44 protein-coding genes and 1 tRNA gene (2 of these 45 only partly in view) are annotated in these 57,671 nt (G+C 55.2%); 26 read left to right on the top strand and 19 right to left on the bottom strand.

Annotated elements, in window-relative coordinates:
- Window positions 1–121, top strand: partial view of an Npun_R1517 family heterocyst differentiation transcriptional regulator gene (locus H6F75_RS11160; protein ID WP_190752139.1) — the end only. 152 nt of this gene lie to the left of the window's left edge; 121 of the gene's 273 nt are visible here — the last part of the coding sequence; the start codon falls outside the window, past its left edge; its stop codon occupies window positions 119–121.
- 146 nt (window positions 122–267) lie between these two features.
- Window positions 268–1,008 carry a TPM domain-containing protein gene (locus tag H6F75_RS11155; RefSeq protein WP_190752136.1) on the top strand — a complete coding sequence of 247 codons (741 nt, stop codon included), beginning with the start codon at window positions 268–270 and terminating at the stop codon, window positions 1,006–1,008.
- 107 nt (window positions 1,009–1,115) lie between these two features.
- Here H6F75_RS11155 and H6F75_RS11150 read toward each other — a convergent pair whose 3' ends face one another.
- The gene (locus H6F75_RS11150; RefSeq protein WP_242019877.1) at window positions 1,116–3,065 is read right to left on the bottom strand and encodes a polysaccharide deacetylase family protein; all 1,950 of its coding nucleotides are present in this window, start codon (window positions 3,063–3,065) and stop codon (window positions 1,116–1,118) included.
- Between the two features lie 155 nt (window positions 3,066–3,220).
- On the opposite strand from H6F75_RS11150, the gene pheA reads away from it, so the two are divergent.
- Window positions 3,221–4,129, top strand: coding sequence for a prephenate dehydratase (gene pheA / locus H6F75_RS11145; RefSeq protein WP_190752134.1), 909 nt, complete (start codon window positions 3,221–3,223; stop codon window positions 4,127–4,129).
- On the opposite strand, the gene H6F75_RS11140 is transcribed toward pheA, so the two are convergent.
- The 9 genes from H6F75_RS11140 to H6F75_RS11100 all read right to left on the bottom strand — a co-directional run bounded on the left by H6F75_RS11140 (window position 4,110) and on the right by H6F75_RS11100 (window position 12,971).
- Window positions 4,110–4,751, bottom strand: a complete 642-nt coding sequence (locus H6F75_RS11140; RefSeq protein ID WP_190752132.1) for an LON peptidase substrate-binding domain-containing protein — start codon at window positions 4,749–4,751, stop codon at window positions 4,110–4,112. The genes pheA and H6F75_RS11140 overlap by 20 nt on opposite strands.
- 191 nt (window positions 4,752–4,942) lie before the next feature.
- Window positions 4,943–5,260, bottom strand: a complete 318-nt coding sequence (rpsJ, locus tag H6F75_RS11135) for a 30S ribosomal protein S10 (protein ID WP_017300626.1) — start codon at window positions 5,258–5,260, stop codon at window positions 4,943–4,945.
- Window positions 5,261–5,369: 109 nt separating this feature from the next.
- Window positions 5,370–6,599: an elongation factor Tu gene (tuf, locus tag H6F75_RS11130; RefSeq protein WP_190752130.1), complete on the bottom strand. Its 1,230-nt coding sequence runs from the start codon at window positions 6,597–6,599 to the stop codon at window positions 5,370–5,372.
- A 23-nt stretch (window positions 6,600–6,622) separates the two neighbouring features.
- Window positions 6,623–8,698, bottom strand: coding sequence for an elongation factor G (fusA, locus tag H6F75_RS11125; protein WP_190752128.1), 2,076 nt, complete (start codon window positions 8,696–8,698; stop codon window positions 6,623–6,625).
- A 126-nt stretch (window positions 8,699–8,824) separates the two neighbouring features.
- On the bottom strand, window positions 8,825–9,295 hold the full coding sequence (gene rpsG, locus H6F75_RS11120) for a 30S ribosomal protein S7 (protein WP_073606927.1): 471 nt from the start codon (window positions 9,293–9,295) through the stop codon (window positions 8,825–8,827).
- Between the two features lie 188 nt (window positions 9,296–9,483).
- Window positions 9,484–9,858 carry a 30S ribosomal protein S12 gene (rpsL, locus tag H6F75_RS11115; RefSeq protein WP_190752126.1) on the bottom strand — a complete coding sequence of 125 codons (375 nt, stop codon included), beginning with the start codon at window positions 9,856–9,858 and terminating at the stop codon, window positions 9,484–9,486.
- A 130-nt stretch (window positions 9,859–9,988) separates the two neighbouring features.
- Window positions 9,989–10,375: an iron-sulfur cluster assembly accessory protein gene (locus H6F75_RS11110; RefSeq protein ID WP_190752124.1), complete on the bottom strand. Its 387-nt coding sequence runs from the start codon at window positions 10,373–10,375 to the stop codon at window positions 9,989–9,991.
- A 93-nt stretch (window positions 10,376–10,468) separates the two neighbouring features.
- Window positions 10,469–10,888, bottom strand: a complete 420-nt coding sequence (locus tag H6F75_RS11105) for a cupin domain-containing protein (protein WP_190752122.1) — start codon at window positions 10,886–10,888, stop codon at window positions 10,469–10,471.
- A 286-nt stretch (window positions 10,889–11,174) separates the two neighbouring features.
- Entirely contained in the window at window positions 11,175–12,971 is a 1,797-nt protein-coding gene (locus H6F75_RS11100) for a phosphodiester glycosidase family protein (protein WP_190752120.1), read from the bottom strand.
- Between the two features lie 483 nt (window positions 12,972–13,454).
- Between H6F75_RS11100 and gltB the strand changes: the two genes are divergently transcribed.
- Together gltB and H6F75_RS11090 are read left to right on the top strand one after the other, a co-directional pair.
- Window positions 13,455–18,149: a glutamate synthase large subunit gene (gltB, locus tag H6F75_RS11095; protein ID WP_190752118.1), complete on the top strand. Its 4,695-nt coding sequence runs from the start codon at window positions 13,455–13,457 to the stop codon at window positions 18,147–18,149.
- Window positions 18,150–18,459: 310 nt separating this feature from the next.
- Window positions 18,460–18,639 (top strand): hypothetical protein, encoded by a 180-nt coding sequence (locus H6F75_RS11090; protein WP_190752116.1) that lies wholly within the window; start codon window positions 18,460–18,462, stop codon window positions 18,637–18,639.
- 7 nt (window positions 18,640–18,646) lie between these two features.
- On the opposite strand, the gene H6F75_RS11085 is transcribed toward H6F75_RS11090, so the two are convergent.
- The gene (locus H6F75_RS11085; RefSeq protein WP_277874249.1) at window positions 18,647–19,744 is read right to left on the bottom strand and encodes an FAD-dependent oxidoreductase; all 1,098 of its coding nucleotides are present in this window, start codon (window positions 19,742–19,744) and stop codon (window positions 18,647–18,649) included.
- Window positions 19,745–19,801: 57 nt separating this feature from the next.
- On the opposite strand from H6F75_RS11085, the gene H6F75_RS11080 reads away from it, so the two are divergent.
- The 4 genes from H6F75_RS11080 to H6F75_RS11065 all read left to right on the top strand — a co-directional run bounded on the left by H6F75_RS11080 (window position 19,802) and on the right by H6F75_RS11065 (window position 23,264).
- The gene (locus tag H6F75_RS11080) at window positions 19,802–20,653 is read left to right on the top strand and encodes a hypothetical protein (protein ID WP_190752112.1); all 852 of its coding nucleotides are present in this window, start codon (window positions 19,802–19,804) and stop codon (window positions 20,651–20,653) included.
- A gap of 48 nt (window positions 20,654–20,701) precedes the next feature.
- The gene (locus H6F75_RS11075) at window positions 20,702–21,310 is read left to right on the top strand and encodes a DnaJ domain-containing protein (protein WP_190752110.1); all 609 of its coding nucleotides are present in this window, start codon (window positions 20,702–20,704) and stop codon (window positions 21,308–21,310) included.
- Between the two features lie 43 nt (window positions 21,311–21,353).
- Window positions 21,354–21,623, top strand: a complete 270-nt coding sequence (locus tag H6F75_RS11070) for a DUF3143 domain-containing protein (protein ID WP_190519274.1) — start codon at window positions 21,354–21,356, stop codon at window positions 21,621–21,623.
- A gap of 927 nt (window positions 21,624–22,550) precedes the next feature.
- Window positions 22,551–23,264 (top strand): hypothetical protein, encoded by a 714-nt coding sequence (locus H6F75_RS11065; RefSeq protein ID WP_190752109.1) that lies wholly within the window; start codon window positions 22,551–22,553, stop codon window positions 23,262–23,264.
- Window positions 23,265–23,676: 412 nt separating this feature from the next.
- Here H6F75_RS11065 and H6F75_RS11060 read toward each other — a convergent pair.
- From H6F75_RS11060 to H6F75_RS11035, 6 genes are all read right to left on the bottom strand, one after another.
- Window positions 23,677–23,758: transfer RNA gene (locus H6F75_RS11060), tRNA-Leu, on the bottom strand.
- Window positions 23,759–24,908: 1,150 nt separating this feature from the next.
- Window positions 24,909–25,535, bottom strand: coding sequence for a ribonuclease HII (locus H6F75_RS11055; protein ID WP_190752107.1), 627 nt, complete (start codon window positions 25,533–25,535; stop codon window positions 24,909–24,911).
- Window positions 25,536–25,538: 3 nt separating this feature from the next.
- Window positions 25,539–27,671 carry an Rne/Rng family ribonuclease gene (locus H6F75_RS11050; protein ID WP_190752105.1) on the bottom strand — a complete coding sequence of 711 codons (2,133 nt, stop codon included), beginning with the start codon at window positions 27,669–27,671 and terminating at the stop codon, window positions 25,539–25,541.
- A gap of 562 nt (window positions 27,672–28,233) precedes the next feature.
- Window positions 28,234–30,117, bottom strand: a complete 1,884-nt coding sequence (locus H6F75_RS11045; protein ID WP_190752103.1) for an RNase J family beta-CASP ribonuclease — start codon at window positions 30,115–30,117, stop codon at window positions 28,234–28,236.
- A gap of 417 nt (window positions 30,118–30,534) precedes the next feature.
- Window positions 30,535–31,440, bottom strand: coding sequence for a 4-hydroxy-tetrahydrodipicolinate synthase (gene dapA / locus H6F75_RS11040; protein ID WP_190752101.1), 906 nt, complete (start codon window positions 31,438–31,440; stop codon window positions 30,535–30,537).
- A gap of 305 nt (window positions 31,441–31,745) precedes the next feature.
- Window positions 31,746–32,774: an aspartate-semialdehyde dehydrogenase gene (locus H6F75_RS11035; RefSeq protein ID WP_190752099.1), complete on the bottom strand. Its 1,029-nt coding sequence runs from the start codon at window positions 32,772–32,774 to the stop codon at window positions 31,746–31,748.
- Between the two features lie 316 nt (window positions 32,775–33,090).
- Between H6F75_RS11035 and tig the strand changes: the two genes are divergently transcribed.
- The 6 genes from tig to H6F75_RS11005 all read left to right on the top strand — a co-directional run bounded on the left by tig (window position 33,091) and on the right by H6F75_RS11005 (window position 40,047).
- Window positions 33,091–34,599, top strand: a complete 1,509-nt coding sequence (gene tig / locus H6F75_RS11030; RefSeq protein WP_190752091.1) for a trigger factor — start codon at window positions 33,091–33,093, stop codon at window positions 34,597–34,599.
- A 186-nt stretch (window positions 34,600–34,785) separates the two neighbouring features.
- The gene (clpP, locus tag H6F75_RS11025; RefSeq protein ID WP_190752089.1) at window positions 34,786–35,475 is read left to right on the top strand and encodes an ATP-dependent Clp endopeptidase proteolytic subunit ClpP; all 690 of its coding nucleotides are present in this window, start codon (window positions 34,786–34,788) and stop codon (window positions 35,473–35,475) included.
- A 12-nt stretch (window positions 35,476–35,487) separates the two neighbouring features.
- A complete protein-coding gene (gene clpX, locus H6F75_RS11020) occupies window positions 35,488–36,828 on the top strand; it encodes an ATP-dependent protease ATP-binding subunit ClpX (RefSeq protein ID WP_190752087.1) in 1,341 nt (446 codons plus the stop codon).
- Window positions 36,829–36,830: 2 nt separating this feature from the next.
- Window positions 36,831–37,685, top strand: a complete 855-nt coding sequence (locus H6F75_RS11015) for an alpha/beta hydrolase (protein WP_190752085.1) — start codon at window positions 36,831–36,833, stop codon at window positions 37,683–37,685.
- Window positions 37,686–37,750: 65 nt separating this feature from the next.
- Window positions 37,751–39,037: an adenosylmethionine--8-amino-7-oxononanoate transaminase gene (gene bioA, locus H6F75_RS11010; RefSeq protein ID WP_190752083.1), complete on the top strand. Its 1,287-nt coding sequence runs from the start codon at window positions 37,751–37,753 to the stop codon at window positions 39,035–39,037.
- A 110-nt stretch (window positions 39,038–39,147) separates the two neighbouring features.
- Window positions 39,148–40,047, top strand: a complete 900-nt coding sequence (locus H6F75_RS11005) for a transglutaminase family protein (protein ID WP_190752081.1) — start codon at window positions 39,148–39,150, stop codon at window positions 40,045–40,047.
- A 97-nt stretch (window positions 40,048–40,144) separates the two neighbouring features.
- Here the strand turns inward: H6F75_RS11005 and H6F75_RS11000 are convergent, their stop codons facing one another.
- Window positions 40,145–41,437 (bottom strand): pentapeptide repeat-containing protein, encoded by a 1,293-nt coding sequence (locus H6F75_RS11000; protein ID WP_190752079.1) that lies wholly within the window; start codon window positions 41,435–41,437, stop codon window positions 40,145–40,147.
- Window positions 41,438–41,683: 246 nt separating this feature from the next.
- Between H6F75_RS11000 and H6F75_RS10995 the strand changes: the two genes are divergently transcribed.
- On the top strand, window positions 41,684–43,159 hold the full coding sequence (locus H6F75_RS10995; RefSeq protein ID WP_190752282.1) for a site-2 protease family protein: 1,476 nt from the start codon (window positions 41,684–41,686) through the stop codon (window positions 43,157–43,159).
- A gap of 98 nt (window positions 43,160–43,257) precedes the next feature.
- Here the strand turns inward: H6F75_RS10995 and H6F75_RS10990 are convergent, their stop codons facing one another.
- Window positions 43,258–44,190, bottom strand: coding sequence for an isopenicillin N synthase family oxygenase (locus H6F75_RS10990; RefSeq protein ID WP_190752077.1), 933 nt, complete (start codon window positions 44,188–44,190; stop codon window positions 43,258–43,260).
- Window positions 44,191–44,407: 217 nt separating this feature from the next.
- On the opposite strand from H6F75_RS10990, the gene H6F75_RS10985 reads away from it, so the two are divergent.
- From H6F75_RS10985 to H6F75_RS10940, 10 genes are all read left to right on the top strand, one after another.
- Window positions 44,408–45,193, top strand: coding sequence for a peptidylprolyl isomerase (locus H6F75_RS10985; RefSeq protein ID WP_347710636.1), 786 nt, complete (start codon window positions 44,408–44,410; stop codon window positions 45,191–45,193).
- Window positions 45,194–45,331: 138 nt separating this feature from the next.
- Window positions 45,332–46,468: an SLBB domain-containing protein gene (locus tag H6F75_RS10980; protein ID WP_190752075.1), complete on the top strand. Its 1,137-nt coding sequence runs from the start codon at window positions 45,332–45,334 to the stop codon at window positions 46,466–46,468.
- 131 nt (window positions 46,469–46,599) lie between these two features.
- Window positions 46,600–48,882 (top strand): polysaccharide biosynthesis tyrosine autokinase, encoded by a 2,283-nt coding sequence (locus tag H6F75_RS10975; protein ID WP_190752073.1) that lies wholly within the window; start codon window positions 46,600–46,602, stop codon window positions 48,880–48,882.
- A 63-nt stretch (window positions 48,883–48,945) separates the two neighbouring features.
- Window positions 48,946–51,009: a hypothetical protein gene (locus tag H6F75_RS10970; protein ID WP_190752071.1), complete on the top strand. Its 2,064-nt coding sequence runs from the start codon at window positions 48,946–48,948 to the stop codon at window positions 51,007–51,009.
- A 68-nt stretch (window positions 51,010–51,077) separates the two neighbouring features.
- On the top strand, window positions 51,078–52,076 hold the full coding sequence (locus tag H6F75_RS10965; protein ID WP_190752068.1) for a hypothetical protein: 999 nt from the start codon (window positions 51,078–51,080) through the stop codon (window positions 52,074–52,076).
- Window positions 52,077–52,949: 873 nt separating this feature from the next.
- Window positions 52,950–54,251 (top strand): glycosyltransferase family 4 protein, encoded by a 1,302-nt coding sequence (locus tag H6F75_RS10960; protein ID WP_190752066.1) that lies wholly within the window; start codon window positions 52,950–52,952, stop codon window positions 54,249–54,251.
- A 227-nt stretch (window positions 54,252–54,478) separates the two neighbouring features.
- Complete coding sequence (locus H6F75_RS10955) at window positions 54,479–54,904, top strand: hypothetical protein (RefSeq protein ID WP_190752064.1); 426 nt, start codon at window positions 54,479–54,481, stop codon at window positions 54,902–54,904.
- A gap of 33 nt (window positions 54,905–54,937) precedes the next feature.
- Window positions 54,938–55,804 (top strand): ABC transporter permease, encoded by an 867-nt coding sequence (locus tag H6F75_RS10950; RefSeq protein ID WP_190752062.1) that lies wholly within the window; start codon window positions 54,938–54,940, stop codon window positions 55,802–55,804.
- Between the two features lie 41 nt (window positions 55,805–55,845).
- On the top strand, window positions 55,846–57,138 hold the full coding sequence (locus H6F75_RS10945) for an ABC transporter ATP-binding protein (RefSeq protein ID WP_190752060.1): 1,293 nt from the start codon (window positions 55,846–55,848) through the stop codon (window positions 57,136–57,138).
- Between the two features lie 34 nt (window positions 57,139–57,172).
- Window positions 57,173–57,671: the 5' portion of an SAM-dependent methyltransferase gene (locus H6F75_RS10940; RefSeq protein WP_190752058.1), read on the top strand. It continues 191 nt past the right edge of the window; the window shows 499 of its 690 coding nt (coding positions 1–499); it begins with the start codon at window positions 57,173–57,175; the stop codon falls past the right edge of the window.

Raw genomic sequence — 57,671 nt, 5'->3', positions numbered from 1 at the left:
CAGTGACGAGTTCGTTGAACAGCTTGACGCCCAGGTAGAGGTTGCCGAGGTTGCCGAACTCCAGGCATCACCATTGATGCGGCGACAGCTAATTCGGCTACGCAACTTGCCCTCAGCCTAAGAATATACCCTCCAGTTGACTGACCTTTAAGGGGCAAACAAAACGACCTAGTTCCCTCGGGGCTCTTAGCCCCGTATATTGATTAATAGGCCAGGGCAGAACCCGATTAGTTCCCTCTGGCTCAGTCGTTGTTGTAGCTTAGGCCCATGAATAGTTACCCCTCCCAACGAACCCATAGCCGCTGGATTCAGGTCTGTTGGAGCGCGCTCTTGAGCCTAGTTTTACCCCTGTTTTTCGTGCTAGGGCTATTTATTGAGCCCGCTGAGGCCGTAGCCGTCTTCCAAGTTCCAACTGTAGCGGCGGGCGAGTCTACCTGGGTGGTCGACGAAGCCAATATCATCAGCCGCATCAATGAAAACAAAATTTCGAGTCGTTTTAGCGAGCTGGCGGCCGCCACCGGCAACGAGGTCCGCCTCGTAACTATTCACCACTTTGACTACGGCGACACCATTCAAAGCTTCACCGATAAGCTGTTTGAGCGCTGGTACTCCACGCCAGAGGAGCAAGCCAACCAAACCTTGTTAGTCCTCGACGAAGTCACTAAAACCGTGGGCATTCGCGTCGGCGATCAGTCTGCGACTTTACTCACTGACGACATCGCCACTAGCGTTGCCCAGGAAACTGTGCTGTTTCCCCTGCTGGAGGGCGACAAATACAACCAGTCGTTTTTGGCCGCCAGCGATCGCCTTGGGGCCGTACTAGGTGGCCAAGCAGATCCCGGCCCGCCCAACTTCGACGACTCCTTTGACAGCGAGAGCACCTTCGCCTCCGCCGAAGAAACCGCCGAAAACCGCGGTAACAGCACAGTGGTTCTGATCGTTTTGCTAGTGCTAGCCACCGTTATCCCGATGGCGACCTATTTTTGGTACGTTGGGTTCGGCAACTAAATATAGGCACCACTTGCTTCAAATCACACCCGTGTCTCTAGAGACCTAAAGCTAACTGGTTTTGAGCCTAAGACACTGCTGTCCTGGGCTCAAAACGTTTAAGTGTTCTATCGCTTAGTCGTGGTTGGGTTCTCTGGATCTATCACTAAAGGACAGGGGCTACCGTCGTTAGCTTCAGGAGGCACCAGTCCTAACAAATGGGGTACCGGGCGCGGAATGTAGCCCACTAGGGAATCTCCTTGATAGGCCAGCGAAGTGCTGGCCCCAGAGTCAAGCATGACCGCGTCACGCAGACCTGCCTGGTGCAGCAGTTCGCCTAGCTGTACCGAATCAACCATAGTGTGAGTCACGCCGACCACCGGCTGCCCAGCGGTATTAATACCCCAAAAGGCCCGATGGCGACGGGCATCGTAGTCGAACAGAGTGCCAAAACTGCTAGCGGGTTGGGGAACGCCATCTTTAACTAGCCAGCCAGCCGCCACAAAGGCATCGGTTACCCCAGGTAGCTGCTGAGCTAAGCCTGCCAGCGTATTATGACGAGTAGCATCAAAGGGCACAAATTGAACCTCGTTAGGAGCAATTAGCACCAGAGGGCGGCTATTGAGCTTAGGCGTTTCTCCCGGGTAGCCCGGCACAAACTGCCGTGTGCTTTGGCTCAGGACCGGACCGATCATAACGTTAGAGTCCAGGTACTTGAGGGAGAAAAAGCCTCCGTCAACAGCTCCGGCAACGTTGCTGCCCGCTAACATCTCTGGCAACTGGTAACGACTGTTGGCATGGATAGTAACCGGATGCCCACCGCTGATTAATGAAAACGACTGATCCTCTCGATCTATCTTTTGCACAGCGACAGGAGTAGCAAAATTAAACGTGGAATCGGCGACAACGGGCATCACTCCAGCCGCAGTAGGGCCACCCCAAGCAACCTCAAGCAACGACTGAAGATTAGATTGACCAAACCGCTCAATGGCTAGCAGTGATTCTGAGGCACCGGCAAACTGTTCGTCATTCTCGCGCATCGTAAACCCTGCCAAATAGCCAGCATCGGCCACAGCCTGAGCAACCCGCTCGTCATAGTGGCCAGTGGGATAGCTAAAGTACTCAATAGGAATACCTAGCTGGGCCTCTAGCTGTCGCTTCGACTCAACCACTTCGTAGACTAAGTCCTCATCGCTGAGGGTTCGCAGGTCAGGGGGGTGAGTCACGCTATGGGAGGCAATGGTTACTAAAGGGTCAGCTGCCATGGTCTTGAGCTGATCCCAGGTCAAGGTTGAGCGACCAGCAACGGTACCATCAACCTTACCGGGGAAAACAAAGAAGGTGGCTGGTACCTGATACTTTTGCAGCAGCGGATAAACATGCTCGTAGTGGCCTAGGTAGCCATCATCAAAAGTGATGAGCACAGGCTTTTCGGGCAGTGCCACACCGGTACGTAGGTGCTGCACCAGCTGGTCAGGGCTAATTGGCGTTAAGCCATTGTCCAGTATGGTTTTTAAGTGAGCCTCAAAGTCTGCGGGGGTAAGGTCAAAAAAGACCTCCGGTGGGTCGAGAACATCGTGGTACATCAACACCGGCACCCGGGCTTCGGCTGCTAGAGGATGAATACTAGGCCAGGGCGCGGCTCCTAGCTGAGCGATCGCTTCAGTCACCTGGGTTGCAGTAACGCTAGCTAGACTAGAGCCGTGGAAGAGTTTTTCGCCTGCTGTAGCACTGCTAACCCCAGCCTGATTCAGATCCACGGGGCGACGGCAAAGCCTCTCGCTGCTAACCGCTGTAGGAAACGCATCTACCCCAGGGGCATCGACTAAAGCCAGAAAACCTGAGTTGAGAGCCTGGGGCTGGTCGAGGGCTGCGGGAGCGGCCAGCCCCACACTACCGATGCTGATTAAGCCGGTGCTGAGGGCACCGGCTAAGGGCACAGCAGCCCCAAGCAAAAACGCTCCTGACCCCCATGTAACCAGTGTTCGCACTTTAGACGGCTTACCGCCGTCTGTCTTCTTTTCGCCCTTGACCATTACCGCCACTCCCCACCAAATTAGGCCCCGCCTAAGACCCATTACATATTACTGGGCAATGCCGACTTTGTTCGCCCAGAGTATGCCGCATTTCGATTAAGGAGCTGTTAATTTAAGCCGGGCAGAGTTCAGTGGTCGAGGGCGCGATCGCGGCGGCCTCGTCTTACTATGGAACAACCCCGCTATTGCAAGTCCTCATGACCGTTACCATCGCCTACCTAGGGCCTGAGGGCACCTACACCCAGCTTGCGGCTTTAGCCTATAGCCTTAATTTAGAGCAGCATGACAGCAGCCTGCCGGTTAACCTATTAGCCTTTCCAAGCATCCCTAAAGCCATGCAGGCCACTGCTGAAGGCGTGACGACCCTAACCATTGTGCCGGTTGAAAATTCCACCGAAGGGGGAGTTACTACAACTCTAGATACTCTCTGGCAGCTTCAGCAACTCAAAATTCACCACGCCGTAGTCATGCCCATTCGCCACGGGTTACTATCTCAGGCGACTTGCCTCGGCACGATAGAGGCAGTTTTCTCCCATCCCCAGGCGTTGTCCCAATGTCAGCGGTGGCTTGAGCACAACTTACCACAGGCAAATCTAGTTGCCACCCGTTCTACCACAGAAGCCCTCGACCATCTGACCGATAACAGCACAGTAGCCGCCATCTCATCAGAATGGGCAGCCCAGCTCTACAACCTACCGATCTTGGTCCACAACATCAACGACCATTCCGACAATTGCACAAAGTTTTGGGTGCTCAAGGGCGACTATAAAGAAGCGAACCCGGTCAAAGGCCAATACACCTCTTTGGCCTTTAGCCTGCCGGTGAACAGTCCTGGGGCGCTGCTTAAACCACTGGACGTATTCGCCCGCTCCGGCATCAATCTCAGCCGTATCGAGTCGCGACCCACGAAGCGATCGCTGGGGGAATACCTGTTCTTTGTCGATTTAGAGACCGATGCCCATAGCCAAACGGGACAGCAGGCCCTTAACGAACTCCTGCACTGTACTGAATCCCTAGTTAATTTTGGCACCTATGATGTGGTCACCGCCGACCCTAGCCTAGCCGCCGCCAAGGCTAAAACTCAGTCTACTCAAGCACTTCCTTAAGAGCAGTACGGGCTGCCAGGTGATTGCGGGTAGAGGTTAGAATCTCAGCCTCACGCTCTAGCCTCACGCTGGTATCGTCCATCTCAAGCAGTGCTTGCTGCTCAAGAGCTACCCCGTGCAGGTTACTAGCCACCCAATACGACAGCTCAATGGGAACATCAGGAATATTGTCAGGCAGATCAATATCCTGGTCGGTCAGCTTAGCCGATAAATGCACCACGTCCCGCAGCAGCTGATCCACGTCGGAGGCAAGCGGGCTCAGGTCTTGGCTAGTGGGTTTATCTTCAACCCACTCTACTAACCCAACTCGATAGGGCTTATCGCGCACGTAGCTCAGTACTCGAAACCGCTGCTGGCCTAAGGTGAGAATCTTAAGGCGATCGTCGGGCAATCGCTGATAGTGAAGAATTTCAGCGCAACAACCTACATTGGCGGGCTGCCCCGTAGCAGGGTCTAGCATTAGCACTCCAAAGCGGCGATCGCCTTGGAGAACGGTGTTCATCATGATCCGGTAGCGGGGCTCAAACACATGAAGCGGCAGATGTCTTCCCGGAAATAAGACCAACTCAGGTAACGGAAAAAGCGGTAGTTCTCGCACAGATATGGACTCGGAGAATGACATTATCGCCTCTTGCGAATTCAAGCACACCGCACTCTGGCACGGCACTGTAACACTTGTTTACATAGGGCTATTCTAACCCAACTCCCTAGTGGAATGCTGTGGTTCAGAACATAGTCCCCTTGCGACTTGCATATAGTCAACACAAAGAACCCGCTGAATGTTTATATTCAGCGGGTTCAACAGGTAAGGACTTAGAGCTTAACTTCGATATCAACCCCAGCAGGCAGATCTAGCTTCATCAAAGCATCAATGGTTTTAGAAGAAGGCTGGTAAATATCGATAATTCTGCGATGGGTACGGCTTTCGAAATGCTCCCGAGAGTCTTTGTCCACGTGGGGAGAACGCAGAACGCAATAGATACGTCGTTTGGTCGGCAAGGGGATCGGGCCAATAGCTGTGGCGTTAGTGCGATTAGCAGTATCCACAATCTTTTCGCAGGAGGTGTCAAGCAGCCTGCGATCAAAGGCTTTGAGGCGAATTCGAATTTTTTGTTGCTGAATAGTAGCCATAGATCTTAGAAGAATGAATTGTCAAGGTACAGCGGCAAAAGCTTTGGAAACGAAAGACAGGAGCAAACCCTGGAGGCTTACTCCTGTCCTTAAGGAAGTAGTCTAGAAACTACTTCAGGATTTTAGAAACCACACCGGCTCCCACAGTACGGCCGCCTTCGCGAATTGCAAAGCGCATGCCCTGCTCAATAGCAATGGGGTTGATGAGTTCGACAGTCATCTTGATGCGATCGCCGGGCATAACCATTTCAGCATCACTACCATCGTCAGAGGTAAAAGCGATGATGCTGCCGGTTACGTCGGTGGTACGCACATAGAACTGAGGCTTGTACCCAGGGAAGAAGGGAGTATGACGACCGCCCTCTTCCTTCTTAAGGATGTAGACCTCAGACTCAAACTGGGTGTGAGGGGTGATGCTACCAGGCTTAGCCAACACCATGCCGCGCTCGATGTCCTCTTTTTGAAGACCCCGTAGCAACAACCCAGCATTGTCACCAGCCATGCCTTCTTCAAGGCTCTTCTTGAACATCTCAACCCCAGTAACAGTGGTGCTACGGGTGTCGCGAATGCCAACCAACTCAACGGTTTCGCCAACCTTGATCTTGCCGCGCTCAATCCGCCCAGTGGCTACGGTACCCCGACCTGTGATCGAGAACACGTCCTCAACAGCCATCAGGAAAGGCTTGTCGATATCGCGCTCAGGGGTGGGAATGTAATCATCAACGCTGTCCATCAGCGCCAGGATCTTGTCAACCCACTCGTTTTCACCACGGGAAATTTTGGGGGTAGCGGTTAGCGCTTCCACAGCAAGCAAAGCAGAACCAGAAGTGATGGGAATATCATCACCAGGGAAGTCGTAGGAGCTGAGCAGTTCGCGCACCTCTAGCTCAACCAGTTCCAGCAGCTCTTCGTCATCAACCTGATCTTGCTTATTCAGGAAGACAACAATGCTAGGTACACCGACCTGCTTGGCCAGCAGAATGTGCTCACGAGTTTGAGGCATAGGGCCGTCAGCAGCAGAGCATACCAGGATGGCACCATCCATCTGAGCTGCGCCGGTGATCATGTTCTTGACGTAGTCAGCGTGTCCGGGGCAGTCAACGTGGGCGTAGTGGCGAGTCTCAGTCTCGTACTCCACGTGGGCCGTGTTGATGGTGATACCACGAGCCTTTTCTTCGGGTGCCGCATCGATCTCGTCATATTTGCGAGCCTTAGCGCCACCGGCTGCCGCCAGTGTCATGGTAATGGCAGCCGTCAGAGTGGTTTTGCCATGGTCAACGTGACCGATAGTGCCGATGTTGACGTGGGGTTTATTGCGTTGAAACTTTTCGCGTGCCATTTACGTTACGTGTCCTTTCCTTTCTAAGCGTTCCCAGTGTTTTTAGAGATAATGGCCTCAGCCACGTTCCGAGGAACCTCGCCATAATGGCTAAACTCCATCGAAAAAATGCCCCGACCCTGCGTTTTAGAGCGGATGTCGGTAGCATAACCAAACATCTCAGCTAGGGGAACATGGGCTGTAACCTTTGCAACGTCAACCTCTGTTCCCATACCCTCGATCTGGCCACGGCGGGAGTTTAAATCTCCCATGACGTCACCCAGAAAATCTTCTGGAACTTCAACCTCGACCTTCATGATCGGCTCTAGAAGGACGGGAGACGCCTGCATGACGGCTTCCTTCATCGCCATTGACCCGGCAATTTTAAAGGCCATCTCTGATGAGTCTACATCGTGGTAAGACCCATCGACCAGAGTAACCTTTAAATCAATCACGGGGTACCCAGCTAGGATACCAGATTCGCAGGCCTCTTTCATGCCCTGTTCAGCTGGGGAAACATATTCTTTAGGAATGGTTCCCCCAACAATTTTAGACACAAACTCAAAGCCACTGCTTTCTTCAGAGGGTTCTACCTCAACCACCACGTGACCATACTGGCCTTTACCGCCGCTCTGGCGAATAAACTTGCCCTCGGCTCTCGTAGCCTTGCGAATGGTTTCTCGATAGGCCACTTGGGGAGCGCCAATATTGGCCTCTACCTTAAACTCTCGCAGCATGCGGTCAACAAGAATATCGAGGTGCAATTCCCCCATACCAGCGATCACAGTCTGGTTAGTCTCTGGATTAGTGCTGACTCGGAAGGTGGGGTCTTCCTCCGATAGGGATTGCAGAGCCTTGGACAGCTTGTCCATATCCTGCTTGGTTTTGGGCTCTACCGCCACGGAGATAACCGGCTCGGGCACAAAGAGCGATTCCAGCACGATAGGATCCGCAGGATCGCAAATAGTGTCACCAGTAAAGGTTTCTTTGAGGCCAATGGCAGCTCCCAGATCCCCGGCTCGTAATTCGTCAACCTCAATGCGATCGTCAGCTTTCAACACAATGAGACGAGAAATCCGCTCTTTTTTATCCTTAGTGGCGTTGTAAATATAGCTGCCCTTCTTGAGCACCCCAGAGTAGACTCGCACGAAGGTGAGCCGTCCGTAGGGATCGGCCATGATCTTAAACGCCAAGGCGGCCAGAGGGGCGTCGTCATTGGCAGGCCGCTCACCCAGTTCACCATTGGGCAAGTGTCCCTGAATTGGCGGCACCTCAATGGGAGAAGGCAAATAATCTACAACCGCATCTAACAGCAGCTGCACCCCCTTGTTCTTGAAGGCGGAGCCACACAGAACTGGTACGATAGTGCCCTGGATTGTGCCTTTACGCAAGGCGTTAGCAATTTCGGCTGAAGACAGCGGCTGTCCTTCGAAGTATTTTTCCATTAGGGCATCGTCGGTCTCGGCCACCGCTTCAACTAGCTTGGCCCGATACTCCTCCGCTACATCCTGGACATCAGTCGGTATCTCTGTGTCCTCAAAGTTTTGACCTAGATCGTCGTGATAGATACGGGCGCGCATAGCAACTAGGTCAACAACGCCCTGGAAGTTGCCCTCAGCCCCAACGGGAATTTGAATTGGTACGGCGTTTGCCCCCAAGCGATCGCGCAACTGGCCGCACACTTTCAAAAAGTCTGCCCCAGTACGGTCCATCTTATTGACGAAGGCAATGCGAGGAACGCTGTAGCGATTGGCTTGACGCCAAACTGTTTCTGATTGAGGCTGCACCCCTCCCACCGAGTCAAATACAGCAATCACCCCGTCCAAGACGCGCATGGAACGCTCGACCTCAATCGTGAAGTCGACGTGGCCAGGGGTGTCGATGATATTGATCTGATGGTCTCGCCAGCTGGTAGTAATGGCCGCTGCCGTGATAGTGATCCCCCGTTCCCGCTCCTGCTCCATCCAGTCAGTAACGGCGGTACCCTCGTGAACCTCACCAATTTTGTGCACCATGCCTGAGTAGAACAGGATGCGCTCTGTGGTGGTGGTTTTGCCAGCGTCAATGTGGGCCGCAATCCCAATGTTTCTTACCCGCTCTAGGGGCGTTGTCCGTGCCACAGCTCCCTCCTTATTACCCTATAGCCGATCGCTTCGGCAAACCCGAACAAACAAATTTATTCTAGGAAATAGAAACAGCGATCGCCAATCGAGCAGAAGCTCTGTAGCCACAATCACCGTTTCAGATTAGTACCGGTAGTGAGCAAAGGCTTTGTTCGCTTCTGCCATCCGGTGAGTTTCTTCACGCTTGCGAACTGCACCACCCGTCTCGTTGGCGGCATCCATCAGCTCGTTAGCCAGTTTGATGGCCATCGACTTACCAGGGCGCTGACGAGCGAACTGGGTCAACCAGCGCAGTGCCAATGCAACGCTGCGCTCAGAACGAACTTCCATAGGCACTTGGTACGTAGCACCCCCCACTCGCCGGGCCTTTACCTCAACTAGAGGAGAGGCATTACGCACTGCCCGTTCAAAAACGTCTAAGGGATCGCCACCACTGCGCTCTTTGATAATTGTAAAAGAGTTATAGATGATCTTGTCGGCCAAAGACTTTTTGCCGCTGGTCATCAGACGGCGACTCATCATAGTGATAAGACGGCTGTTGTAGACAGAATCGGGCGGAATCGGGCGCTTTTGAATGACGGTACGGCGAGACATGATTCAAATTCCAGTGATTAAAGGCTAGCTGCGCGGACGAAACGAACTTAATACTTAGCGAAGAAGGCCGATGAAGCCTGAGTCACAATCGCCAGCAACTTGAAACAGAATAGATTGACGGCTCAAAGCGCAAGCCAGTGCATTCAACTGCGACAAGTTGTAGACTGACCCAATACTTTTGGCCAACTCTACGACTTAGGACGCTTGGCCCCGTACTTGGAACGTCCCTGACGACGATCTTTTACGCCAGCTGTGTCAAGGGTGCCGCGAATGATGTGGTAGCGAACACCGGGAAGGTCTTTGACCCGGCCACCACGAATCATAACTACGGAGTGCTCCTGCAGGTTGTGACCAATGCCGGGAATGTAGGCAGTGACCTCAAATCCGGAAGTTAAGCGCACCCTAGCCACTTTCCGCAGAGCCGAGTTAGGCTTTTTAGGAGTGGTGGTATACACACGGGTACAAACCCCCCGACGCTGCGGACAGCTCTTTAGAGCAGGGGATTTAGTTTTTTGGTCGGCTTTTTGGCGCTCACTCCGGATGAGTTGCTGAATCGTGGGCATAGGACGCTTCTGCTGCTACGGCTGATAAGACTCGAGTTTTCACAAGATCTAATGCTACCACTCTGAAGAAGCTTTGGTCAAACGCTACGATCTACAGCCTAAAGCATTGCTTGCTTAAGAGATTGGAGCCTTAGGGCGTTGGCAAATGAGCGGCAGTGCAGTCCTGAGTAACCGGGGTGTCAGCGCTCAAAGCGAAGGCATTGCCGCAGCCGCAGGTGCGCTGGGCTATGGGGTTGACAAAGCGAAACCCGCCACCCATCAGATCTTCGGCATAATCAATCGTCAGGTCTTGGACTAAATCCACCTGATCGATGGGCACTGCAAGGCTGATGTCACCGCAGGCTAGGTCTGCCAGCGGCCGCTGAGACGTGACGTTGGCGGTTAGATGATAAGTCCAATCGGCACAGCCACCCGGCTCAAGGGTGAGGTAGACCTGAGGTGAAGATCCGTTGTGGGCAGTATGCCGACGCAGCAGTCGTTTGAGTTCTTGAGCAGCGGCGGGACGAATTTGAACCATGGGAACTTTGCAGTAACGGTCGAAAAACGGCGGTAATGCTGAGCTTAGCATTACCGCCGTTTTTCGTTGTGCTGATTTAATTAGGACAACAGCCTAGATGTTTTCGGCTCGAGAATAGTCGTCTTGAAAGCGAACAATGTCGTCTTCGCCTAGATATTCGCCATTTTGAACTTCAATCAGCACTAGGGGAATAACGCCCACATTCTCCAGACGGTGCTGGGTGCAAGGCGGTACGTAAGTAGACTGATTAGTAGACAGAAGAATTTCGTTTTCGCCACAAACCACTTTGGCGGTGCCGGACACCACAATCCAGTGCTCACTGCGATGGTGATGCATTTGTAGGCTCAGGCGATGTCCAGGCTTGACTTCAATACGCTTAATTTTATAGCCGCGGCCCTCTTCGAGCACTGTATAAGAACCCCAGGGGCGCAGCCCGGTTTCGGCAATTTCTTTGCCGTTGCTGGTGGCCAGGGCCAACGCGGTGGGCTGAATCGTCTCTTGTAGTTTTGGCATACCGAATAATTCTCCTAGAACCTGAATGTATAAGACTGTGGCGGAATAAGCGACTCGGGAGAATCGCGTTGTCCTATGGTGCCCATTGCGATCAGACTTTTGTTTTGGCCCAAGAGTTTCAGATGCACAAGGCTCGGGCGAGGTTTTCAGGCAATAGTCTAACAAGCACACCCTGACAGAGCGGGGTATCTGGGCAGAGCAAGACACAAAAACACAAATTCTTTATACCTACTTTGAGGTTTTAAAGAATTTGGGGCGGACGCTGTAGCGCTGGAACCCCAAAAGACTACGGGAAAAACAATCCGATGCCGTTGTTTACCCTAGCTGCCGTGCGGGGAGAACGATTGATCAGCCGACCGCCTAAATAAAGACTGGCGGAGCTCCCGCCGTCCAAATTGAGGGCGTTGGTGCTACCCAACTGAAGCATGATTTGAGCCAGCTGATCGAGGGTAGGGCCTGGGCCTTGGGGGCTATTGTGAACGGCTACCAGCAGAATTTCGCCAGTGGCGGTGAGGCCGATGGCGCTGCGAGGAGCGGCCTGAGTGCCAAAGGCAGCACTGAACTGCTCTAGCTGGGCGTCGAGAACGAGGGCGCGATCGCGAATCAGCAACGGCCCACCGCCAATTAAGTTGGGAAAAGGAGCCATCGTCGCGGGTAGGAGGTCAGACGCGATGGTAACCCGCTGTCCCGGTGGCAGGGCTTGGGCAGCTGTAGCGTAGGAGCGTAGGGCCAGCAGGTAGCCGTTGGGGGGAATCGGTAGTCCCGCTGGACCAATGGTGGCCGCAGACTGCTGGGCGGTGACTACGTCATCTACCACTGTGACCACGGTCTCGCTCTCAATCACAGGGCGGTAGGTCGATCCCCAAGCGGGAGTGTAGAGGCCGATGCCCGCCTGTACATAGCCGCTGTTGATCGCCAGCACTGGATAAGTCTGACCGCTAGAAGTTGTAAGCGTCTGCTGCAAGGCCAGCCGCTCCATACGCACCTGACCTTGGTCGTTCCACCCTACGACCCCACGACTGAGAATGGGCCCTGAGATCCAGGTGTTGTTGGTACGTACAGCTCCGAGGGGGTATTGGTTATTACGGTTGAAGAACCCGGCGTTGATGGCAGCGGCCGCCTGCCACCGTTGGGCAATGGTCGTCAACGGGGCAGTACCCACTGCCGTAGTGGGATCGGTCCAAATGGGGCGCAGGCTGGTCTGGGTAGGGTCGATTTGTAAGTAATAGACGGGAAACGGCTGACCGGCTACGGAGATATACCGCTGCTGCCAGCGCACTCCAGGGGCCCAAGCAATGCTGTGGGGCTGAAGGTTGTCGGCACGAATGTCGACCACGATCTGGTTGGGATTAACCTGAGTGACCAAGCGGGGTTGGTGACGGGTACTGGCCTGGAGGCGGATGCCGCCATTTGTAGGGGAAACGGTAAGTGCTCCTAAATATGAGCCGGCGGGGGCGGCGATCGCATCCCCAACTACCCGACTATCGGCAGTGGCCGCCAAAGTGAGGGTCAGGGCATCGGCACTGTCGGACAGGGCAGCGGGCACTGGGCCTGATAGGTCTATGATTAGGCGCTCACCGCCAGGTTGAGTAATGCGACGCAGCGCTATCACCTGGGCCGGAGCAGTGGTAACTTGCAGAGTGCCCCCCTGGGGCTGTACCTGCCAGCCATAGCGGGCAGCCAGAGGCATGATGTCGAGAAACCGATAGCCACCCTGAACCCAGGCGGAGAGTTCCACGGCGCTGCCAGGCTCGGCAAACCACTGCACAGGCTGTCGACTAGGGTCACTGTTATTGAGCAAGGTAGCCCCTAAATATGCAGTCAAGCCGTAGTCGGCCAGGCCAATTTTGCCATTGACCATCGTCCAAGGAACAGCAGCGGAACTGCCGTTGATGGTCAGGGTTTGGCCTTGGGTGGCAGGGGTTGCAGCCGCATCGGCTATGACTGTCTCAGGTGGCGAGGCAGGAGGGACCGCTAGAATGGGAGCGGGGGCGATCGCAGCTACGACGCTTAGACCCAGCCAGCCAATCCAGCCTCCTACGACCCAGCGATGCTTTAGGCAAAAGTGAAAGAGTAATCGCATCAAGGCTGGCCATTTCACCATAGAAACCATCGCGGTATAAGGTCTAATGCTGACGGGGTAAAACGGCAAACCACTAAACAGTCAAACGCTGTTTAAGAGGTTTTTGAAACAATCGCTACCGTTACTGCCGCTTAATTCTAAGAAGCTATGGCTACATGCTAGGTCTAAGGTTTGTAAACTACTGATAAAGTCTGTAAATTACAGATAAAGCGCTGAGTGCGCCAATGCTTTATGACTAGGACCACTGCCCCTAGTTCCCTCTGACAGACCGAGATGATTGACCTCGGCAGGCACTACCCCTAAGCCTGCCGAGGTTGCTTAAATCGACGCGGGGTCGGCTCCCCGTTCTAGCCCGTTTTAAGACTGTGCCTAGCGATTTGATTTTAAAGGCTCTGCCGTCTTGCTGCGGGGTGTGTGCTGTTAGGCTAGTTCTCCCAGCTAAATTCGTTGCTCTGCTTTTACCACACCTTATCTTCCTCTTCCATGGGACGTACACCTGTGAATCACCCCTACCAACCTCGGCAGCACACCCGTTCTGAATGGCCAAATTGGGGGCCAAAGTCGTTAGTTGAAGAACGCGATGCTTGTGGCGTAGGCTTTTTAGCCGATCGCCAGAACCGCGCTAGTCACGATTTAGTGGCCAAGGCTCTAGCGGCCCTCGACTGCATGGAGCACCGAGGAGGATGCTGCGCCGACCAGGCTTCTGGCGATGGGGCCGGGGTGATGACGGCAATTCCGTGGGCGGTGCTCAACCGCTGGGCAGCGGAGCAGGGGTATGGGGCGCTGGAGAGCGATCGCACCGGCGTGGCGATGATTTTTCTGCCTAATCATAGTGAGACGGCAGCTTTTGTGCGCGACACCTTCAATCAGGTGGTCAAAGACGAGGGGCTGAGCGTGGTGGGATGGCGCCCTGTGCCTGTACACCCTGACGTGCTGGGTCCCCTGGCGAAGCAGTATCAACCCCACATTGAGCAGCTGGTGATCGCTTCAGCGACAGAAACCGGCGAGGACCTAGAGCGTCGGCTTTACCTAGTGCGTCGTCAGGTGCTGCATTTGGTTGCCAAGGCAGCCATCAATCCTGGTGAGCGGGCGGCATCTGTAGCCGATCTGAAGGAGTTTTATGTGTGCTCCTGCTCCTGCCGCACGATTGTGTACAAGGGCATGGTGCGATCGGCGGTGCTGGCGGCCTTTTACGATGACCTCCGCGATCCCGACTACATCAGCTCGTTTGCCGTGTACCACCGTCGGTTTAGCACCAATACTATGCCCAAGTGGCCCTTAGCCCACCCCATGCGGCTGCTGGGTCACAACGGCGAAATCAACACCTTGGTGGGCAACATCAACTGGATGGTGGCACGCCAAGCCGATCTCCACCATTCAGTGTGGGGCGATCGCGTTGAGCTACTCAAGCCCATCGTCAACGCCGAGAACAGCGACTCCGCTAACCTCGACAATGTCATGGAGCTGCTGGTGCGATCGGGCCGTTCTCCCCAGGAAGCCCTGATGATGATGGTGCCCGAGGCCTACAACAACCAGCCCGAGCTAGACTCTTATCCCGAAATCACTGATTTCTACGAGTACTACAGTGGCCTGCAAGAGCCTTGGGATGGCCCAGCGCTGATTGTCTTTAGCGACGGTACTCAAGTGGGGGCCACCCTCGACCGCAATGGTCTGCGCCCAGCCCGCTACGTAGTCACCAAAGACGATCTGCTGATGGTGTCGTCGGAGGCGGGGGTGCTCGATGTGGCCCCCGCAGACATCTTAGAGAAGGGTCGCCTGGGCCCTGGCCAGATGATTGCGGTCGATCTACAGAGTCAGGAAATTCTCAAAAACTGGGCTATTAAGCAGCGGGTGGCCACACGGCACCCCTACGGCCAGTGGCTCAAGGACAACCGAGCTGAGATCCAGCCCCAGCTGTTTGCGGAGGAGACCCTTTACCCCGCCGCCGACCTGCTGCCCCAGCAGAGCGCCTTTGGCTACACCGTCGAAGACGTAGACATGATTATTCAGGACATGGCGGCCCAGGGTAAAGAGCCCACCTTCTGTATGGGCGATGACACACCCCACGCCGTGCTGTCAGAAAAGCCCCACCTGCTCTATGACTACTTCAAGCAGCGCTTTGCCCAAGTTACCAACCCGGCCATTGACCCCCTGCGCGAGCGACTGGTGATGTCGCTCGCTACCCAGCTTGGCGGCCAGGGCAACCTGCTAGATGAGCAGCCTGAGTACGCCCACTTGCTCAAGCTGGAAAGCCCGGTAATCAATGAGGTGGAGCTAGAGCACATCCATGGGTCCGGCTTTGCCACCGCCACTCTGTCAACGCTGTATGCCACAGCAGATGGCCCTACGGGTTTGGCAAAGGCTGTGGCGGCGTTGTGCGATCGCGCCGACGCAGCCGTTAAAGCCGGTAAGACCATTCTGGTGCTGAGCGATCGCGTTGACGCCCAGGGAAACCCCACCCCGCTGAGCGCCGACATTAGTTATATTCCCCCCCTGCTGGCGGTGGGCGCAGTGCATCACCACTTAATTCGCGACGGACTGCGCATGCGCGCCTCCCTGGTAGTAGATACGGCCCAGTGCTGGAGCACCCACCACTTTGCTTGCCTAATTGGCTATGGGGCCAGCGCCGTGTGCCCTTACCTGGCGCTGGAATCGGTGCGCCACTGGTGGGCCGACAGCCGCACCCAAAAGCTGATGGAAACGGGCAAACTGCCGGTCATTACTCTCAATGGAGCCCAGGACAACTATCGCAAGGCGGTGGATGCTGGCCTGCTGAAGATTCTCTCAAAGATGGGCATCTCGCTGATTACCAGCTATCGGGGGGCGCAGATTTTTGAAGCGATCGGCATCGGCCCTGACCTGCTGGATCTGGCCTTCCGGGGCACCACTTCTCGGCTGGGCGGGCTCTCCATAGTAGATCTGGCCCAAGAGACGATTCAATTCCACCAGCGGGCGTTTCCTGAATTGTCGGCCAAACGCCTGCAAAATATGGGCTTTGTGCAGTCGCGGCCCAGCGGGGAATACCACATGAACAACCCCGCCATGTCGAAGCTGCTGCACAAAGCGGTGGCCGATCGCCAGTACGACCACTACGAGCTGTACCGCGCCCAGCTTGAAAATCGTCCTCTCAGTGCCCTACGAGATTTGCTGGAGTTTGAGAGCGATCGCCAGCCCATCGCCATCGATCAGGTGGAGTCGGCAGAGGCGATTATGCGCCGCTTCTGCACTGGAGGCATGTCCCTGGGAGCGCTGTCGCGCGAGGCCCACGAGGTGTTGGCGGTGGCCATGAACCGCATCGGTGGCAAGTCAAACTCTGGCGAAGGGGGCGAAGACCCGGTGCGCTTTAAGGTGCTCTCCGACGTTGATGCTGAGGGCAATTCGCCCACCTTTCCCCATCTGCGTGGCCTCAGGAACGGCGACACCGCCAGTTCCGCCATTAAGCAGGTGGCCTCAGGGCGGTTTGGGGTCACCCCCGAGTACCTGATGCACGCCGATCAGATTGAGATCAAGTTAGCTCAGGGAGCAAAGCCCGGTGAGGGTGGTCAGCTACCCGGCAAAAAGGTGAGCCCCTATATCGCTATGCTGCGCCGCTCAAAGCCTGGGGTGGCGCTGATCTCACCGCCCCCCCACCACGACATCTACTCTATTGAAGACCTGGCCCAGCTAATTTTTGACCTGCATCAGATCAACCCCAAGGCCGGGGTATCGGTGAAGCTGGTGTCTGAAGTGGGCATTGGCACCATCGCTGCCGGCGTTGCCAAGGCCAATGCCGATGTGATTCAGGTGTCAGGCCATGACGGTGGCACCGGGGCATCGCCCCTCAGCTCGATCAAGCACGCCGGGGTGCCCTGGGAGTTGGGCCTCACCGAGGTGCATAAAGTGCTGATGGATAACGAGCTGCGCGATCGCGTCACCCTGCGGGTCGATGGCGGCCTCAAAACCGGCTGGGATGTCGTCATGGGTGCCCTGATGGGGGCCGAAGAGTTTGGCTTTGGCTCCATCGCCATGATTGCCGAAGGCTGCATTATGGCGCGGGTCTGCCACACCAACAACTGTCCGGTGGGGGTAGCCACCCAAAAAGAAGAGTTGCGCCAGCGGTTTACCGGCGTGCCTGAGCACGTGGTGAATTTCTTCTTTTACATTGCCGAAGAGGTGCGATCGCTGCTGGCTCGCCTGGGCTATAGCTCCCTGATCGACATCGTGGGCCGGGCCGACCTGCTCCGGCCCCGAACGGATGTCTCCCTGGCTAAGACCAATGCCCTCGATCTCACCACCTTGATGGATCTACCCGACGGGCGGGGCGATCGCACCTGGCTGAACCACCAAGCCGTCCACAGCAACGGCCCCGTCCTCGACGACGACATGCTGGCTGACGCTGATATTCAGCACGCCATTCAGAACCAAGGCACGGCGACCAAAACCTATAGCGTGGTCACTACCGATCGCACGATTGGGGCTCGGGTCGCTGGAGCGATCGCCGAAAAGTACGGCAATAGTGGGTTTGAAGGGCAGCTCAACCTCAACTTTGAAGGCAGCGCCGGTCAGAGTTTTGGGGCATTTAATCTACCCGGTATGACCCTAACCCTAGTGGGCGAATCTAACGACTACGTTGGCAAGGGCATGCACGGTGGCGAAATTGTGATCAGGCCCCCCGCTGGCATTACCTACGATCCATCAACCAACGTGATTGTTGGCAACACCTGTCTCTATGGTGCCACCGGCGGCACCCTCTATGCCTTGGGCACCGCTGGCGAACGCTTTGCCGTGCGCAATTCAAAGGGGCAAGCGGTGATTGAGGGCGCTGGGGATCACTGCTGTGAATACATGACCGGTGGTGTGGTTGTCGTGCTGGGGCCGGTGGGTCGCAACGTTGGGGCTGGCATGACCGGCGGTCTAGCCTACTTTTTGGATGAAACCGGCGGTTTTCCAGTGCGGGTCAATCCCGAAATTGTCAAGGTTCAGCGGGTCATCACCCCCGCTGGGGAAGCCCAGCTCAAGGCGCTCATTGAAGCCCACCTAGCCCACACCGGCAGCCCCAAAGCCAAGGCAGTTCTGGCCAACTGGAACGACTACTTACCCCAGTTCTGGCAGGTGGTACCGCCCTCAGAGGCCGATACTCCAGAGGCCACCCCAGAGACTACCGGAGCTGAGAAGGTACTGAGTTCCAGCCAGTCATAGGGCAACGGGGGAAACGATAGTCGGTGGTTGCCCTGGCTATCGTTTCCCTCTCAACCGATGTCGCGCACCCCTTTGTTCCGGCAACATCTAAATTAAATAGGGGCCTGCCCTGGTGTCCCTTTGTGCTAAAGTAAATCTCTAGTTTTGGCATGTCGTAAGTTGACGAATGCCGGTGCGGGCAGATCGTCCGGCTTGAGATTTTTATTGGCCTTGAGTGCCTTCTTAAGCCTGAGATCGGGGTTATATCCCTGCTGTAGGTGCCGTGTCCTTGTTTACTGATCTCGTCTGCCCTGTTGTTTGAGGTTATTTAATGTCTAAGCGTCGCAATCCGAAAAAAGAAAAAGCTCTACGCAACCAGGCCTATGCCCGTAAATTCCGTAAAAAGCGGGCGGGTAATCAGCGCTTCTTCCGCCGCAACAATACCGGCGCAACGGATGAGGACAGCAACGAAGACAAAGAGAATAGCGAATACTCCAGCAACAACGCTTAAGCCAAGCCTATGTCAGGGCTGTGGCGATTAGCTGAGCGGCTTGGCGACCTGAGGCGATCGCGCCCTCGACATTTCCCCCACTGCACCAGTCACCGCAACCCACTAGCGTTGACACCGCTGGGGAATATAGCACAGGAGAGCCTAGGGGCTGTCTCACAAAGCCGTAGCGCCAGCGATGAACCTGCATCCAGGTTGGGGAGCTGAGCCAAGACGCCAAACTTTCTGCCATAGCAGCGAGTAGCTCCTGGCCAACCGACTCTAGATCGGAGCGATCGATATTGCTGGCCGCAAAGGCCGCACTGCTGTGCATTACCACCACCGACTCTTGCGGGTCGGTGCGTTTGCTGCTGTCTAAAGCAGCCCAACGTAATACCGAGTGTTTATTGCCATCCACCATCCAGCCGCCCAGAGAGGTCTGAGCCTGAAGGTTGGCAGATTTATCAGGGCTGTACCCAGCCATCGTGGTAATGACGGCGTCAAACTCTACGTTCTGAAGCTGGTGCATGAGTTTAGCCAGACCTTCGTTCTGGAGCGCGGCCCTGCCCATTAGAGCAGCGGCTTGTGGGGCAGGAATAGCTACAACCACAGCCTTAGCGTCTATTGAGCTAGGTTGTCCCTGGCGATCTGTGCTCAAGGTTTCTCCTTCAATTCGCCAACCCTCAGGTAGCGGAGTTAGCGCTGTAGCGCGCCAGTCGCGGTGAATAGTCAGCCCTGAAGCCAGAGCCTTAGCGACAGCACTCATGCCCTGGGGCGCTATATAAAATGTCTCCGTCGGCATGGCCTTAAGGAAATCGGTAGCCTCTAGAGCAAACGTCTCTGGCTCCCAAGGCTGTAGAACGCCAGTCTCCAGCAACGCAGGTAGGCAACTGAGCGTGGGGTCAGCGAAAGGCTGTAGATAGCGACAACCGTGATCGATAGTCGTAAAACCACGGCGGCGAGTAGCTAAGCGCCCCCCTAGCCCGCGAGACTTATCGATCACTGTCACCCGGAGGCCAACTTGCTGAAGCTGACGAGCCGCCGTCAGCCCGCTAATACCAGCGCCGATGACCACTACATCTTCCATACCCATTTCCCCAAATTTTGGTGTGTAGCCGTTGCTCAACATCCTATCTTGGGGAATTGTGTAAAAATGTAAGACAGTTTTTAAATATGGTGATGCCCAGTGGATGAGCTGCGGTCTGCCCTGGAGCTAGCAACAGACGAAGAACTCGAGGCCCTAACAGAAATGCTGTTTCGGCCACGCTTTAACCCGCTAGATTATTTGCAAAAAGCTGATCCATTGACCGTGAAAAGCGGCTCGCGGCAGCAGTGGCTCGATCAACTAGAACAGCGCTTTCGGTTTTTGGCAGCGGATGGGTTAACGGTGATTAACGGCCAGAGCCAACGAGTTAGCTATCGTCAGGCGCTGATTCAAATTTGCCATTACCTTAAGGTGCCTTACCTTGCCGCTTGGTCTACCGATGATTTAGAGGCAGAGGTATTTTTACACCTGCTGCGCAGCAATCTAAAGAAGCTGCCAAAAACAGAGCGCGATCGCCTGCAGCAGTCGGTTCAAAAGTCTCTACAAGGGTCAGCCCAGTTTCAGTCCTTGCCCCTAGCCCTGCAAGCTAACCCTTTGGGTTTATTAGCCAAGGGCAGCAGTGCCGTGGCAATTAGCACAGTTCTACAGCCCTGGCTGCTTCAGCATATTGCTCAGCAGATGGCCTTCCACATGGCCCGCTACGAAATAACTCGGCAGGCCGTCATTAAAGGGGGTGGCACGATGTTGACCCAAGTACATCGGCAGTTTGCTCTCCGCATGGCCTCTCGAGGAGTCGCCACTAGTGCCGCTCGTTACGGCGCTACTCGAGCCGTGTTTTCGGTACTAGGGCCTGCGCTGTGGGGCTGGTTTTTAGCCGATTTGGGCTGGCGGGCGATCGCGACTAACTACGGTCGAGTTATTCCTGTGGTATTTACCCTGGCTCAAATTCGCCTAACCCGTTCCTTTGACGATTGGGATTTAGCTCCGGGATAGGAGCAAACAGCCTATACCCCTCGCTAATTGCCCTGCCAGTGGGACACCATGCCTGACGCAAACCCAAGACCTAAAACCCACTACGACCAACTAGGGGTTAAGCCTACTGCTAGCCCCCAACAGATACGGCGTGCCTTTCGTGACCTCAGTAAGCTCTACCATCCCGACACCACTGATTTGCCCGCTAACGAAGCAACCGAAAAGTTTCAGCAGCTCAATGAAGCCTACGCCATCCTCAGCAGCCCCGATCGCCGTTGGACTTACGATCAAAAAGTAGGCTACTCTCGCATATCAGTCATGCAGCCTCTGGAGCCGCTAAGCCGTCCAGCATCCCTTCAGCGGCGCGAGCCTGCCAACATGTATCTCGACCCCACCGATCGCCCCCTATCAGCTGGAGAAATTTTTGCCCTCTTTATTTTAGGGCTCACCTTTGTAGCTTGCCTGGCCTTAGTGGTGACCGTAAGTCTGACTCGAGGAGACTATACCGCTAACCTAGAGATGTTGCCCGCGGAGGTCAGCACTGACGTTGAAGTGACTTCAGACCAACAGCCAGAGGCAGAACCTTTAGCAGGGGATACCTCCCTGATGGCTCCTTCTTTGCCGGAAGCGCGGCCTAGTCCAAGATCCCTGACATCTGCACCACCTACCTGGTTGTAGACACAGTATTGCTATCTACTCTTTGTTTCTATAACCCATAGCCATGGCACTTCCATCCGCGACCACGCCTCTTTACAATTACCCTCTGCCTGACATCGAAGCTTGGCTACAACAGCAGGGCTGTACCCAAGACGACGCGCTCCACTGTTGGCACGTGATTCGCCCCCGATGGGAAGCTGAGATTCTGCTTGAAACCGATTGTATTGTGGTGCGCTATATTAGCGCCGGGTCAGACAACAAAGACATTCAGCGGGTATTTAAGTACTCTCTAAGTCGACAAGATTTGGAAGAAGCTATCTTCTCCGGCCCTTAGACCTAAAACCGACTTTTTAGCACAGTCACATTAAGCCATTACTTTCAGTCCATGGGGCTTAGACAAGGTCGAATCTAAGAGGCTGTTTGAAAAGAGTTCTGTTGTAGCATCTACCAACATCCTGCCTCTTTTAAGGAGGGGAGTGAGCCGGTTCAAGGCACTTTTCAACCTCTTTAAAGAAAAGCTAAGGGGAATCTTTGACCCTTGCTACCAAAGCTACGAGTGTTCAAGCAGCCCCTTACAGTCTTCACCGTAGAGACTAATCAAGGGCATTTTGCAAAACTTTTCCTAACCTTGATTGGGCAGCAGCTACAGACCCAATCAGGTTAGCTTCTGGTCAGATTTATTAAATCTAAGCATTGTCGGAAATATTAAGGAAAGGTTAGCCTCTGCGTTGACCTTCACTAGGTGATTCTCAGCCGCAAAGCTGTGCTGACAGGGATGCGCAGTCTTAAAAGTTGGCAAAAAGTGAATCTAAGTATTTTTAGGTACATTCCCAATCAAAGTTCATAAAGATACTCCAGCCACGCCCGCTGCTAAGACAGCCATTTCCACAAAAACCATGTCAACGTAAGTGTTTTCACGAAAAATCCATGCTTACCGGGGCATTGTTCGCAAGCACTTCACAAAGCCGTGGCGAGATCGTGGTTAAATTTAGGTTAACTGAGAGCGAAGAGAAGTTCATGTTTAGGTTATCAAAAGCCTCTTAAGAAGCACTTTGGTTTGTGGAACTACTTCCCGTAGTTCCTTCACATACCCCACTGTGTTCTTCTTCACTGTGCGAGCAGTAGTTGAGCTGCGTCCTAAATACAGCTTCAACATGCGTATACGCCTTCCAGAAGGCGGTGTTTCCTGAAAAAGCGTTGTGTATTTACCATTCGGAAAATCTGTCTAAAAAATACCTATCAGACTTTTTGAGGAGGCGTTATGACGACTTTGAACGAGACCCAGGTTAAAGTTCGACAAAAGGGCGATCAATATAGATACGACATTTGGCTGAACTGTTTTATTACGCTATTAGCGACCAATCTACTCAGTATTTATGTCGCTACCAACGGTACCTCTGACCTAGGTTTCGTGTTTCAAGAAGATGGTCTGCTTGAGAGCCTAAGCGCTGTATTCTACTTTTCTGCTGCAGGCATTTTTGCCTTTGGCTTTAAAAATAAACCCGCTCCCCTCAGGTTTTGGTGCTTATTTTTTGCAGTTCTAATGTTTATGGTGGGCGGTGAAGAGATTAGCTGGGGGCAGCGCATCTTCGGTATTGCTACGCCAGCATCTTTAGAATCTGTCAATGTCCAGAATGAATTCAACATTCATAATATTGACGGAATTCATCAGCATGTTCGGATGGCTGGGGTCGCTTTTGTAGGAATTTTCTGTTTTCTTATTCCTATCTCTAACCGCTTCAGTCGGCAAATGAAGCAGTTCTATATCCAGTGGGGTGTACCTCTATTTCCATTAAGTACAGCTTGGCTAGTCGTAATATCTACTCTGTTTATGGTTGTTCCACGGGCTATCAACCTACCAGATCTTTTTGTTCCAGATGAAATTGGAGAATTTTTACTCTCCTTTGCCTGGATTCCTTTTGCCCTTAATAATTCCTTAGAAAATCGCTTTGGTAGGCTCGAGCAAAACCTCTAGAACTATTTTTTAGTTACCAACCCAAAAAGCCGCTGAAGTCTCAAATCTTGGCGGCTTTTTGAGCTATCTACGGCTAGTATGAGAAGCCCAGCTCAGTGAGGAGTTAAAACTTCCTGTTACAGCCTTTGTCTGAGCGGTTAGGGCATTCCAACATTCTCGAAGCGATCGCCATATGCTAGCTCGCTACCTCAATTCCTACCATTGACGGTCGCCCGTGTCTTAGTTGAACTAGCACCCTCAATTAAGCTAGGGGCTGTAGCAACAGCTTTAGATTCTTCTTCCACGCCTGCAAGCCATGCATTCACATAAAAGATGACGCTATCGACAAAGAGCACTTGTGTAGCAAGCTTAGCTGATCAAACAAAGCAGAGTGTGAAGCAGCTAGCTGCTTCACACTCTGCTTTGTCAACAATGCGGATGAAAGGACTTGAACCTTCACGTCCGAAAACACTAGAACCTAAATCTAGCGCGTCTACCAATTCCGCCACATCCGCGTTCGGTCATTCAGCATAGCAAATAACGGCGGGCTATGGGAACCTCTCGACCCGTTCTTTTTAAATTAAATTGATTGACTTAGGTAGAGATGTACGAGTTTAGCTCGCTCACCAATCTCGAGGGGGGATTGCTGGGACGGTAATCAGCACCCAGTGCCTACCAACGCTGAAGCACACTGCGGTGGAGAACTTGCCTCTGAAAAAATATTGCGGGGCTGGAGCTTCGTCAGCCGAAACAGCTAAGAAATGGGGTCTAGAGGTGTACAGCCGTTGGATTTGGACGAATCTTGGGTACCTGAAGCGGGTTTAGAGACGTTGGACCATGTTGTAGTAGGTTCAGACCAAATTTTTGGCCCAGGCCAAGGGTGGATAGTGTCATCGTTCGTAGCGGAGCACCATCAGCGGGAGGTAAGGACTCCAACTCGCCACTGCTAACTGCTCCATAGTTGCTCGGAAACCAGACTTGTTGAAGGATCTGTCCCGCATCAATGTTCTTCTAGCTTTGCTGCATGGAGAAAGTCAAAGATTCTGCGCATCTCATCCATCGATGGCAGCCGTGTAGAGGGCGTGAGTGATGATGTTGCTGAGTTGATAATTGTGGAACTCACACTTTTTGAGCAGCTGGCTAAGCAACGGAACGGCGCGAAGCACTGCAAGAGCGCCCACTTTCTCCCAACAACTTAGTACGATGGTTTTGGCAGGACGCACGCTGGTGCTAAGGGACTGCATGGCCCTCTTTTTGCGCTCTAGCTCAGGCGGTTAAAGCTGTCTTTGCTGATCGGGGTTCGTCATCATAGCGGCCTTAGCTGCGGTAGACGTCATAATCTGCTCATATCAGCCAACGTATGATTTAAAGAAGGTTTCCAAGGTGATACGTGCCAATGCGTGGTGACTCTGCGTGGTGGAGACAGGCAATTGCAGAGCACGCATCCCTATCTAGTAGTGCGCCACCTCTGCGAAAATGTCGTCGATTTCTGCAACGGTAAGTGGGCCTGTGCCCTGCCGGGCTTCTTCAAGGTCCATCCACCATACCGCTGGGCAAGAGTTGGCTTGGTCTATTCTTCACGGGCAGTACAGACCTTCAGTTATCAAATGGACGGCGAGCCCTACTAAAACTATAGCCAGGGTTCTAGGGGTATCCATACCCTTATCAAATTGGCAACGACGGCCCCCACTCAGCATTAACCACACCCTTAAAGGAGCGACGGTGCTGGGACGTTGGTCCTAGCGTTTGCAGAGCTAGGCGATGGGCCGCGCTACCATAACCTTTGTTGCGCGCTAAGTGATAACCGGGGTAGCGACGGTCGAGGCGCACAATGAGGCGATCGCGCCATACTTTAGCCAAGATGCTGGCAGCGGCAATCTCAGTGTGGATGCGATCGCCCTGCACCACCGTTCGCTGGGGCAGGTGTAAGTGAGGGATGAGCTGATTGCCGTCAATCAGGCAAAGGTCTGGCAGAGTAGACAGGCGACCCAGCGCCCTGTTCATCGCCAAAAGACTGGCATAGAGAATATTAAGTCGCTCAATGTCGTGGATGGTGGCTAAGCCTAGGGCGTAGTCTGTAGCCAGCCGTTGAATGGGCTCTACCAAGCTTTCGCGGCGGGCTTCGCTGAGGCGCTTGCTGTCGGTCACCCCCAGCGACTGAAGTTGCTCACAGGCATGAGGCGACAGCACAACCGCCGCCGCTACCACTGGCCCAAACAGGCATCCTCGCCCCACCTCATCAACCCCAGCAACCCTGACTGCCGGGTGATAGTTACAAGCCTCAGGAGTCAAAACCTACTCGTCGCCACCGTCGCCAGCGGAGGAGGAACGACGGCGACGGCGACGGCGCACGCTGCTAGACGATTCTTCTGACTCGGCTTCGGGGGTAACCTCTATGGGGTTCAGTTCAGCAATGGGGGCGGGTTCGATATCCGGCTCTGGGGTTGGGGCGATCGCTTCAGGAGGAATGACATCAGTCTCCTGAGCTTGGGCGCGAGCCGAACGCGTGCGCACTACGCGGCTAGGAAACGGCTTGGGCAATGCAGGCTCTGGTTCTGTCATATCCACCAACGGCACCTCAGCAGGGGCCTCGGCTGGAGCTTCCATTGGGGTTAGCGATACAATCTCTGGCGGGGTCTGTCCAGGCAACACTACCGACACCACCACGTTGCGGGGGTCGACTACCTCTTGGGTCGACAGAACCATGGGTGAAATTCCCATCATGGCGTAGATACGCTGCTCGTCAGGGGTCATTTCCACAGTTACCACCTGAGGGGGCACAACGGACTTCCGATTCCGAGCTGGCTCGCTTTGGGAATCAATCCGTCCCCCAGTTCGTCCGCGCCCTCGGGGCGCAACCTTTTCGTCCTCAGCCTTAGGGGTTACCAGCGGTGTCAACGGCTCAATCGGCTCTTTAAAGTCAATCGGGGCCGGCCCGCTGTCTTTCACCACAGGTGCTTCTTTGCCGTTGCTTCGGGTCGGCAGAGGGTCCCGGCGACGACGACGGCGGTTGTTGCCGCGGCCCGCTTTGTCTTGATAGCTAGGGTGATTGCCCAAATCCAGCTCTTGCAGGTCAGGACGACTATCAAAGTCACCCGCATCACCCAGGGGAAGTGGCGCTATCTGAGGAGCCGGACTTCCCCCAGACACTAAAGCACGGGGAGCGACTTCATTGCCATTGTCTATAGGCACCTCGCCGGGCAAATGCACCAGATGGCCCAAACCACCGCAGGTCGGACAAGGACGCCCAAACAGCTCGTAAATGTTTTGACCCTGGCGCTTACGGGTCAGCTCTACCAGACCTAGCTCAGACAGCTGAGATATCTGGGGCCGAGCTTTGTCAGAACGCAGGGCTTTGGTAAAATGTTCAAGGACTTGCAGCTTGTCACGCCGCGTGTCCATATCAATGAAGTCAACGACAATTACCCCAGCAATGTTGCGCAGGCGCAGCTGTCGGGCAATTTCAGCGGCGGCTTCGCAGTTGGTCCACAGGACTGTTTCGCGAGCCGTGGCAGAGCGCGTAAAAGAGCCAGAGTTAACGTCAATCACCGTTAGCGCTTCAGTGCGCTCAATGATGATATAGCCGCCGGAGGGCAAGTCTACCCTCGGCTTCAAGGCCTCGCGAATAGCCGCATTGACTCGAAAATACTCCAGAATGGGAATGCGCTCGCGGTGGTGATCGATCAGCACTCCGGCGGGCACTTGGCCATCGCTCCAGTTGGCCAGGTGTTGCTTCACCCGCTTCATGCCAGTACTGGAGTCGGTCACGATGCGGTTAACTTCTGCGTTGTAGGCGTCGCGCAGCACCCGCTGAATGAAGTCGTCGTCGCGATTGAGCAGGGCCGGGGGACGAGTGCTTAAGGCCTGCTGCTGAATGCTCTCCCACTGCTTTTGCAGGGTTTCTAAATCTTCAATAATGGCATTTTCGCTAATGCCCTCAGCTTCGGTACGCACCAGCAGCCCCATGCCCGCCGGCTTAATGAGAATGGCTAGGGCCCGCAGACGGTTGCGCTCGCTCTCGCTGCGAATGCGCCGTGATAGATTGACCCCGCGCCCTGAGGGCATCAGGACTAAATATCGCCCCGGCAAACTGATATTGCCAGTCAGACGAGGCCCCTTGTTGCCCGTGGGCTCTTTCATAATCTGCACCAGCACTTTTTGCTGGGGCACGACCAGTTCGGTAATGGAGCCAGCGCTACGCTTCAGCTTCAAAGGACCTAGATCCGTGACGTGCATAAAGCCGTTACGTTCGCTATCGCCAATATTGACGAAGGCGGCATCAATGCCAGGGAGCACGTTTTCTACGGTGCCCAAATAAATGTCGCTAACCTGATGGCTACCGGTAGCCACAATTAGCTCTTGAATCTGATCTTCAGAAAAAACCGCAGCGATCCGGTTTTGCTCAGCAATAACAATCTGCTTCGGCATCCAAATTCCTCATACGACGCTCACCAGGGCGAATAAAGTCTGCTTTTCCCGCCCTGAGAGGGTGATTTGGCCATTCACCAGCCACGTCAACACCGCTACTGAGCGATCGGAAAACTCGTTTGCAAAGGTTTTGCAATAGAACCCACTGCGACACCGCAATAAATTCTGCTTCCTAAGGGCATGCACAGATCCCCTAACTCGCTGGGCGACTCTGAGAATTCTTGTTCGTAGTGGATCTCGTTTGCGCTAGATCTGCTTGGGATAAACCGCACAAGCTGAACAAAAACTCTGACAGAAGCACTTAGCGCTAAGGATGTGTAGCTGCTTAAGACACTTGCTATGCACCTTTGCTCAGGTACATCAGCTCCTGCTGAGTGCATTATAGCGCCAAGCAGCGGCAGTAACACAATACTGCGTATCTTTCTACCACAGGTAGAGCAAATTTGCACCTGTGATATTGAACGTGGCCTGCGACATTGCGCTGAGACCCGCAATAAAAAGGCGGGGCGATCGCGGCCTCACTATGCCTGCGATCGCCCCGCCCTCTAGTCATTCAAATTGATTATGAAGCCGAAGCCGCTGTAGTCCGAGTCCGGGTGCGGCGCTCGGTGACCAAACCCTGGGGCTCAGGTTGGGGTTCGGGCTCAACCTTGGGCGGCGATTTTTTCTGAGTCTTGGGTTCAGCCCTGGGCTTAGGGTCAGCTTGAGCCTGAGGCTGAGGCTGTGACACAGTCGCCACACCAGCCCCCTGAATTAGCAAGATCAGCATGGGGTCGCGCTTGTCGAACTCGCGCCGTACCAAGCGACGCAGGTCTTGGTCAAGAGCTGCTTTAAGCGCATCCAGGTCAAGGGCAGATTTACCGTTGCCATTGGACACTACCAGCTCTGCTCCACGACTTGAGAGCACCTGAGTGATCACCTGCTTCACCTGGCTCTGGAAGCGTTCCTGGGAAATTGACTGAGCCACTCCGCGAATTTGCACGGTGGGATCGGCTACTAGTTTGCCGTTGCTGCCCACAGTAGCCGCAATAGTAATCAGGCCGTCTTCGGCTAGCTGCTGCCGCTCTTTGAGCACGTCGCGGCCCACCACCCCAACGCGGGAGGCATCAACCAGCTCAATACCCGAGGGCACTTGACCAGCAATGCGAATGCCAGCGGGGTTAACTTCAACGATGTCGCCGTTGTTAATGATCACCATGTTTTCAGCGGGTACACCCATGCTTTGGGCGGTTTCAGAGTGCTTTACCAGCATGCGGTGCTCGCCGTGAACGGGCAGAAAATATTTAGGCCGGGTGAGGGCCAGCATCAGCTTTTGGTCTTCTTGGGCACCGTGGCCCGAGACGTGAATGCCTTTGTCTTTGCCATAGACCACGGTGGCTCCGCGCATCATCAGCTTGTCGATGGTGTTGACAACCGAGATGGTGTTGCCGGGAATGGGGTTGGCGGAGAACACGACAGTATCGCCCTGCTTGATCTTGATCTGCCGGTGGGAGTCTTCGGCAATGCGAGTGAGAGCCGCTAGCGGTTCCCCCTGAGAGCCAGTGGTGAGAATTAGCACGTTCTCATCGGCGGTGTGTCCGAGGGATTTGAGGGGTAAAAATAGGCTTTCGGGGCACTTGATATAGCCCAGATCGCGGGCATGGGCAATCACGTTGAGCATCGAGCGGCCCACCACAAACACCTTGCGGTTGTGCTTTTGGGCCAATTCCAAGATCATGTTGACTCGGTGGACTGACGATGAGAAGGTCGTCACCATCAATCGTCCCTGGGCCTTACCAAACTCGCGGTCAAGGTTGGGGAAGACCGATCGCTCCGAGGGGGTATGCCCGGGCACCTCGGAGTTGGTGGAGTCACTCACCAGGCACAGTACGCCCTTTTCACCAGCCTCCGCCAGCTTCTGAATATCGAAGGTCTCGCCATCGACGGGGGTGTGGTCAAACTTAAAGTCGCCCGTGTGAATGACAATGCCCACGGGGGTGTGAATAATCACCGAGCAGCTATCGGCGATGGAGTGGGTATTGCGAATGTATTCAACTAAAAAGGAGTTGCCCACCCGCACGGTTTCACGGGGACGAACGGGGCGTAGCTCGGTGCGATCGCTCATCCCGGCCTCTTCCAGCTTGCCCTCTAAAAGGGCCATCGCCAGACGAGGGCCATAGATTACCGGAATGTCGAACTGCTTGAGGTGAAAGGCAATGCCGCCAATGTGGTCTTCATGACCGTGGGTAACAATCATGCCCTTGATCTTATGGCGATTTTCCCGCAGATAGGTAACATCGGGCAGCACAATATTGACCCCGTGCATACCGTCGGTAGGAAAGGCTAACCCTGCGTCGAGCAGCATGATTTCGTCATTTATCTCGAAAACGCAGGTGTTCTTGCCGATCTCGTGCAGCCCGCCTAGCGGGATGATTTTCAGGGCAGTATTGGCAGATTTTGAAGTCATAAACAATCTCGTCAGTGAATAATTGAGATGGAAAAATTGAACAGTTAAACAAAGAATTGATGGCAGCTATGGCCTAATCGCGTCGGCAATCTCACTCTTCGCCGTACCTCAGCAGATACAGTCGTTTTACCGAGATGCACGGGGTTGGAGCGCTAGCCGACAGTGGCGGACGCTATAGAAACAGTTGAAGCCCAGGTCGATGTCGCAACATCGAGAGGTAGAGCAGCCAGGGCTATAGACAGTACAGATAGAGCCATAAATACGGTTCACACAGAGATAAAGGATAAACAGACTATTCAGTTGTTAGAAAACTAGAGTGGTAAACAGCTCCTGCCAAAAAGGTGAGCCGAAACCTGTTTGAAGATAACCGATAGCGACCAAATGCGGCCGCTGATGGCATAGCGGCAGATCTGCGGCCTATGCCTTGGTGGCTAGAATACCCTGGTCAGAGAGCTGTTGGAGCACCTCTGCGATCGCAATGCTTACGGACTCATCAGGCATACACAGGGGCGATCGCACTGCCCCTACGGGCCATCCCTGCTGTGCTAGAGCCACTTTCAGGGGCACTGGGTTGGTGGTAACAAACAAAACCTTAAACAAAGGCAACAGCTGTAGATGTATTTTTGTGGCCAACCGGGTCTCTCCGGCTTCGTAGGCCTGCACCATGGCCTGAATCTGAGGGCCAACTAGGTGGCTGGCTACGCTCACTACTCCGCAACCACCGACTGAGAGCACCGGCAGAGTCAATGAGTCGTCCCCGGAATAGATGCCAAACTCGGCGGGGGTATGATATCGAACTTGACTGGCCTGGTCTAAACTTCCGCTAGCCTCCTTAATAGCTACTATATTCGATATTTCTGCCAGACGGGCAGTGGTTTCAATTGCCAACGCACAGCCCGTACGTCCCGGAATGTTGTACAGCATGATGGGCAGATCGGGCACCGCTGCTGCAATCTGGCTAAAGTGCTGGTAAAGCCCCTGTTGGGAAGGCTTGTTGTAGTAGGGCACCACCTGTAGAGACCCATCTAGCCCTAGGTCACGGGCATGACGAGTGGCCTCAATGGCCTCAGAGGTTGAGTTAGACCCAGTACCTGCGATCACCTTAGCACGGCCAGCAACCGCTTCACGCACTGTCTTGTACAGCTGATACTCTTCTTGCCAGCTCAGAGTGGGCGACTCACCCGTAGTGCCGCACACTACCAGCCCGTCGCTGCCGTTGTTTACCAAATAGTCGGCTAGGCGCTCAGCCACGGCATAGTCAACGGAGCCCTCTTCAGAGAATGGCGTCACCATTGCCGTTAGCACTCTGCCAAAATACGTCACCCGAAATGCCTTATATCCTACGAAGTTTAATGACCCTGAGATTATACCAAGTTCGCCCCTGGCGGGTCGGTCCTGGGGAAGATTGTAGGATGGAAAGCCCATGGGATGGGCGTACCATGCCGGTAGTTCAAGTGGCGATCGCAACTTGGGAAACAGGATCACCCAAAGCGTTCACGAATGCTACGGACATCCACCCTACAGCTGACTACTACTTACTGAGTCTTGTCGAGAAGGCGTCAGTGATCATTCCAGGTTTAGCCCAGGCTCAAGCATCGTCCAACGCCCTGATCCGCTCAGCGTCAGTCTTAATGGCTAGCGCCAACGGCCTGGGGAACTTGCAGTAGTTCAGCAATTTGCACCGCGTTTAGGGCTGCCCCCTTGCGAATTTGATCACCGCTGAGCCAGAGTTCTAAGGCGTTGGAGTTAGAAATATCCTGACGAATACGGCCCACCAGCACGTCATCTTGACCGCTGGCTTCCATGGGCATAGGGAAGTAGTTCCGACCCCAATCTTCAACCACCTTGACTCCGGGAGCCTTGACCAGTAACGCCTTAGCTTCCTGGGGCGAGAACGGTGCCGCAAATTCAATATTAATCGCTTCGGAGTGGGCCCGCAGTACGGGAACCCTCACACAGGTGGCCGAGATTCTCAGGCTGTCAACCCCAAAAATCTTGCGCGTCTCGTTCACCATCTTCATTTCTTCCTGGCAATAGCCCTGCTCGTTGAGGGGCGAATTGTGGGGAAACAGGTTAAACGCTAGGGGGTAGGGAAACGCCTCTGCGATCGGCTCTTCCCCAGCTAGTATGGCGCGGGCCTGCTGCTTAACCTCTTCCATCGCCCGCGCTCCGGCCCCGCTGGCCGACTGGTAGGTCGCGACGACCAGGCGCTGTACAGGCTGTACCTGGTGCAGCGGCCATACTGCTAGGGTCATGAGAATGGTGGTGCAGTTGGGATTGGCGATGATGCCTTGGTGGGTTCGGGCCGCCTCAGGATTCACCTCAGGCACTACTAGGGGGACAGAGGGATCCATCCGGTAAGCGCTGGAGTTGTCGATGCACACGGCACCCGCCGCCACGGCCTTGGGCAACCATTCCTGAGATACCGAGCCACCTGCCGAAGCCAGCACTAGGTCAATGCCGTCAAAAGAACCGTCGCCTAACGCCTGAACAGGAATCTCTTCGCCCTTGAAGGTCAATGTGGTGCCCGCCGACCGGGGAGACGCCAGCAGCGTCAAATCTTTGAGGGGAAACGATCGCTCATCCAGCAGCGCTAGCAGCTCTGCCCCCACGGCCCCGGTGGCCCCCATAATCGCAACTCTCAGCCCGTTCGACACAGCGCCACCTCAACCTACTCACAGAACGCATTGCATCAGCCGATACTAACATTTTGCTTCAATCTACCGACAGCCCGCCAACGGCTCCATCGCTAGCCAGACAGGACTCACAAAATATAAGGAAATAGCGAAAGCTTCCAGCCCTACTATTCATTGGCCATCGCCCCCGAGCCAAGGCCTGAGGGCTCAGAATTGTGGACCAAAGCCAAGGAATGACCGCCACGCTGTAACGATAGAGTATGCTTATTAATTGCGCCAAAAGTTCCTTACTGGTTTGGAGCGCGCGCAGCCGCCGTCTAGTTAGCAAAAAGACCCCATGAAAGTTACCCAGGAAGTACTGCCCGACAGCCAGGTGGGACTAGAGATCGAGATTCCCGCCGATCTGTCTCAAAAGACCTACGATCAGGTGCTAAATAAGATGATGCGGACGGTCAATATACCGGGTTTTCGCAAGGGCAAAGTGCCTCGGCAGGTCTTTTTGCAGCGGATTGGGGTGACTCAGTTTAAGGCAGCCGTCATTGAAGAACTGGTACAGAACGCCGTTGAAAAAGCCATCAAGCAAGAAGAGATCGATGCGATCGGCAACTACCAGCTAAAAAGCGGCTTTGAAGAACTGATTGGTCAGTACGAGCCCGGTCAGCCCATCACCATTCAGGCCTCCGTAGACGTTCCCCCCCGAGTCACCCTAAAAACCTACAAAGGGCTATCTGTACAGGCCGAAGAAGTTCTTCCTGACCCCGAGCGGGTCGACAGCACCCTAGCCCAGTACCAAAACAACCTGGCTACTCTAGTGCCCATCGAAGATCGTCCCGCTCAAGCTGGCGATGTGGCCGTGATTGACTTTGCCGGCAAAGTTCAGACCGAAAGTGGCGATTTTGAAGAATTTCAGGGCGGCTCGGGCACCGATTTCCAGGTAGAGCTAGAGGAAGGGCGGTTCATTCCTGGTTTTGTGGAAGGCATCATCGGCATGGCCCTAGAAGAGGCTAAAGATGTCGAGATTCCTTTCCCCGACGACTACGCTCAGGCCGAGCTAGCGGGCAAGCCAGCGGTGTTCTCTATCACCCTAAAGGAAATTAAGGAGAAGGAACTGCCCGAACTTGACGATGACTTTGCTCAAGAGATCAGCGAATTTGAGACCATCGAAGCCCTACGCACTTCGCTAGTCGAGCGGTACCAGGAAGAGGCCGACGAAAAAACTAAGGCCAATAAAGATGCGGCCCTAGTCAAAGCTTTGGTGGAGCACCTGGAGGCCGAAATTCCTAACACCCTGGTGCAGAAAGAGGTGGATTTTTTGCTCACCCAAACCATCATGCAGCTCAGCCGCCAGGGTATTGATGTCAACAAAATGCTAACCCGCGAGCTGGTTGACGGCATGCGCCAGCGCACCCGTCCTGAGGCGATCGATCGCCTGCGCCGCACCCTAGCTCTGGGGGAAGTAGCCAAGCAGGAGGGCATCAAGATTGAAGAAGAGGCTCTGCAAGCAAAGATCAAGGAGGCCATGGCCGAGGTAGAAGACCCCAGCCAGATCGACCCCGATCGCCTCCAACAGGTGCTAACTGAGGAGCTGCTCCAGGAAAAAATTCTGGCCTGGCTAGAGGAAGCCAACACCGTTGAGCTGGTGCCCGAAGGCACTCTGCAAAAAGAAGAGGCCGTCGACCAAGCCGATGCCATTGAGGCCACCGCTGTCGAGACCGACAACTCTGAGAGCGATGCCATTGAAGTCGAGGCCACTGCGGTAGCGGACGATGCTGGGGAGACCGCCGAAGCTGATGAGGAGGATGAACTCCAGGCCGGCAAGACCAAAAAAGCAGCTAAAGGCGTTTGAGTCTAGCTACGGATTTCGGTAAACCATCGGTTAGCCCACCCCGTGAACCTAATTTTTTGGGGCATAATGTCGGGTAGGCTAACCGATGGCTTGTTAGTCTAAGTGTCCGGTTTAACCAGTTGTGACCTGGGCGCTCTGCTAGTAACGCAATATTCCTAAGCCCTTGAAATCTCGCGCAAACCCATTATGATTGCATCGAACCCATTGAGTAGCCCTATCTTGAGCTTGAGCCAGTCTGCCCTTAGCGCTAACCAGGTTCGCAGCATGCTGCCCGTTGTTGTAGAGCAATCGGGGCGGGGGGAACGGGCGTTCGACATCTACTCCCGCCTGCTGCGAGAGCGCATTGTGTTTCTGGGCACGCCGGTGACCGATGAGGTGGCCGACTCGATCGTTGCCCAGCTGCTTTATCTGGATGCTGAAGACCCTGAGAAGGACGTGCAGCTCTACATCAACTCTCCAGGTGGTTCTGTGACAGCGGGCATGGCGATCTACGACACCATGCAGCAAATTCGCCCCGATGTAGTGACGATTTGCTTTGGGCTAGCGGCCAGCATGGGAGCGTTTTTGCTCTGTGCCGGCGCTAAGGGCAAGCGCCTCTCCCTACCCAGCTCGCGGATTATGATTCACCAGCCCCTAGGGGGTGCCCAGGGCCAGGCCGTGGATATCGAGATCCAGGCAAGAGAGATTCTCTACCACAAGAACCGGTTGAATGAGTTGATTGCCCATCACACGGGGCAGCCGATAGAGCGCATCGAGACTGACACCGAGCGCGACTTTTACATGTCTGCCGCCGAGTCAAAGGCCTATGGGTTGATTGACGATGTTGTTGAGCAGCAATATCTTCCCACCGCCCCCACTATGACTGCACTAAATTAGGGTCATTATTTTATGTCTAAGTACGACTCCCATCTTAAGTGCTCGTTTTGTGGCAAGTCTCAGGAGCAGGTGCGCAAGTTGATTGCGGGGCCGGGGGTCTACATCTGTGACGAGTGCGTTGACCTGTGCAACGAAATTTTAGACGAAGAGCTGTTTGACTCGGGCACTGCGATCGCCCAGCCCGTACCTCGGCGCGATACCCCCGCTGCCGATCGCCCGCGCACCGCTCCAGCCATTGCCCTCAACCAAATACCTAAGCCGCGGGAGATCAAGAATTACCTCGACGATCACGTCATTGGTCAAAATGAGGCCAAAAAGGTGCTGTCGGTGGCGGTCTACAACCACTACAAGCGCCTCAGCTACCTGCAAGGGTCTGAGGGAGAAGCAGCCGACGATGTCGTTGAGCTACAAAAGTCGAACATTTTGCTGATTGGCCCCACAGGCTGCGGTAAGACGCTGCTGGCTCAGACCCTAGCCCGTATTCTCGAAGTGCCCTTTGCTGTAGCTGATGCTACTACCCTCACCGAGGCGGGCTATGTGGGTGAAGATGTGGAAAATATTCTGCTGCGGCTGCTCCAGGTAGCCGACCTAGATGTGGAAGAGGCCCAGCGCGGCATCATCTACATTGACGAAATCGACAAAATTGCTCGCAAGAGCGAGAATCCTTCCATCACCCGCGATGTGTCTGGTGAGGGCGTGCAGCAGGCGCTGCTAAAAATGCTAGAAGGCACCGTTGCCAATGTGCCGCCCCAGGGCGGGCGCAAGCATCCCTACCAAGACTGCATTCAGATTGACACCAGCAACATCTTGTTTATCTGCGGCGGTGCCTTTGTTGGGCTAGAAAAAATTGTTGAACAGCGGACTGGCAAAAAATCGATTGGCTTTGTGCAGCCGGGCGAAGGGCAGTTTTCTCGCGAAAAGCGTACCGCCGACGTGCTGCGTAATTTGGAACCCGACGATCTAGTGAAGTTTGGCTTAATACCTGAGTTTATTGGCCGCATTCCGGCAACCTCGGTGCTAGAGCCGCTGGATGAAGAGTCGCTGATGGCGATTTTGACTGAGCCGAAGAACGCATTGGTGAAGCAGTTCCAAAAGCTGATGCTGATGGACAACGTGCAGCTTGAGTTTAAGCCGGATGCGCTGCGAGCGATCGCCCGTGAAGCCTACCGCCGCAAGACTGGCGCTCGCGCCCTCCGCGGCATTATTGAAGAGCTGATGCTTGACATTATGTATGAGCTGCCCTCGCGCAAAGACTTGAAGCGCTGCACGATCACCCGCGAAATGGTGGAGCAGCGGTCTACCGCTGACCTGCTAGTACATCCCTCGTCTATGCCTAAGCCCGAGTCTGCTTAGCCATGCCCTATATTGACGTCAACCAGGTTAACCACTATTACGAGTGGGTCGGCACCGATACACCGCGCGATCCGGCCTCTACTAAGCCGGTGATGGTCTTTATTCACGGCTGGGCTGGGTCGGCTCGCTACTGGCAGAGCACGGCGGCGGTATTGAGCGATCGCTATGACTGCCTGCTCTACGACATGCGCGGCTTTGGGCGATCGCGTCTGGCTCCCGACCAGCAGGAGGCCGCTGCGGCGCGAGGCTATGAGCTAGAAACCTACGCGGACGATTTGGCTGAGCTGTTAAAGGCGCTCAATCTGCCCAAGGTTTCGATCAACGCCCACTCCATGGGGGCGTCGGTGGCGGTGTACTTTTTGAATCAGTACCCAGAGCTGTGCGATCGCGCCATCCTGACCTGCAACGGCACTTTTGAATACGACAAAGCCGCCTTTGAGGCCTTCTACAAGTTTGGCGGCTACGTGGTGGCCTTTCGGCCCAAGTGGTTGGGGAAAATACCGCTGGCACCGCGCTTCTTTATGGCTCGGTTCCTCAGCCGCCCCATTCCCGCTGCGGAGAAAATTGCGTTTTTAGACGATTTTCTAAACGCCGACTACGCCACGGCCCTCGGCACCATCTTTACCTCGGTCAGCAAAAAGGCGACAGAGGTAATGCCCCTTGAATTTGCCAAAATTACCGTGCCAACTTTGCTGGTGTCAGGAGAGTTCGACAAAATTACCCCCGCAGAACTGGGGCGCACAGCAGCGGCTTTGAACCCTAAGATCGAGTACGCATTGGTAAAGAATACTGGGCATTTTCCCATGCTCGAAGACCCGGAGACTTACCTCGGGTACGTCAACGAATTCCTGGCTTAGACCTCAGCTGAGGTGCTTTGCTGCGCATTGTCCTAGCCTCACCATTGGCATAATACCCCCGATCTATGGATAGGCTGCCCACCGATCAGCTGCTGGCTCTGGATCGCCGCCATGTCTGGCATCCCTATGCGGCGATGCCCAACACTGGGCCTTTGTTTGCGGTGCGATCGGCTCAGGGCGTCTATCTAGAGCTAGAAACTGGGGAACGCCTGGTGGATGGCATGTCGTCGTGGTGGACCTGCATTCACGGCTATAATCACCCCCGGCTAAATCAGGCGGCCCAGGAGCAAATGGGGCACATGAGCCACGTTATGTTTGGCGGGCTGACTCACCAACCGGCGGTGCAGCTCGCCCAAAAGCTGGTAACGATCACGCCAGAGCCCTTACAGCAGGTGTTTTTTTGCGATTCCGGCTCGGTGGCGGTCGAAGTAGCTATGAAGCTGGCGATCCAGTACTGGCACAACCGGGGGGAACCGCAGAAACAGCACTTTCTGACGATTCGCAACGGCTATCATGGCGACACCTTCGCGGCCATGGCGGTGTGCGACCCGGTGAACGGCATGCACCACCTGTTTCGCCACAGCTTAGTGGAGCAGTATTTTGCCGATGCGCCCCAACTTCCCTTTGAGGGATTGTGGGATGAGGCAGACATAGCCAGCTTTGAGGCGATTTTGCAGCGCCACCGTGGGGAGATTGCCGCCGCGATCTTTGAGCCGGTAGTGCAGGGGGCAGGGGGCATGCGAGTTTATCATCCAGAGTACGTACGGCGGGCCAGGGAACTGTGCGATCGCTACAACATTCTCCTGATTCTCGACGAAATCGCTACGGGCTTTGGCCGCACAGGTAAGCTATTTGCCTGCGAATATGCTGGCATCAGCCCCGATATTCTCTGTGTCGGCAAAGCGTTAACCGGCGGGTTTATGTCCCTAGCGGCCACCCTGACTACCGAGCACATCAGCGAAACCTTTGCCCAGGGGGAAGCGGGAGTTTTCATGCACGGTCCCACCTTCATGGGCAACCCCCTCGCCTGCGCGGTAGCCTTGGAAAACTTGAACCTGTTGGCAAGCTACGACTGGGTTGCGAGGATACGTGCCATAGAAACCCAGCTCAAGCAGGAGCTAACTCCCTGCCGCGACCTGCCAGCAGTGAAAGATGTGCGGGTCTTGGGGGCGATCGGAGTGGTAGAGCTGCACAAACCAGTAGATATGGCGGTGGTACAACCCCGATTTGTTGCCCAGGGAGTGTGGCTGCGACCTTTTGGTCGCCTGGTTTATACCATGCCCCCCTACATTGTTGAACCCCAGCAACTCAGGCAGATCACAGCGGCCATACATGAAGTTTTAATTACTTAAGCCACGCCCTTGGCAAACCTCACATTTGAAGCAGGCACAACAACCGCACAGGTCTACGCTCGACTGCAAGCCATAGTAAAAAGAACGAAGCCCATCCTAGGACTGCCGCCATGTCGGTCATTTATGAAGTTGAACATGTCACCACCTACCGCTACGCCAGGCCGGTGACTTTTGGCCCCCACAAGGCCATGTTTTTGCCCCGGGGCAACTACAGCGGGCGACTGCTGGACTATTCTCTGGATGTTAACGTGCCAGCTAAGGTGCACTGGATCAGCGATACCCTCTCCAACAACGTAGCGGTAGTTGACATCGGTGAACCAGCCCAAGAACTGACCTTTACCTGCCGGTTTCGCGGTGAACACTTTGGCACTAAAGGCATCAATAACTTTCCCCTCGACCCCCGGGCCCATGAGGTGCCGGTGCAGTACACGCCCGATGAATGGACTGACCTAGCGGTATACCTACGGCCCCACGCCGAAGACCCCGATGGATCGGTGGCGGCCTGGGCCAAGAGCTTTGTGGCAGGCGATCTAGATCGCACCAGCGACGTGCTGAGTCGCATCATGAACACAATTCGCGACACCATCACCTACCGATCGCGGGAAGAAGAGGGCACCCAGCTACCGGGGGAAACCCTGCGGTTGAAGTCGGGCACCTGCCGCGACTACGCCTGGCTGATGATGGAAACCCTGCGGCGGCTGGGGCTGGCCTGCCGATTCGTGTCGGGTTACCTATATGACTCCGCCCTGGACGGCGGCGACGTGGGTATGACCGGATCGGGGGCCACCCACGCCTGGCTTCAGGTATATCTACCAGGGGCGGGCTGGCTGGTATATGACCCCACCAACCGCCTAACCGAAGGGTTTGATTTAATTGCGGTGGCGATCGCCCGGCACCCCGGCCAGGCAATTCCCCTCGCTGGCTCATGGTTTGGCAATGCGGGCGACTATCTGGGCATGGAGGTCTCGGTAGCCGTGCGCAAACTGGGGGCAACGCCAGAGTTTAAGTGAGAAAGTTTTGAGTTTTGAGTTCTCAGTTTTGAGTTCTTGCAGTAAGCCTTTAATTCAAAACTCAAAATTCAACCTTCAAAACTAATTTCATCCCTCTCTACCGCCCCAATCGGTTAGGAATATCCTCACAGCCGCCGGGAACAGTAGCGCGGGTAGCCTCACCGCCCCAGGCCCCGATGTAGCGGCGCTGTTCCTCAGACAGGCGGTACACGCCGCCGAAGTTAGCTCCTTCGACTACGGCCCCGGTGTTGGCTCCGGTAGTGTAGTCAGGTGCGCCGGTGCGGGTGCGGGGAGTGGCGGTGGCAGCATCCCCATAGAAAAGTCGCGCCTCCATCAGGTCGGCCCCAGACAGATTGGCTTGGTACAGAATAGAGCGGGCAAAATTGGTTCTCACCAAGTCAGCCCGGCGCAGATCAGCGCGAATCAGGTTGGTTTCGCTGAGGTCGGCCCAGCGCAGGTCGCTGCTCGACAGGTCGGCGGCGGCCAGCATGGCCCCCAAATCGATGACGCGGGTGCCGTTCAGCCGGTCTTCCTCATAACCACCCCGGCCGTCCAAAATCGGGCGGCCCAGGCGATTGTCGCGGCGCAGGGGGGTGAGCAGCTTAGAGCGAGAGAGAAAGCGTATAACCTTGGCCTTGCCTCCGGCATCAACGCTGCTAAGAATGGCGGCGGTGCGGGCTTCGGCAATGATGCGCTCCTGGGGCCAGTCTTCGAGCAGGCCTTCATCATCGAGCACCAGTTCTGAAATGCCCTGAAAGTAGGAGTCGATGGTTTGCTGCTGGGTAATTAAGTTTTGCTGTTTGGTCAGGTCGCGGGAAATAACGTACTGCCGCCAGGCCACAAACAGAGCCAAAAAGGCGATAAAAATTTGCCCGATCGCCCCCAAGAAATCTCCTAAGGCCCCCAAAACATCCCATCGCAGAGTCAAACCCCAGGTCAAAATGGCCCGATTAACGCCGGTGATATTCATCAGCCCCACCAGCCCCACCAGCACCCCAGGGATGGCAATCAGCAGCGACTGCTGCCGAGCCGACAGCTCCCCCAGCACCTCCTGCAGAAAAGGCCACATCAGCCGAATCGACACCAGGGTGGCCACCAAAGACCCCGCCAGGGTGAGCCAAAAACTGCCGGTGATCAGCCCCAACCCAATCACCGCGACCGCCACGACGGTGATCGCGCTGGCCGAGGTGACCGCAGAGTCAACCAGCAGGGGCTCGACATTCATCGGGTCGGAGGGGTCTAAGTCGAGCCGAGTGGCACCCGGAACCGGCCCCGCTGCACTCTCGCCAGGGTAGGACCGGACTAGTTGGTCGGAGGTAGCACCAGCGCCGTTGTCTGGAGTAGAGGTTGGTAGCGGGGGCTGGGCTGGATCAGGGGACGGGGGAGTCATGGGCGCGCAACGATGAGCAAGATAGACAGCCCTTTGGGATACGGCGGCCAAGGGCAAATTGTCTGGCTATATTTAAGCACCTTAACCTTGGAACTATAGCCTTTGGGGCGGGTTTGCTCCGTCGATAGGTCGAGGTGACTAACCCCGACTAGTCGGCTCCGGCCCATCGACGGTAGACTGATGGGGATTTTGCCCGCTAAAACGGGCGTTTCAGCACATGTTGAGGAGGGTAGGGGCAGCGGCATTATGGTGATTACTGGGTTGATTTTGCTGGCCGCGATCGCGATTTTAGTCTGGGGCTACCGCCGGGCCTTGCCCTACGGCACCGTGGGTATCTTGGCTTGGCTGCAATCGCTGGTGCTGATGGCCCCGTGGCTGCTGTTCTTTGGGCTGTTTGCCCTGGGTATTTATGTCAACCTGGCGGGGGTGCTGCTGCTGTTGTTGGGATCTACTGGCCTCTATATTTATCTGGGGCGACGGTTGCGAGCCCTGGGGCAGGACATGCTCTCGACCCAGCGGCCAGCGCCAGCGATGGACTCTCCCCCCGAAAACACCGATCGCCTAGAGCCCCTCGATCAACCCACCCCTGCTCCTGCTGCCCCCGCCGCGATCGCCCTGCCCCCGGAAGATCTGACGCAGATCGAAGGCATCTTTGGCCTTGACACTTACTTTCGCACCGAGACGATTCCCTACGACCAGGGGGCAATTTTTCGCGGCAACCTGCGGGGTGAACCGGCAGCCACCCAGGCTACCTTGGCAGAACGACTGGAGGAGCGACTGGGCGATCGCTACCGCCTGTTTTTAGTCGAAAACCTCGAGCAAAAGCCTACGGTAGTGGTACTGCCCGCTACCGCCGACCCAGTCAAAACCACCCCGGCTCAGTGGGCGCTGGCGGGGGTGCTGGCGATCGCCACCCTGTTCACTGGCCTAGAAGCCGGGGCGATTTTGCAGGGCTTCGACCTACTGCAAGACTTTTCCCGCTGGCGGGCCGCCCTGCCCTTTTTGGTGGCCTTGCTGGTGATCCTGCTCAGCCACGAAGCGGGCCACTGGATTGCGGCCCGACGCTACGGGGTGCGCCTTAGCCCGCCCTTCTTCATCCCCGCCTGGCAGATTGGGGCTTTTGGTAGCCTCACCCGGTTTGAGTCACTGCTGCCCAACCGCAGCGTGTTATTTGACATTTCCCTAGCCGGGCCTGCCGCTGGCGGCATCATTTCCCTAGCCATGCTGGTGGGCGGGCTGCTGTTGTCGCACCCCGGCAGCGCCTTTCAAATTCCCTCCGGGTTCTTTCAGGGGTCGGTGCTGATCGGAGCCTTGGCCAAGGTAGTGCTGGGCTCAGCGCTACAAGCGCCCTTGGTAGATATTCACCCGCTCACCATCATGGGCTGGCTGGGGCTGGTGATCACCGCCCTCAATCTGATGCCAGCCGGGCAGCTCGATGGTGGCCGCATGGTGCAGGCCATCTACGGCCGCAAAACCGCCAATCGCACAACGGTGTTTACCCTGGTGGTGCTGGCCCTAGTGGCGTTGGCCAACCCCCTAGCCCTCTACTGGGCCGGGGTGATTGTGATCTTGCAGCGCACCCTAGAGCGCCCCTGCCTAAACGATATCTCTGAACCCAACGACGCCCGCGCCGCCCTGGGGCTGCTGGCCCTGTTTTTAGCCCTGACGGTGCTACTACCCCTCACCCCCAGCCTGGCCGGTCGCCTAGGCATCGGGGCGTGATGGAGTGGTAGGGGGGTTAGGGGATTAGGTTGTTCAGCCCTCACCACTCACCCACCCATTCACTCACCCACCCATTCACTCACCCACCCATCCACTCTCTACACCACCGGCTCGACCTGAATCTCCCCCAGCCGCTGGGCCAGATAGGCAGCGGCAGTGATCGGGGGAAATTGGGGCATTCCCCCGGTGCGATCAACCAAACTATCTACTGGAGTCAGGTCAATCTCGGGACGGGGATGTACAAAAAACGGCATCGACAGGCGGGCCTGGTTGCTGGGCTGGGGATTGACCACTCGATGGGTAGTGCTCCTAAACAGCCCGTTGGTAAGGTTTTGCAGCATGTCGCCGGTATCTACCACGATTTGGCCAGGGGTCGTTTTAACGGGCAGCCACTGCCCATCCTGGGTGAGAATTTCAAGCCCTGGAGCGGTGGCCTCGCAGAGCAGAGTAATGAGATTGATATCTTCGTGGGGGGCTGCCCGCAGACTACCGGCGGTAGGTTGGCCCACGGGCGGGTAATGGGCCAAGCGCAGCACTGTGTTGCCACCGTTGGCCATGGCCACCAGCCAGTCGCTGGGCTGACCTAGATAGTCGCTACAGGCCACTAGCAGCACTTCCGCGCAGGCCATAAGCTGCTCGTATAGGCGGGTCATCACCGGGCGGAAGGAGGGCACCTCCTGGGGCCAGGGCGAATCAGCGGCTGTGAGGCTGTGGCGATTGACGTGCCAAAATTCCTTGAGATCAGGTAGGGTGTGGCCCTTAGCCTGCTCACTGCCAAAACTTGAAAAGCCTACCCTACCCGGATACCGGGGTAGGGAGTACTGAGTTTTAGCGGCATCGGGTAGGGCAAAGAACTCGGCAGCCACTTGATAGGCTCGCCGCACCACCTCTGGCGAAACCGGGTGGGGTTCCAAAATAAAAAAGCCAACGTTTTCTAGAGCCTGGCCCAGGGTTGCGATCGCCCGCTGTCGTACCGCCGTAGGGCCGATTAAATCTGCGTAAGACACCACAGGAATGGGCGGCCGGGTCATGGTGTGATCCTTGGAGAGGATAAAATAGGTTGGCTGGATTGTAGCAGCCTAGTCAAGGGTCAATAGCTGACCGAAGTTGCGGTTTCTGAGCGAGCGATCGCCAGCGTCTGGCGACTCCAAATTTGGCAAACTCGGTGGTTCAGCGGTTCAATAACCGAGACACCCGAGCATAATGCGATAAGGTTGGGCTACATGGCTTGCTAACGCTTTATTGTCTGTGAACACTCCTGCTAACCAAGAGCCCAGTCCCATGCTGCACATCGGCGACCAAGTGTTGACTGCCGCCGATGTTGTGCCCCGGCTACAGCGCTACGGCATGCTGCCTGCCCTGATCAAAGAACTGTTGATTGACCAGGCGATCGCGGCGATCGCCCTCACCTCAGAGCAGAGCGCCCAGGCCCTAGACCAGTTTTTGCAGGCCAATCAGGTGACGACCCCCGAGCAGCAGCAGGGGTTTTTAGCCCAGCGGGGGCTGACCGAAGGCGATCTTTTGGCGCTAGCTCAGCGGACTCAAAAGCTTCAGCAGTATAAGCTCGACACCTGGGGGCACCAGGTCGAATCTTATTTCTTACAGCGCAAGGGCCACCTCGATCGGGTTTTGTATTCTCTAATTCGCACCCGCGATGCTGGCCTGGCCCAAGAGCTTTACTTTCGCATCAAAGACGACGGCCAACCCTTAGCCGACCTAGCCCGTCAGTATTCCGAAGGGCAAGAGGCCCAAACCGGAGGCCTGATCGGCCCCGTAGAGCTGTCGGTACCCCACCCGGCCCTGGCCCGAATTCTCTCCATTAGCCAACCCGAGCAGCTCTGGCCTCCAACTCGCGTCGGCGAATGGTTTGTGGTGGTGCGCCTGGAAAAGTTTTTGCCGGCCCGATTGGATGACGCCACTCGTCAACGTCTGATCGACGAGCTGTTCAACACCTGGTTAGCTGAGCAAGTACAGCGGGAGCTTCAGTCCAATGCCATCTCAGGCGTAAACTCTCTGCCACTAAACAACGACTAGCCCGGCCTATCTTTGCCTAGCGAAGGTAAACCTTTGCGAACTACGGAGGGCAAACCTAGGCCGATCGCCCATCATGAACTCGTGGTGCACCCGTAACATTTTGATACGATATGTCCGGACAGCCCAAGGAGGTCAATAATGGCCCGCTTTCAACCGATGGACTGGGGAATGGGGGTGCTAATGGTCGCCGCCACCTTCAGTGGTTTAGCTGGTAGAGCCCTGGCAGAAACCCTGCCTCTAACCAATCCGACAGAGCCTGAGGAGGCTACTCCGCTACCTATTCAAAGGCCACAACCTGGATTAGGCACAGCTGAGGAGAGTTTTCCTGAGGCCTATGTGCTGGGGCCGGGCGATCGCATCCGCATCGATATTTTCAACATTCCAGAGTTCAGTGGCCCCGAAAACGGCACTCACGAGGTGCTAGTCGATGGCACCCTGTCTCTTCCCATGGCTGGGGTAGTAGCCGTGCAAGGGCTGACCCTAGCCGAAACCCAAGCGGCCCTAGTCGCCAGCTATGCCCCATTGCTGACCCGTCCGCCCCAGCTCACCGTCACGCTGCTGTCGGCCCGCCCGGTGCGGGTGGTGGTAGCTGGCGAAGTCAACCGCCCCGGCACCTACACCATTGAGCTAGAGGCCGAGGCCAGCGGGGGCAGCGCTGGAGCCGGTCGCCAGTGGCCCACCCTTACCCAGGTAATTCAAGAAGCGGGTGGCATTACCCAACAGGCAAACATCAAAGATATTCAGGTGCGGCGGCCCCAACTCCAGGGTGAAGCCATTCTCACCACCAGTCTATGGGAGCTAATTCGTACCGGCGACATTAGCCAAGACGTGCGCCTGCGCGACGGCGACACCATTGTGATTCCCAAAGCCGTAGCGATTTTACCTGAGGAGTCAGTGGCGGTCTCTAGCGCCAATTTTTCTCCGGAGGAAATACCGGTGCAGGTAGTGGGTGAAGTGGCGCGCCCCGGCGGGGTGACGCTGCCCGCCAACGCTACCTTAAACCAAGCTATCCTGGCCGCAGGCGGGTTTCAGCGCAGTCGGGCTCGGAACTCTACGGTAGAGCTAGTACGGCTCAACCCTGACGGCAGTGTTGACCAACGCACGGTGAATGTCGATCTATCCGCGGCGGCTAACGACACCACTAACCCAATTTTGCGCCCCAACGACGTAGTGATTGTGGACCGCAACATCGCCGCCGCCGCCGGCGACACCCTAGGACTCTTTCTGAGTCCTTTTACGTCTCTGACTACTGTCTTGAGGCTACTGGGGTTTTAACCCCGCGTCCCAAATACAATCTCACTACCCAAAACTTGTGCTCCAGGTTCAAATAGGTCTGAATCTAGGTCAGTATCTGAGTTTTGAGCTATAAGTTAACGAACTCTTGGGAGTATTCCCAAATAGCCCCTATGCCTTTTCCCCCCTCCTCCACCCATGAGACCAACGGTCATGGCCATGCCAAACCTGGTTTTATGACTGTTATGGCGCCGCCATCCCTAGTGGATCAGAAAGATGAGGTAGACTTCAGTCGGCTCGCAGGGGTATTTAGGCGTCGGGCGGGTGTGTTTCTCGGCGTGGCGGCCCTCTCCCTGGCGGGGTTCACCCTTTGGCACCTCAGCCGTCCGCCGGCCTATAGCGGCAGTGCTAGCCTACTGGTAGAGCCCGTCACCGCCGTGAATGCTCCAGGACTGGAGACAGTTACCGGAGTCCCCAGCCCATCGGTTTCTAGCCTCGACTACACGAGCCAAATTCGAGTGCTGCGCGGCCCGGCAGTGATCAATCCCATCTTGGCCAAGATTCAGCAGCGCTACCCCGACATTACCTACAACTCCCTACTCAACGGCTTGAACATTGTCCAGGAAGGCGAATCTAAGGTGCTGCGCATCAGCTACAGCGACCCTGACCCAGCGGTAGTGGCGTTTGTGCTTAACCAGGTGGTTGAGGGGTTTGTCAACTACAGCGTGCAAGACCGTCAGGGAGAGCTGCGCCGAGGCCTGACGTTTTTAGATGAACAACTGCAAGAAAAATGGCAGGAAGTTGCGGCCATTGAGGGAGAGCTCAGCGAGTTTCAAAAGCGCTACGACCTAGTCGATGTCAACGCCACTAGCGAAAGCGTTACCCAGCGGCTCAACCAGATGCTGGCTGACCAAGAGCAGCTGCGGGTGCAGCTTAGCTCCCTAGACCCTCTCTACGAAAATCTGCGGGAGCAGGTAGGCTTTGACCCCAATACCGCCATTCGGGTAGCAAACCTCAACGAGTCCCCAACCTACCAGGCGCTGTTGGGAGATTTGCGTGAAATTGAACAGACCATTGCTACGGAGTCAGCCCGGTTTCAGGCCGACACCCCCATGATCGAGGCTCTGACAGACGAGCGGCAGCAGCTTTTACCGCTGCTGGAGGCGGAAGCCCAGCGCTTAGTGGGGTCGGCAGTAGAAGCCGAAACCTTAGGCTACCAAGGATCGGTAAGCCAAACGCTGATGCAGCAGTTGGTTGATACTGCCAACGAGATGCAGGTGTTGCAAACTCAGGATCAAGCGATTGGTCAGGCTGTGCAGCAGCTGCGGGCAGAGATTCAGCGGTTGGCGGATCTCTCCCGGTCGTATCAACAGATCAGCCGCGAGCTGACCGTAGCCGAGACTAGCCTCGATCAGCTTTTGGCGAGTCGGCAAGATCTGCGGTTTCAAATGGCACGGCAGGCGTCGCCGTGGGAGCTAATTTCGCCCCTTAATGAGACCAGCATTGCTGAAACCAGCAATTTACCCCGCAACCTGTTGCTCAGCACGGTGCTGAGCCTGCTGCTGGGGGGAGTTGCGGCCTTGCTGCGCGATCGCCTCGACCAAGCCTTTCACAGCGCCGACGAACTGGTCAAAGCAACTCAGCTGCCCAACCTGGCCGGGGTACCCAACGCCCCTGCTCTACAGAAGCAGCCCCTGCTGATGGTGCCCAACCTGTCTGCCACCATGGCCGATGTGCTCACCCAAAACCAAAGTCCCCACAAGCTATATACCTCCTTCAGCTTTGCCGAGGCCTTTTACTCGCTAGAGGCCAACCTGCGCATGCTCAGCTCTGATACCCCGATACAGGTGGTAGCGCTAACCTCTTCAGAGCCTGGCGAAGGTAAGTCAACCATCTGTGCCCACCTAGCCATTGCCGCCGCCAACATGGGCCGCCGAGTGCTGTTAATTGATGGCGATCTGCGCAAGCCCAGTCAGCACCTGATTTTTGGCCACCCCAATCGCCAAGGGCTGAGCGATCTGATTACTCAACCGCTCGATGATCCTATGGACCTCGTTCAGGTGATACCGGGCAATCCCAACTTGCACTTGCTAACGGCAGGGGCGCGGCCCCCAGCCCCTGGCCGCCTGCTGTCATCGCGCAAAATGCAGCAAATCACTGAGCAGTACCGCCGCCACTTTGACCTGATGATTTTTGATACCCCACCCCTAGCGGGGGGCATGGTCGACGCGAAGCTAGCCGCAGCCCATGCTGATGGGCTACTGCTAGTGGTGCGCCTCAACCGCTCTGAGCAAGCGGAGATTCAGCGGGTGCTGGCGGACCTGGGCAACACAGTCCAGGCTCCGCTGCTGGGTCTGGTGGTCAACGGCGTACCCCACAGCCGCCAGAGTGGCTACGACTATTACTACGGCTACTACGGTCGCCCTAGAGTAGCGGCAGGGATCAATGACGGTTAGTCAGTGGTTGCCTTGTCAACAGCAGGTGTGGCGATAACAAAGGGATGTGAGGAGCAATAGGGAATGAAGCGCAAATCAAGACCACTGATTACTGGCGGACTGTTGGGACTAGCTGGGCTGGGGCTGCTGCCATCACAGGCTGAAGCTACCCCTGACAATTTAGCTGTAGCCCCTGATCCCAGTTTGGGCACAGCTCTGGCTGTGGATCCGCACCCGGTGGTGGAGCCCGAACCGTCGGCCCAAACCACCGAACCCCAACTCGATGAACAGGGAACGCCCCAGCCCGTCTGGAGCCCAGACGGCAATCAGACCATTGTGATTGAAGCAGCGACCACTGCTCAGCAGCCAGCCTTGGCAACAGCAGTCGTCAGCCCTCAGCCAGAGCTATCGGCTCCAGCCACTGCTACCGTAGAAAGCAGGGTTTCCGAAATCTCAGAGCCTACCCTCACACTCGCACCAGAGGTGTTGCCAGAGGCTGCCGCGATCGCCCCGGCTGCCGCCCCAAACCCAGTATTAGAGAGCCCAGAGCCCTCAGCCAGGACCCTAGCTGAGCTACCAGTAGCCCCTGCGCCAGCGCCAGAGGTAACTCAAGCTGAAATCCCAGAGGGCGTAGACAGTGACCAGGCTGCGATCGCCAGCCCTCCCGTCGGCACGTCTGCTACCCCGGTAGTTGCTGAGAACGTTGCTGACAGCACCGAGGTAGCGCCGACCGTTACTCCAGCTGAAACCTTGGCTGAAATTAGCGCCAAACCCATAGCCAGCAAGCCAGCCCCGGCCCTTCAGCTACCTGGAGTAGAGTCCCGCTCCGCAATCCCCACAGCGGTAGAGCGTCTGGCCGCTACCTCAACGCCGATCGCCTCCCGCTCCGCTCCAGGAGCTACCCTTGACCGTCCTGCCCCTGAGGCAGCGACATCCGCCTCTAGTACTGCGTCGCGCCGGACCGCTGATGTGGCGGCCCTGCGATCGCGCTCAACAACGGTTCAAGCGTTGCTGCGCGATCTGCGCACTGCCTACGGCCTAGAGATCGAGGGTACCCCTGCCCGCCAAGTCTCCCAGACTGAGACCGCGAGCCGGGGGCCACAGCTGCCGCCGCTGCCCTCGCAAGCTAACCGTACCGCTCCGGCTGAAAATACCACCGCCCATCAAATTCCCGTAGCTACCCCACTGCCTTCCCCGCCGATGGCTCGCCAAACCGCTGAGCGAGAGCCGCAGTTACCGTCATTTGCCGGCCAGAGCCCCAACGTCGCGCTGGCCTTGCCGTCTCCTCAGCCTACCCTGTCGACTAGTCGAGCCGCCCTAACCGCGCCGCCGGTAGAGCTGTCCGCAGCCCCGCTCTCTGCCGCTGCGGTTCCCGGCACCACCGCTCAGGCCACGCCGTCGTCCCCCGACGCTACCCAGCTGCGGAACAATCTGCGTGTCGCACCGCTCACGACTGCCGCAGAGGCTACACGCTCTTTTCCCCCCTCGCCCAACGCCGGCATTCCGTCAGCCTTTGGGGCCAACTGGGGGGATGTATTTTTCAGCGCCTCGCTGGCTGGGGCCGATCGCATCCGTCCTGAGGCCGATGGCAGTCTCTCCATGGGCTTTGGGTTAGGCGACTCGCGCCGGGCCGTAGGGGTTGAGCTAGCCTACAACCTACAGAGCGTGCGACGGTTTGGCGAAAACGGCGGTTTCGACGCCAAGGTTCACCGTCAGGTCTACAGCAGCGAAGAGACTCAGGTGGCCGCTGCCGTCGGGCTAAACAATTTTGCGTCCTATGGTGACAATGCCGGTGGCAGCGAGTCTAGCCTCTACGGCGTGGTCACAGCAGCTCATCTCCTTCAGCCAGAACATCCCAGCAACCGGTTACCGATCACGGCCTCACTGGGGGTAGGGGGCGGGGCTTTCAGCGGTGAGAGTAGCGATGTTGGGGTGTTTGCCGGCGTCGGGCTCCAAGTGCATCCGCAGTTCTCTATCAATACTGCCTGGAGTGGTGTGGGTGTCAATGTAGGGGCTTCCATTGTGCCAGTGACCACGCTGCCCCTGACCCTCAATCTGCTCTATGGCGATGTCGGCAACAATACGCGGGCAGGTTCCGTCGCAGTGTTAAGCATCGGCTACGGATTTAACTTCGGCCCCCGGTTCTAAGCTCCTTTCACCCTGCTACCGCTCCCTCTCAACCTCAACTGACCTCAATCCTATTTAGGAGAATCCCCGTGGACAGACTGGTGCGCCCGCTGCGGCAAACATGGCTCATGTTAATTCTGGTAAGCGGAAGCTTGGCGATCGCCCTGCCCGGCCACAGTGGTTCGGTCCCCACGGGGCTAACCAGCGGCGTCAGCGTCGGCGGCTCAAACTTGTTGCCGATTGGGGCATCAACCCTATGTGGTCACCAAGAGGTGGATCAAGGGGTGGAGCCACCCCTATGCGGGGAACAGCTACTAGAGTCAGCCTCTGCCAACGCCACCGTAGACCCGATCACCGGCGATATCACCCTAACCACCACCGCTCAGCAGGCGCTCAATACTTCGGCCAATCAAATTGCTCAGGGGCTCCAGAGCACTAACCCCGTCCTGGCCGTTCTCCTGACCACGCCAGGAGAAATTAGCTTAACCAGCCCTAGCCCTGTAGGAGCTAGCGGCTCCAGCGAAGACGAAGATGCTGTCGAGACAGTGGATGACATGGCGGCGGCCGCAGCTGCGGCGATCGCCAATGGCGAAAGCGTCTCACTCACTAGCAGTCGGGGAACCCTCGGGATTGCTGCCCCCACCGTTGCCCAAGCCGGCGGCAGCGGTTCTATCCTGGTCACCTCGGCGGTATTTACGCTCCAGGGTGGCACCCCTATGGTGGCACCCCTACGGGGTACCTTGGCGCAAATTGCCAATACTACCGGCTTTTTAGCCGCCGCCTTTGCGACTGGTCTAACCCCGAGTCAGGTAGCGCCCTTCACTGAAATGGCCCTAGCCGGAGCCGACTACCGCGAGCTAGTGACGCTGTTCAACGCGGTTAGTGGGCTCATTCCCCCCCAGCCCCAGCCTCGCTCCACGGTCATCGCCGTTGACCCCACCCTACTAGAGGAAGCTATTCAGGCCTACAACCGCATCGTTGAGAGCAGCGTTCCAGAAACCTTAGCGACCTTGAGCCAAAACTCAGATTTTGTTGCTTTGGGGCGATCGCTTCAACAGCTGCGGGCAGCTATTGAAGTAGTTAGTTAGTGTCTTAGATCCATCAATTGTAAAGCTGTTTATTCCCGCACTCAAAGTGAAGAGTAAATCTCAGTCAAGGAAGCACATTTAACTAAGCTAAACTGCATCAAAATAAACTTGCACTATCCCGCTGATTCGATCGTAGCGGGCGAGAGTTTAGTGGGCAAAAAACCGCTCACCAATCCCAACTTATTTTAGCTAACTGCAACCTCTCCTTAGTCAAAACAGCAGTTCTTATCAACGGCGCTCGATTGGCAGCGGCATGGATTTAAAGATTGCCGATGCCACAAAATCGTGGCGTCGCAGTCTGCCAATGAGCTTAGTTTTCTGCTGTTGAGCTGGTCCACTAAGGGTCTAATTTATCGCAGAAAGGCTGTAACTCATACCTAAGATAGATTCAGAAAACTTTGCTCCTAGATTTATATAAGGTCGGCAAAGATTCAGGCTTTACCCTTATACCAACACTTCTTGAGCACCTAGGTGTTTTAGATGATGTGGTAACGATATAGCTAAGCAGATTGGTGCCAAGCCCACAAACTTAGTGCCGATTTGTTTTATATCTTTTCGAGAATCTATGATCAACATTTGAAGTCAAAGAGCCCAAATGCGCAGTCATAAGGTAAATTGTAAAAAATAATATTTCATAGAACCCCTCTCATCAAACTTTAGGTAATACTCTGAACACAAAGAATAGACTTTGAAGTTTGTGACAGCTTAAAAATGTTGCCTCCAATACACAATTTGACCTCTAGTTAAGGGCAATATCACATTTAATTGTCAGGAATTTCTTAACCGTTAGACTCTGCATCCATCCAAAAGACAAAGCTCAGGATTAGAGTGTTCAGCTGTCACCCGTGTTGCATCGCACAATGAGTAGATCCTATGAGAGCAAACCACAACCGGCCCAACCTTCCCTTGCAGGTCTCGATTCTGACTCAGTTTTTCCCACCCGACTATGCTGCGACTGGGCAGCTTGTGGAAGAACTAGCCCAGAGCTTTAGTCGCCAGGGGGTAGGGGTGCAGGTGTTTGCAGGACAGCCCGGCTACGCCTACGATCGCAGGCTTGCCCCCAAGCAGGAGGAGGCCCAGGGAGTAACTATTCGGCGCACGCGCACCTCGCGGCTCTGGCCCAGGCGAATTCGGGGACGCGCAGTGGGTGGGTTACTCTACTGTTTGCGATCGCTCATTAAGCTACTGCACCCAGACCGTCGCGGCCAGCTGCTGCTAGTCACCACCGAGCCTCCCTATCTGCCGGTGCTGGCCTATCTGATGTACTGCCTGTTTGGCCAGCCCTACCTATGCGTGGTGTACGATCTATACCCCGAAGTGGCCTTGGCTTTAGGAGTGGTCTCAAAGCATCACTGGCTAGTGCGTCTATGGCGCTGGCTCAACTGCCGCACGTGGCACCGGGCTGAGGCGATTGTGGTGTTAAGCCCAACTATGAAGCAGCGTATTGTCGATCACTGTCCCCAAGCCGCCGACAAAATATCGGTAATTCACAACTGGGCTGACCCCAGCTTGATTGTTCCCTTGCCAAAGGTCGATAACTGGTTTGCTCTACACCATCAGCTCGATCAAGTCTTTACGGTGCTCTATTCCGGCAATATGGGGCGCTGCCACGACATGGATACCATCTTGGCAGCAGCTATTGCGCTGCGCCATGAGCCCGTCAGGTTTGTATTTATCGGGGCTGGGGCCAAGCGCCAGCTCTGTGTTGACCGTACTGCCCGCGCAGCGCTGACCAACTGTTTGTTTTTACCCTACCAAGCAAAAGAAATCCTGCCCTTTTCTCTCACCGCCTGCGACCTCAGCTTAGTTAGCCTAGTAGAAGGGGTAGAAGGGTTAGTGGCTCCCAGCAAACTATACGGCAGCCTAGCGGCGGGCCGACCTGTGGCTGCTATTTGCGAACCCCACTCTTATCTGCGATCGCTGCTAGCCGAAGGGGAGTTTGGCCGTGCCTTTAGCAATGGCGATAGCGCTGGGCTGGCCAATTTTATTCGTACCCTGGTGGCCAATCCAGCCCTAGTTCAACAGATGGGCAACCGAGGTCGCCACTACATGCAGCAAAAGTTTACCCCCGAGCAGGGTACCGACCGTTACTTTGAGGTTGTAAAAGCTTGTCTGCGGACTCCAGTAGCGCCCCCGCTGACTGAGGTGCCCAAGGCTACCGTCTCTCGTCCCTAACTACACCAAACACGGCAAAAGAATCTTAAAAAACCTGGCTCTAGCCCTTGCCTAATTCAATAAATCCTGTACCCTTCTGGCATGGAGTGGGCTTTGACGGTCACTGCGATCTCAGTCTCTCCCCCGCAACCTCGGCAACCACTGCCGAGGCCGTAGCCCAGGACGGGTGTGGCCATCTTTATCCAACGCCTGTTAGTTAGCCCTGTGCTCTTTGCCATTTTTTCCCTATGACTCAGCCCCGCCGCAATCGCAGCCGCCCTAAACGACGCGCCATATATTGTCCCGACCATGGCACCTACCTCGACAGCGTCAGCCAAAAGTATCCGCTCTACACCACTGAGCCCGAGCATCTCCAGCAGCGGGGGTTAAGCCGGCTGCGATCGCTCACCGTGATTGCCGGTTACGGCACCGTCCCCTTGACCGGTGAATGGCTTGAGGCCTTCTGGTGCGATCACTGCCAAGAAACCCGCTGGTACCACGTCCACAGAACCGTCGCTAACCGATACATAGTTGTAGCCGCACCAGAACACCTCTGGATGCAGGCCAGCGGCGTCATTCTGCCCACCGGCAACCCCAGCGTTAGCGAGTTTACCCGCCGACAGGCTCGCCAAACCCAATACCAGGGCATCAAAGACTTTCGCCGCATTGGCTAAACTAGCGCTTGACTCTGTCTCAAGTAACCCTCAATGACCAAGCTGAAGATTAAGCGGCGCCGGGAATCGAGTGCTCCCGGAGAGGCCGAGCTGATTATTGAAGCAGGCCGCACAGAGAAAAACTACTGGCAAGATATCTGGCGCTATCGAGAGCTATTTTATTTTTTAGCCTGGCGCGATATTTTAGTGCGCTACAAGCAAACTGCTATAGGAGTGGCGTGGGCGCTCATTCGGCCATTTCTGACAATGGTGGTGTTTACAGTGGTGTTTGGCCGTTTAGCCAACTTGCCATCGAACGGGGTGCCCTACCCCATTTTAGTATTTTCGGCCATGCTACCCTGGCAGCTATTTTCCACCGCTTTATCAGAGTGCAGCAATAGCCTGATCGCTAACGCTAACTTACTATCAAAGGTATATTTTCCTCGCTTGGTAGTACCCACTAGTGCCGTAGTGGTTAGCTTTGTAGACTTTGCCATCTCTGGCATCATTTTGGTGGCGCTCATGGTGTGGTTTACCTATGTGCCTAGCTGGCGAATCGTAACCCTACCGCTATTTACCATAATTGCCTTAGCAGCCTCTATGGGTGTAGGGCTGTGGATGGCTTCCCTAAATGTGCAGTATCGCGATTTTCGCTATATTGTGCCGTTTTTGGTTCAGTTTGGCCTCTATATTTCTCCGGTAGGGTTTAGCAGCAGCATTGTGCCCGAGCGGTGGCGGCTGCTGTACTCGTTAAATCCCATGGTCGGAGTTATTGACGGCTTTCGCTGGGCCATTTTAGGGAATGAGGCCAGCATCTACTGGCCGGGGTTTGCCCTATCGACGAGTCTAGTCATGCTGCTGCTAGTATCTGGCATCTGGTATTTCCGCAAGATGGAGCGCACCTTTGCAGACGTGATTTAGCAGCCGATGCTTTTACACCACGACCTTCACCGACGGCTAGCATGTCTGATACTGTAATTCGTGTTGAAAATTTGAGCAAAAAATATATCATTGGCCAGCAGCAGCAAGAGCGCTACACGGCTCTGCGAGATGTATTGGCTAACAAAGCCAAAGATATCACCCAAATTTTCAACCCAAAAACTAAACACCAAAAGTCAAACTCAGAGGAGTTTTGGGCTCTAAAAGATGTTTCGTTTGAGGTCAAAAGGGGCGATCGCATTGGCATCATTGGCCGCAACGGCGCAGGCAAATCCACCCTCCTCAAAGTGCTCAGCCGTATTACGGAGCCGACTAGGGGACACATTAGCATCAAAGGACGGGTAGCCAGTTTATTAGAGGTTGGCACTGGATTTCACCCCGAGCTAACCGGGCGAGAAAATATTTATCTCAACGGCGCCATCTTGGGAATGAGCAAGCTAGATATTCACCGCCAGTTTGATGCAATTGTTGCCTTTGCAGAGGTAGAAAAGTTTTTAGATACGCCCGTCAAACGGTATAGCAGTGGAATGTATGTGCGGTTGGCATTTTCGGTGGCAGCACACCTAGAGCCAGAGATTCTAGTTGTTGACGAAGTGCTTGCGGTAGGTGATGCAGCCTTTCAAAAGAAGTGCTTAGGAAAGATGGAAGATGTAGCAGAAAAAGAAGGAAGAACAGTTCTATTCGTGAGCCACAACATGGCAACAATACAAAGCCTGTGCAATCAAGTTATTTTTCTAAACAATGGCCAAGTTCAAGCAATAGGTAATCCGGGCGCTATAATCCAGCTTTATCTCAATGAGGGAACTGCTTCTGAGGATTGGAGTAACCTGCATTCAATTGCTCAGCGCCGAGGAGAAGGAGCATTAAGGTTTTCAAAGCTGGAATTATTGAGTTCCCAAGGACGATCAGTTACTGCTGCATTGTCTGGAGAAAAGCTGATCTTTCGTTTATGTTTTTCTAGCTTTTCAGAAAAACTTATACATAAGAACTGTCGCATAGGTATTGCTATAACGAGCACATCTGGAGCTAGCATTGTGCTTTCAACTGAAATGATATGCCAAGACGCAGTCGATATTAGAGCCGACGACTGTATAGACTTTTGCATCGAAAGACTACCTCTTTCCGAAGGAATTTATTCATTAACACTTTTTGCCGAATCTAATAGCATCATTCAAGACTGGATTACTGAAGGAATTCAGTTTACTGTTGAGGGAGGAGACTTTTACGGTACAGGCAAGCATTGCCCGGCTGGCTATCAGGGGAAAAGCATCCTAATCGATTTTTCGATGAACAAAAAATCATATAAATATGCCTAATCAGCCATTACTATACAGAGCTTTTCGTAGGGTTATGAGCCAATTTAATCTCTTCCCCTGTGACAAAAGCTTAGAAGGCTTAGTATCTAATCTAAAAGACAAATATGGATACCAAGAGACAAGACTAGAACAAAAGCCAGTAGGTGCAAATCAAGAGCCCTTGCCCTGGTTTACCTATCCTGCCATTGAATATTTAGCTCAGTTAGACTTGAGTGATAAGTCTATTTTTGAATGGGGTTCTGGCAACTCATCTCAGTTTTTTGCCAGCCGCTGCAAGCAAATCACGAGTATTGAAAGCGATCCAGAATGGTATGAGTATGGCTCTCAAAGAATGCTTCCAAACCAAAAAATTCTCTTTCAAGAAGAGGCAGTGTTTGCTGAAGCTATAGATGAATCATTTTCAAAGTTCGATCTAATAATTATAGACTCTTTGCGAAGACATGATTGCGCCCTTAGGGCCATAAACCACTTGAATGATGGCGGCTTTATCATATTAGACAATTCAGACTGGCATCCTAAAACATCTGAGTTTT

Origin of the sequence: Nodosilinea sp. FACHB-131, from assembly GCF_014695395.1 — a bacterium.
Taxonomy (GTDB): domain Bacteria; phylum Cyanobacteriota; class Cyanobacteriia; order Phormidesmidales; family Phormidesmidaceae; genus Nodosilinea.
Note: the sequence above shows the minus strand (reverse complement) of the source record. Positions and strands in the feature narration are given on the sequence as shown.

Excerpts from the sequence above, each read along its gene's own strand:
- H6F75_RS11155 (WP_190752136.1), top strand. The coding sequence starts at position 268 with ATGAATAGTTACCCCTCCCAACGAACCCATAGCCGCTGGATTCAGGTC.
- H6F75_RS11150 (WP_242019877.1), bottom strand. The coding sequence starts at position 3,065 with ATGGGTCTTAGGCGGGGCCTAATTTGGTGGGGAGTGGCGGTAATGGTC.
- pheA (WP_190752134.1), top strand. The coding sequence starts at position 3,221 with ATGACCGTTACCATCGCCTACCTAGGGCCTGAGGGCACCTACACCCAG.
- H6F75_RS11140 (WP_190752132.1), bottom strand. The coding sequence starts at position 4,751 with ATGTCATTCTCCGAGTCCATATCTGTGCGAGAACTACCGCTTTTTCCG.
- rpsJ (WP_017300626.1), bottom strand. The coding sequence starts at position 5,260 with ATGGCTACTATTCAGCAACAAAAAATTCGAATTCGCCTCAAAGCCTTT.
- tuf (WP_190752130.1), bottom strand. The coding sequence starts at position 6,599 with ATGGCACGCGAAAAGTTTCAACGCAATAAACCCCACGTCAACATCGGC.
- rpsG (WP_073606927.1), bottom strand. The coding sequence starts at position 9,295 with ATGTCTCGCCGTACCGTCATTCAAAAGCGCCCGATTCCGCCCGATTCT.
- rpsL (WP_190752126.1), bottom strand. The coding sequence starts at position 9,858 with ATGCCCACGATTCAGCAACTCATCCGGAGTGAGCGCCAAAAAGCCGAC.
- H6F75_RS11110 (WP_190752124.1), bottom strand. The coding sequence starts at position 10,375 with ATGGTTCAAATTCGTCCCGCCGCTGCTCAAGAACTCAAACGACTGCTG.
- H6F75_RS11105 (WP_190752122.1), bottom strand. The coding sequence starts at position 10,888 with ATGCCAAAACTACAAGAGACGATTCAGCCCACCGCGTTGGCCCTGGCC.
- H6F75_RS11100 (WP_190752120.1), bottom strand. The coding sequence starts at position 12,971 with ATGCGATTACTCTTTCACTTTTGCCTAAAGCATCGCTGGGTCGTAGGA.
- gltB (WP_190752118.1), top strand. The coding sequence starts at position 13,455 with ATGGGACGTACACCTGTGAATCACCCCTACCAACCTCGGCAGCACACC.
- H6F75_RS11090 (WP_190752116.1), top strand. The coding sequence starts at position 18,460 with ATGTCTAAGCGTCGCAATCCGAAAAAAGAAAAAGCTCTACGCAACCAG.
- H6F75_RS11085 (WP_277874249.1), bottom strand. The coding sequence starts at position 19,744 with ATGTTGAGCAACGGCTACACACCAAAATTTGGGGAAATGGGTATGGAA.
- H6F75_RS11075 (WP_190752110.1), top strand. The coding sequence starts at position 20,702 with ATGCCTGACGCAAACCCAAGACCTAAAACCCACTACGACCAACTAGGG.
- H6F75_RS11070 (WP_190519274.1), top strand. The coding sequence starts at position 21,354 with ATGGCACTTCCATCCGCGACCACGCCTCTTTACAATTACCCTCTGCCT.
- H6F75_RS11065 (WP_190752109.1), top strand. The coding sequence starts at position 22,551 with ATGACGACTTTGAACGAGACCCAGGTTAAAGTTCGACAAAAGGGCGAT.
- H6F75_RS11050 (WP_190752105.1), bottom strand. The coding sequence starts at position 27,671 with ATGCCGAAGCAGATTGTTATTGCTGAGCAAAACCGGATCGCTGCGGTT.
- H6F75_RS11045 (WP_190752103.1), bottom strand. The coding sequence starts at position 30,117 with ATGACTTCAAAATCTGCCAATACTGCCCTGAAAATCATCCCGCTAGGC.
- tig (WP_190752091.1), top strand. The coding sequence starts at position 33,091 with ATGAAAGTTACCCAGGAAGTACTGCCCGACAGCCAGGTGGGACTAGAG.
- clpP (WP_190752089.1), top strand. The coding sequence starts at position 34,786 with ATGATTGCATCGAACCCATTGAGTAGCCCTATCTTGAGCTTGAGCCAG.
- clpX (WP_190752087.1), top strand. The coding sequence starts at position 35,488 with ATGTCTAAGTACGACTCCCATCTTAAGTGCTCGTTTTGTGGCAAGTCT.
- H6F75_RS11015 (WP_190752085.1), top strand. The coding sequence starts at position 36,831 with ATGCCCTATATTGACGTCAACCAGGTTAACCACTATTACGAGTGGGTC.
- bioA (WP_190752083.1), top strand. The coding sequence starts at position 37,751 with ATGGATAGGCTGCCCACCGATCAGCTGCTGGCTCTGGATCGCCGCCAT.
- H6F75_RS11005 (WP_190752081.1), top strand. The coding sequence starts at position 39,148 with ATGTCGGTCATTTATGAAGTTGAACATGTCACCACCTACCGCTACGCC.
- H6F75_RS11000 (WP_190752079.1), bottom strand. The coding sequence starts at position 41,437 with ATGACTCCCCCGTCCCCTGATCCAGCCCAGCCCCCGCTACCAACCTCT.
- H6F75_RS10995 (WP_190752282.1), top strand. The coding sequence starts at position 41,684 with ATGGTGATTACTGGGTTGATTTTGCTGGCCGCGATCGCGATTTTAGTC.
- H6F75_RS10990 (WP_190752077.1), bottom strand. The coding sequence starts at position 44,190 with ATGACCCGGCCGCCCATTCCTGTGGTGTCTTACGCAGATTTAATCGGC.
- H6F75_RS10980 (WP_190752075.1), top strand. The coding sequence starts at position 45,332 with ATGGCCCGCTTTCAACCGATGGACTGGGGAATGGGGGTGCTAATGGTC.
- H6F75_RS10975 (WP_190752073.1), top strand. The coding sequence starts at position 46,600 with ATGCCTTTTCCCCCCTCCTCCACCCATGAGACCAACGGTCATGGCCAT.
- H6F75_RS10970 (WP_190752071.1), top strand. The coding sequence starts at position 48,946 with ATGAAGCGCAAATCAAGACCACTGATTACTGGCGGACTGTTGGGACTA.
- H6F75_RS10960 (WP_190752066.1), top strand. The coding sequence starts at position 52,950 with ATGAGAGCAAACCACAACCGGCCCAACCTTCCCTTGCAGGTCTCGATT.
- H6F75_RS10955 (WP_190752064.1), top strand. The coding sequence starts at position 54,479 with ATGACTCAGCCCCGCCGCAATCGCAGCCGCCCTAAACGACGCGCCATA.
- H6F75_RS10950 (WP_190752062.1), top strand. The coding sequence starts at position 54,938 with ATGACCAAGCTGAAGATTAAGCGGCGCCGGGAATCGAGTGCTCCCGGA.
- H6F75_RS10945 (WP_190752060.1), top strand. The coding sequence starts at position 55,846 with ATGTCTGATACTGTAATTCGTGTTGAAAATTTGAGCAAAAAATATATC.